Source organism: Mycobacterium sp. AT1 (genome assembly GCF_002043095.1).
GTDB lineage: Bacteria > Actinomycetota > Actinomycetes > Mycobacteriales > Mycobacteriaceae > Mycobacterium.
In genome coordinates this window covers 115,344-173,014 of record NZ_MVOC01000010.1, presented here as the reverse complement: position 1 = coordinate 173,014, position 57,671 = coordinate 115,344, and the positions used below count along the sequence as shown (strand labels likewise).

At 66.6% G+C, this 57,671-nt stretch carries 54 protein-coding genes, 1 pseudogene and 2 riboswitches (2 of these 57 cut by a window edge); of the genes and pseudogenes, 41 read left to right on the top strand and 14 right to left on the bottom strand.

The annotated features are described in order from the left end of the window. The 13 genes from B1790_RS06155 to B1790_RS06095 all read left to right on the top strand — a co-directional run. Positions 1-464, top strand: partial view of an NADH-quinone oxidoreductase subunit C gene (locus tag B1790_RS06155; protein WP_079922318.1) — the 3' portion only. 202 nt of this gene lie to the left of the window's left edge; 464 of the gene's 666 nt are visible here — the last part of the coding sequence; its start codon lies beyond the left edge, outside the window; its stop codon occupies positions 462-464. Beyond that, positions 464-1,780 (top strand): NADH dehydrogenase (quinone) subunit D, encoded by a 1,317-nt coding sequence (gene nuoD, locus B1790_RS06150; protein ID WP_079922317.1) that lies wholly within the window; start codon positions 464-466, stop codon positions 1,778-1,780. Before B1790_RS06155 ends, nuoD begins: the two co-directional genes overlap by 1 nt. After that, the gene (gene nuoE / locus B1790_RS06145) at positions 1,777-2,625 is read left to right on the top strand and encodes an NADH-quinone oxidoreductase subunit NuoE (RefSeq protein WP_079922316.1); all 849 of its coding nucleotides are present in this window, start codon (positions 1,777-1,779) and stop codon (positions 2,623-2,625) included. The genes nuoD and nuoE overlap by 4 nt, the downstream gene beginning before the upstream one ends. Further along, positions 2,622-3,935, top strand: a complete 1,314-nt coding sequence (gene nuoF / locus B1790_RS06140; RefSeq protein WP_079922315.1) for an NADH-quinone oxidoreductase subunit NuoF — start codon at positions 2,622-2,624, stop codon at positions 3,933-3,935. Before nuoE ends, nuoF begins: the two co-directional genes overlap by 4 nt. Before the next feature lie 78 nt (positions 3,936-4,013). After that, positions 4,014-6,401, top strand: coding sequence for an NADH-quinone oxidoreductase subunit G (locus B1790_RS06135; RefSeq protein WP_079922314.1), 2,388 nt, complete (start codon positions 4,014-4,016; stop codon positions 6,399-6,401). Beyond that, positions 6,398-7,630, top strand: a complete 1,233-nt coding sequence (gene nuoH / locus B1790_RS06130) for an NADH-quinone oxidoreductase subunit NuoH (RefSeq protein WP_079922313.1) — start codon at positions 6,398-6,400, stop codon at positions 7,628-7,630. The genes B1790_RS06135 and nuoH overlap by 4 nt, the downstream gene beginning before the upstream one ends. Further along, entirely contained in the window at positions 7,623-8,195 is a 573-nt protein-coding gene (gene nuoI, locus B1790_RS06125) for an NADH-quinone oxidoreductase subunit NuoI (protein ID WP_079922312.1), read from the top strand. The genes nuoH and nuoI overlap by 8 nt, the downstream gene beginning before the upstream one ends. Continuing rightward, positions 8,192-8,953, top strand: coding sequence for an NADH-quinone oxidoreductase subunit J (locus B1790_RS06120; protein ID WP_079922311.1), 762 nt, complete (start codon positions 8,192-8,194; stop codon positions 8,951-8,953). Before nuoI ends, B1790_RS06120 begins: the two co-directional genes overlap by 4 nt. Further along, a complete protein-coding gene (gene nuoK / locus B1790_RS06115; RefSeq protein ID WP_056555671.1) occupies positions 8,950-9,249 on the top strand; it encodes an NADH-quinone oxidoreductase subunit NuoK in 300 nt (99 codons plus the stop codon). The genes B1790_RS06120 and nuoK overlap by 4 nt, the downstream gene beginning before the upstream one ends. A 2-nt stretch (positions 9,250-9,251) precedes the next feature. Continuing rightward, a complete protein-coding gene (gene nuoL, locus B1790_RS06110) occupies positions 9,252-11,126 on the top strand; it encodes an NADH-quinone oxidoreductase subunit L (RefSeq protein WP_079922354.1) in 1,875 nt (624 codons plus the stop codon). A gap of 5 nt (positions 11,127-11,131) precedes the next feature. Continuing rightward, the gene (locus B1790_RS06105) at positions 11,132-12,679 is read left to right on the top strand and encodes an NADH-quinone oxidoreductase subunit M (RefSeq protein WP_198951929.1); all 1,548 of its coding nucleotides are present in this window, start codon (positions 11,132-11,134) and stop codon (positions 12,677-12,679) included. A 41-nt stretch (positions 12,680-12,720) separates the two neighbouring features. Then, positions 12,721-14,244: an NADH-quinone oxidoreductase subunit NuoN gene (gene nuoN / locus B1790_RS06100; protein WP_369832294.1), complete on the top strand. Its 1,524-nt coding sequence runs from the start codon at positions 12,721-12,723 to the stop codon at positions 14,242-14,244. Positions 14,245-14,260: 16 nt separating this feature from the next. Next, the gene (locus B1790_RS06095) at positions 14,261-14,665 is read left to right on the top strand and encodes a VOC family protein (RefSeq protein WP_079922309.1); all 405 of its coding nucleotides are present in this window, start codon (positions 14,261-14,263) and stop codon (positions 14,663-14,665) included. Here the strand turns inward: B1790_RS06095 and B1790_RS06090 are convergent. Both B1790_RS06090 and B1790_RS06085 read right to left on the bottom strand, forming a co-directional pair. Further along, the gene (locus B1790_RS06090) at positions 14,662-15,003 is read right to left on the bottom strand and encodes a hypothetical protein (protein WP_079922308.1); all 342 of its coding nucleotides are present in this window, start codon (positions 15,001-15,003) and stop codon (positions 14,662-14,664) included. The genes B1790_RS06095 and B1790_RS06090 overlap by 4 nt on opposite strands. A gap of 53 nt (positions 15,004-15,056) precedes the next feature. Beyond that, on the bottom strand, positions 15,057-15,659 hold the full coding sequence (locus B1790_RS06085) for a TetR/AcrR family transcriptional regulator (protein ID WP_079922307.1): 603 nt from the start codon (positions 15,657-15,659) through the stop codon (positions 15,057-15,059). 41 nt (positions 15,660-15,700) lie between these two features. Here B1790_RS06085 and B1790_RS06080 point away from each other — a divergent pair, with 41 nt between their 5' ends. The 15 genes from B1790_RS06080 to B1790_RS06025 all read left to right on the top strand — a co-directional run bounded on the left by B1790_RS06080 (position 15,701) and on the right by B1790_RS06025 (position 26,880). After that, positions 15,701-16,840: a phosphotransferase family protein gene (locus B1790_RS06080; RefSeq protein ID WP_079922306.1), complete on the top strand. Its 1,140-nt coding sequence runs from the start codon at positions 15,701-15,703 to the stop codon at positions 16,838-16,840. Beyond that, on the top strand, positions 16,840-17,955 hold the full coding sequence (locus tag B1790_RS06075; RefSeq protein ID WP_079922305.1) for a hypothetical protein: 1,116 nt from the start codon (positions 16,840-16,842) through the stop codon (positions 17,953-17,955). Before B1790_RS06080 ends, B1790_RS06075 begins: the two co-directional genes overlap by 1 nt. A 142-nt stretch (positions 17,956-18,097) precedes the next feature. Then, entirely contained in the window at positions 18,098-19,810 is a 1,713-nt protein-coding gene (locus B1790_RS06070; RefSeq protein WP_079922304.1) for an HNH endonuclease signature motif containing protein, read from the top strand. Positions 19,811-19,891: 81 nt separating this feature from the next. Next, positions 19,892-21,259, top strand: coding sequence for a recombinase family protein (locus B1790_RS06065; protein WP_079922353.1), 1,368 nt, complete (start codon positions 19,892-19,894; stop codon positions 21,257-21,259). Beyond that, complete coding sequence (locus tag B1790_RS06060; protein WP_142271069.1) at positions 21,250-21,681, top strand: hypothetical protein; 432 nt, start codon at positions 21,250-21,252, stop codon at positions 21,679-21,681. Before B1790_RS06065 ends, B1790_RS06060 begins: the two co-directional genes overlap by 10 nt. A 121-nt stretch (positions 21,682-21,802) precedes the next feature. Next, positions 21,803-22,009, top strand: a complete 207-nt coding sequence (locus B1790_RS06055) for a helix-turn-helix domain-containing protein (RefSeq protein WP_079922302.1) — start codon at positions 21,803-21,805, stop codon at positions 22,007-22,009. Further along, positions 22,006-22,167 (top strand): hypothetical protein, encoded by a 162-nt coding sequence (locus B1790_RS34605; RefSeq protein WP_158083772.1) that lies wholly within the window; start codon positions 22,006-22,008, stop codon positions 22,165-22,167. The genes B1790_RS06055 and B1790_RS34605 overlap by 4 nt, the downstream gene beginning before the upstream one ends. A gap of 912 nt (positions 22,168-23,079) precedes the next feature. Then, positions 23,080-23,295, top strand: a complete 216-nt coding sequence (locus tag B1790_RS34140) for a hypothetical protein (protein ID WP_142271067.1) — start codon at positions 23,080-23,082, stop codon at positions 23,293-23,295. Next, positions 23,292-23,471, top strand: coding sequence for a hypothetical protein (locus tag B1790_RS34135; RefSeq protein WP_142271066.1), 180 nt, complete (start codon positions 23,292-23,294; stop codon positions 23,469-23,471). The genes B1790_RS34140 and B1790_RS34135 overlap by 4 nt, the downstream gene beginning before the upstream one ends. Next, entirely contained in the window at positions 23,468-23,989 is a 522-nt protein-coding gene (locus tag B1790_RS34130) for a hypothetical protein (protein ID WP_142271064.1), read from the top strand. Before B1790_RS34135 ends, B1790_RS34130 begins: the two co-directional genes overlap by 4 nt. After that, the gene (locus B1790_RS06045) at positions 23,986-24,453 is read left to right on the top strand and encodes a helix-turn-helix domain-containing protein (RefSeq protein WP_158083771.1); all 468 of its coding nucleotides are present in this window, start codon (positions 23,986-23,988) and stop codon (positions 24,451-24,453) included. The genes B1790_RS34130 and B1790_RS06045 overlap by 4 nt, the downstream gene beginning before the upstream one ends. Before the next feature lie 18 nt (positions 24,454-24,471). After that, on the top strand, positions 24,472-25,047 hold the full coding sequence (locus B1790_RS06040) for a hypothetical protein (protein ID WP_233164955.1): 576 nt from the start codon (positions 24,472-24,474) through the stop codon (positions 25,045-25,047). Beyond that, on the top strand, positions 25,044-25,424 hold the full coding sequence (locus B1790_RS06035; protein WP_079922298.1) for a capsid cement protein: 381 nt from the start codon (positions 25,044-25,046) through the stop codon (positions 25,422-25,424). Before B1790_RS06040 ends, B1790_RS06035 begins: the two co-directional genes overlap by 4 nt. A gap of 64 nt (positions 25,425-25,488) precedes the next feature. Beyond that, positions 25,489-26,376, top strand: coding sequence for a major capsid protein (locus B1790_RS06030; protein ID WP_079922297.1), 888 nt, complete (start codon positions 25,489-25,491; stop codon positions 26,374-26,376). Between the two features lie 24 nt (positions 26,377-26,400). Continuing rightward, positions 26,401-26,880, top strand: a complete 480-nt coding sequence (locus B1790_RS06025) for a hypothetical protein (protein WP_079922296.1) — start codon at positions 26,401-26,403, stop codon at positions 26,878-26,880. Positions 26,881-27,164: 284 nt separating this feature from the next. On the opposite strand, the gene B1790_RS06020 is transcribed toward B1790_RS06025, so the two are convergent. Further along, positions 27,165-30,674 carry a hypothetical protein gene (locus B1790_RS06020; RefSeq protein ID WP_142271062.1) on the bottom strand — a complete coding sequence of 1,170 codons (3,510 nt, stop codon included), beginning with the start codon at positions 30,672-30,674 and terminating at the stop codon, positions 27,165-27,167. Positions 30,675-30,908: 234 nt separating this feature from the next. Between B1790_RS06020 and B1790_RS06015 the strand changes: the two genes are divergently transcribed. Together B1790_RS06015 and B1790_RS06010 are read left to right on the top strand one after the other, a co-directional pair. Then, entirely contained in the window at positions 30,909-31,478 is a 570-nt protein-coding gene (locus tag B1790_RS06015; RefSeq protein ID WP_079922294.1) for a hypothetical protein, read from the top strand. A gap of 54 nt (positions 31,479-31,532) precedes the next feature. Continuing rightward, a complete protein-coding gene (locus tag B1790_RS06010; RefSeq protein WP_079922293.1) occupies positions 31,533-31,844 on the top strand; it encodes a hypothetical protein in 312 nt (103 codons plus the stop codon). Between the two features lie 214 nt (positions 31,845-32,058). Here the strand turns inward: B1790_RS06010 and B1790_RS06005 are convergent, their stop codons facing one another. Both B1790_RS06005 and B1790_RS06000 read right to left on the bottom strand, forming a co-directional pair. After that, positions 32,059-32,259 carry a hypothetical protein gene (locus tag B1790_RS06005; protein WP_079922292.1) on the bottom strand — a complete coding sequence of 67 codons (201 nt, stop codon included), beginning with the start codon at positions 32,257-32,259 and terminating at the stop codon, positions 32,059-32,061. Positions 32,260-32,295: 36 nt separating this feature from the next. Continuing rightward, complete coding sequence (locus B1790_RS06000) at positions 32,296-33,801, bottom strand: NAD(P)/FAD-dependent oxidoreductase (RefSeq protein ID WP_079922291.1); 1,506 nt, start codon at positions 33,799-33,801, stop codon at positions 32,296-32,298. A gap of 121 nt (positions 33,802-33,922) precedes the next feature. Here B1790_RS06000 and B1790_RS05995 point away from each other — a divergent pair, with 121 nt between their 5' ends. Further along, positions 33,923-35,275 carry a flavin monoamine oxidase family protein gene (locus tag B1790_RS05995; RefSeq protein ID WP_079922290.1) on the top strand — a complete coding sequence of 451 codons (1,353 nt, stop codon included), beginning with the start codon at positions 33,923-33,925 and terminating at the stop codon, positions 35,273-35,275. On the opposite strand, the gene B1790_RS05990 is transcribed toward B1790_RS05995, so the two are convergent. Together B1790_RS05990 and B1790_RS05985 are read right to left on the bottom strand one after the other, a co-directional pair. Then, positions 35,265-36,185, bottom strand: coding sequence for an alpha/beta fold hydrolase (locus tag B1790_RS05990; protein ID WP_079922352.1), 921 nt, complete (start codon positions 36,183-36,185; stop codon positions 35,265-35,267). The genes B1790_RS05995 and B1790_RS05990 overlap by 11 nt on opposite strands. Positions 36,186-36,284: 99 nt before the next feature. Continuing rightward, the gene (locus B1790_RS05985; protein ID WP_079922289.1) at positions 36,285-37,382 is read right to left on the bottom strand and encodes an NAD(P)-dependent alcohol dehydrogenase; all 1,098 of its coding nucleotides are present in this window, start codon (positions 37,380-37,382) and stop codon (positions 36,285-36,287) included. 22 nt (positions 37,383-37,404) lie between these two features. Between B1790_RS05985 and B1790_RS05980 the strand changes: the two genes are divergently transcribed. Further along, positions 37,405-38,379: an NADPH:quinone oxidoreductase family protein gene (locus B1790_RS05980; protein WP_079922351.1), complete on the top strand. Its 975-nt coding sequence runs from the start codon at positions 37,405-37,407 to the stop codon at positions 38,377-38,379. On the opposite strand, the gene B1790_RS05975 is transcribed toward B1790_RS05980, so the two are convergent. Further along, positions 38,363-38,656, bottom strand: coding sequence for a hypothetical protein (locus B1790_RS05975; protein WP_079922350.1), 294 nt, complete (start codon positions 38,654-38,656; stop codon positions 38,363-38,365). The two genes, B1790_RS05980 and B1790_RS05975, sit on opposite strands and share 17 nt — an antisense overlap. Positions 38,657-38,804: 148 nt before the next feature. Between B1790_RS05975 and B1790_RS05970 the strand changes: the two genes are divergently transcribed. The 7 genes from B1790_RS05970 (at position 38,805) to B1790_RS05940 (ending at position 45,836) form a co-directional block, all read left to right on the top strand. Then, positions 38,805-39,665, top strand: a complete 861-nt coding sequence (locus tag B1790_RS05970; protein ID WP_142271061.1) for an ABC transporter substrate-binding protein — start codon at positions 38,805-38,807, stop codon at positions 39,663-39,665. Continuing rightward, the gene (locus tag B1790_RS05965) at positions 39,662-40,489 is read left to right on the top strand and encodes an amino acid ABC transporter permease (protein ID WP_198951925.1); all 828 of its coding nucleotides are present in this window, start codon (positions 39,662-39,664) and stop codon (positions 40,487-40,489) included. Before B1790_RS05970 ends, B1790_RS05965 begins: the two co-directional genes overlap by 4 nt. Next, positions 40,486-41,235 carry an amino acid ABC transporter ATP-binding protein gene (locus B1790_RS05960; RefSeq protein WP_079922287.1) on the top strand — a complete coding sequence of 250 codons (750 nt, stop codon included), beginning with the start codon at positions 40,486-40,488 and terminating at the stop codon, positions 41,233-41,235. The genes B1790_RS05965 and B1790_RS05960 overlap by 4 nt, the downstream gene beginning before the upstream one ends. 69 nt (positions 41,236-41,304) lie before the next feature. Then, entirely contained in the window at positions 41,305-42,102 is a 798-nt protein-coding gene (locus B1790_RS05955; RefSeq protein ID WP_079922348.1) for a DeoR/GlpR family DNA-binding transcription regulator, read from the top strand. Beyond that, the gene (galT, locus tag B1790_RS05950) at positions 42,099-43,205 is read left to right on the top strand and encodes a galactose-1-phosphate uridylyltransferase (protein ID WP_079922286.1); all 1,107 of its coding nucleotides are present in this window, start codon (positions 42,099-42,101) and stop codon (positions 43,203-43,205) included. Before B1790_RS05955 ends, galT begins: the two co-directional genes overlap by 4 nt. Next, positions 43,202-44,308 (top strand): galactokinase, encoded by a 1,107-nt coding sequence (locus tag B1790_RS05945; RefSeq protein WP_079922285.1) that lies wholly within the window; start codon positions 43,202-43,204, stop codon positions 44,306-44,308. The genes galT and B1790_RS05945 overlap by 4 nt, the downstream gene beginning before the upstream one ends. Before the next feature lie 100 nt (positions 44,309-44,408). Further along, a complete protein-coding gene (locus B1790_RS05940) occupies positions 44,409-45,836 on the top strand; it encodes a PE-PPE domain-containing protein (protein WP_158083770.1) in 1,428 nt (475 codons plus the stop codon). A 24-nt stretch (positions 45,837-45,860) separates the two neighbouring features. Here the strand turns inward: B1790_RS05940 and B1790_RS05935 are convergent. Then, positions 45,861-47,008, bottom strand: a pseudogene (locus B1790_RS05935) (serine/threonine-protein kinase). Between the two features lie 92 nt (positions 47,009-47,100). Further along, positions 47,101-47,311: riboswitch (cobalamin riboswitch) on the top strand. Between the two features lie 128 nt (positions 47,312-47,439). Here B1790_RS05935 and metE point away from each other — a divergent pair. Beyond that, positions 47,440-49,719 carry a 5-methyltetrahydropteroyltriglutamate--homocysteine S-methyltransferase gene (gene metE, locus B1790_RS05930; protein ID WP_079922283.1) on the top strand — a complete coding sequence of 760 codons (2,280 nt, stop codon included), beginning with the start codon at positions 47,440-47,442 and terminating at the stop codon, positions 49,717-49,719. Positions 49,720-50,214: 495 nt separating this feature from the next. Here the strand turns inward: metE and B1790_RS05920 are convergent, their stop codons facing one another. Genes B1790_RS05920 through prpD form a run of 3 tightly spaced genes read right to left on the bottom strand, consistent with a single transcriptional unit; the run spans position 50,215 to position 53,764 of the window. Beyond that, on the bottom strand, positions 50,215-51,348 hold the full coding sequence (locus B1790_RS05920; protein WP_079922281.1) for a bifunctional 2-methylcitrate synthase/citrate synthase: 1,134 nt from the start codon (positions 51,346-51,348) through the stop codon (positions 50,215-50,217). Beyond that, a complete protein-coding gene (prpB, locus tag B1790_RS05915) occupies positions 51,345-52,262 on the bottom strand; it encodes a methylisocitrate lyase (RefSeq protein WP_079922280.1) in 918 nt (305 codons plus the stop codon). The genes B1790_RS05920 and prpB overlap by 4 nt, the downstream gene beginning before the upstream one ends. Next, positions 52,259-53,764 (bottom strand): 2-methylcitrate dehydratase PrpD, encoded by a 1,506-nt coding sequence (prpD, locus tag B1790_RS05910; protein WP_079922347.1) that lies wholly within the window; start codon positions 53,762-53,764, stop codon positions 52,259-52,261. The genes prpB and prpD overlap by 4 nt, the downstream gene beginning before the upstream one ends. Before the next feature lie 84 nt (positions 53,765-53,848). On the opposite strand from prpD, the gene B1790_RS05905 reads away from it, so the two are divergent. Next, on the top strand, positions 53,849-55,324 hold the full coding sequence (locus tag B1790_RS05905; protein ID WP_079922279.1) for a short-chain fatty acyl-CoA regulator family protein: 1,476 nt from the start codon (positions 53,849-53,851) through the stop codon (positions 55,322-55,324). Here the strand turns inward: B1790_RS05905 and B1790_RS05900 are convergent. Both B1790_RS05900 and B1790_RS05895 read right to left on the bottom strand, forming a co-directional pair. Then, entirely contained in the window at positions 55,300-56,193 is an 894-nt protein-coding gene (locus B1790_RS05900; protein ID WP_079922278.1) for a mycobacterial-type methylenetetrahydrofolate reductase, read from the bottom strand. The two genes, B1790_RS05905 and B1790_RS05900, sit on opposite strands and share 25 nt — an antisense overlap. A gap of 139 nt (positions 56,194-56,332) precedes the next feature. Further along, a riboswitch (cobalamin riboswitch) is annotated at positions 56,333-56,462 on the bottom strand. Then, a protein-coding gene (locus B1790_RS05895) for a succinic semialdehyde dehydrogenase (protein ID WP_079922277.1) crosses the window boundary here: on the bottom strand, positions 56,463-57,671 show its 3' portion. The gene runs 345 nt beyond the window's last position; 1,209 of the gene's 1,554 nt are visible here — the last part of the coding sequence; its start codon lies off the right edge, out of view — the gene reads right to left on this strand; it ends in the stop codon at positions 56,463-56,465.

The window sequence follows — 57,671 nt, the reverse complement described above, 5'->3', positions numbered from 1 at the left end:
AGCGCGTGGTGGTGTTCCGCGACGAGCTCACCCTCCACGTGCGGCGGGAACACCTGGTGGCGGTTGCGCAGGCGCTCCGCGACGACGCCGCGTTGAGATTCGAGCTCTGCCTTGGGGTCTCCGGCGTGCACTACCCCGTCGACCTGGACCGCGAACTGCATGCGGTCTACCCGCTGATGTCGATCACCCACAATCGTCGGATCCGCGTCGAGGTCACCGCGCCCGACGCGGATCCCCATGTGCCGTCGCTGTTCTCGGTGTATCCGACGACCGACTGGCACGAGCGCGAGACGTACGACTTCTTCGGGCTGGTCTTCGACGGCCACCCGTCGCTCACCCGCATCGAGATGCCCGACGACTGGGTGGGTCACCCGCAGCGCAAGGACTACCCGTTGGGCGGCATCCCCGTGGAGTACCACGGCGCCGAGATTCAACCGCCCGACCAGCGGAGGTCCTACAACTGATGGCCAAGCCCGACACCCCGCCCAAGGAGACAGTCGTCACGGTGGGCGGTGAAGACTGGCAGGAGGTCGTCGACGCCGCGCGCGAGAAGTCCGTCGCCGGCGAACGCATCGTCGTCAACATGGGACCTCAACACCCCTCAACCCACGGCGTCCTTCGCCTGATCCTGGAGATCGAGGGCGAGACCATCACCGAGATTCGCTGCGGAATCGGCTACCTGCACACCGGAATCGAGAAGAATCTCGAGTTCCGGAACTGGACGCAGGGCGTCACGTTCGTGACGAGAATGGACTACCTCTCACCCTTCTTCAACGAGACGGCGTACTGCCTCGGGGTGGAGAAGCTGCTCGACGTCACCGACGACATTCCCGAACGCGCCAGCGTCATCCGGGTGATGCTGATGGAACTGAACAGGATCTCCAGCCACCTGGTGGCGCTGGCCACCGGCGGTATGGAGCTCGGTGCGATGTCGGCCATGTTCTTCGGCTTCCTCGGACGCGAACAGGTGCTTTCGGTCTTCGAGACCATCACCGGCCTGCGCATGAACCACGCCTACATCCGGCCGGGCGGCCTCGCCATGGATCTCCCCGACGAGGCCATCCCGCAGATCGAGGAACTTCTGGCGACCATGCCTGCCAAGCTCACCGACCTCGAGGACCTCCTCAACGAGAACTACATCTGGAAGGCGCGCACCCAGGGCATCGGGTACCTCGACCTGACCGGCTGCATGGCGTTGGGCATCACCGGACCGTGCCTGCGTTCGACGGGTCTCCCCCACGATCTACGCCGCGCCCAGCCGTACTGCGGATACGAGACCTACGACTTCGACGTCATCACCACCGACGAGTGCGATGCCTACGGCCGGTACATGATCCGCGTTCGCGAGATGCGCGAATCGCTCAAGATCGTCGAGCAGTGCCTGAGCCGGCTGAAGCCGGGGCCGGTGATGATCACCAACAAGAAGCTGGCCTGGCCCGCCGACCTCCAGCTGGGGCCCGACGGGCTCGGCAACTCACCCGAGCACATCGCCAAGATCATGGGCGGCTCGATGGAGGCCCTCATCCACCACTTCAAGTTGGTCACCGAGGGCATCCGCGTCCCCGCGGGCCAGGTGTACGTCGCCGTGGAGTCGCCGCGGGGCGAGCTTGGCGTTCACATGGTCTCCGACGGTGGAACGCGTCCCTACCGCGTGCACTACCGCGATCCGTCGTTCACCAATCTGCAGGCGGTGGCGGCGATGTGCGAGGGCGGGATGGTGGCCGACGCGATCGCGGCGGTGGCGTCGATCGACCCGGTCATGGGCGGTGTCGACAGATGACTCTCGTCGATCTCCACCTTGGCCCCCGGCCGGACGAGCCCGGGCCGCCCATTTCCCGCGGGCCACAATCCTATTCGGCCGAGGTGACGGCACGGTTGGCCTCCGACGCCGCCCAGATCATGGCCCGCTACCCGGAGTCGAGGTCGGCACTCCTGCCGCTGCTGCACCTGGTGCAGTCCGAGGACGGCTACCTCACCCCGGCCGGGATCTCGTTCTGCGCAGGGCAATTGAGTCTGAGTCCCGCCGAGGTGACCGCCGTCGCGACGTTCTATTCGATGTACCGGCGCACACCCACCGGCGAATACCTGGTCGGCGTGTGCACCAACACGCTGTGCGCGGTGATGGGTGGCGACGCGATCCTCGAAGTCCTCGAGGAGCACCTCGACCTGCATGCCGGCCAGACCACCGCCGACGGCAAGGTCACCCTCGAACACCTCGAGTGCAACGCGGCGTGCGACTACGCGCCGGTGATCATGGTGAACTGGGAGTTCTTCGACAATCAGACGCCGGCGTCGGCCAGGAATCTGGTGGACGACCTCCGCGCGGGGACGCCCGTGGCCGCCACCCGCGGCGGTTCGCCGTGCTCCTTCCGCGACACCTCGCGGATCCTTGCCGGATTCGTCGACCAACGGCCGGGCGCCAACGACGGCCCGACCGCGGGTGACGCCACCCTGGCCGGGCTGCGAGTGGCGCACGAGCTCGGGATGACTGCGCCCGACCCCCACGAATCTCATTCCACCGCAGCGGGACCCGACGACGAGGAGATCACCGAAGAGGCGGCCCGCAACGAGCCGGCGCCCGGTCCTCAGGCCGATCTGCCACCGACGAACGGGGCGCACTCGTGACGCTGACACCGGTGTTGAGCAGCTACTGGGACGAGCCGTCGTCGTGGACGCTGGAGTCCTATCAGCGCCATGACGGTTACCAAGCGCTGCGGACGGCGTTGGCGATGGACGCCGACGCGGTGATCGGCCTGGTGAAGGACTCCGGCCTGCGCGGCCGCGGCGGCGCAGGGTTCCCGACGGGCCAGAAGTGGTCGTTCATACCGCAAGGGACCGAGGGAGCGGCCGCCAAGCCGCACTACCTGGTGATCAACGCCGACGAGTCGGAACCCGGTACCTGCAAGGACATTCCGCTGATGATGGCCACGCCGCACGTCCTGGTGGAGGGCGCGATCATCGCGGCCTACGCGATCAGGGCGCGGCACGCGTTCATCTACGTTCGCGGCGAGGTGCTGCCGGTGCTGCGTCGGTTGCAGACCGCCGTCGCCGAGGCCTACGAGGCCGGCCTCCTCGGCACCGACATTCTCGGCTCGGGTTTCGACCTCGATCTGGTGGTGCACGCCGGCGCGGGGGCGTACATCTGCGGTGAGGAAACCGCGCTGCTTGACTCGCTGGAGGGTCGACGCGGCCAACCTCGGCTACGGCCACCGTTCCCCGCCGTCGCCGGCCTGTACGCCTGTCCGACGGTGGTCAACAACGTGGAGTCGATCGCCAGTGTCCCCGCCGTGGTGCGCGGCGGTGTGGAGTGGTTCAAGTCGATGGGCTCGGAGAAGTCGCCGGGGTTCACGATCTACTCGCTGTCGGGGCACGTCACCACGCCGGGTCAGTACGAGGCCCCGCTCGGCATCACCCTTCGCGAGCTGCTCGAGTACGCGGGCGGCGTACGGGCGGGCCACGAACTGAAGTTCTGGACACCCGGCGGGTCGTCGACGCCGCTGTTCACGCCCGAACATTTGGACGTGCCACTGGATTACGAGAACGTGGCCAAGGCAGGCTCGATGCTGGGCACCAAGGCACTTCAGATCTTCGACGAGACGACCTGCGTGGTGCGGGCGGTTCGTCGGTGGACGCAGTTCTACGCCCACGAATCCTGCGGCAAGTGCACGCCGTGCCGCGAGGGCACCTACTGGTTGGCGCAGATCTACGAGCGCCTGGAGAACGGAACCGGTCGCCCGGACGACCTCGACAAGTTGCTCGACATCGCCGAAGCGATTCTCGGCAAGTCGTTCTGCGCCCTCGGCGACGGCGCGGCGAGCCCAATCATGTCGTCGGTCAAGTACTTCCGCGACGAGTACGTCGCGCACCTCGACGGCGGATGCCCGTTCGATCCGCACGCCTCGATGCTGGCCGCACCGGAAGGAGCTCTCTCGTGACCGCGAGCAGACGCAAAAGGCCCTCATTTGGGGCCTTCCAGGGCCCTTTACGTCTGCTCGCCGGGGAGGGGTGACCGCGTGACGACAGCAGAGGACAAGGCCGCGCCTACCACCGACGTCGAGATGGTGTCGCTCACCATCGACGACCACCAGATCAGCGTTCCCAAGGGCACGTTGGTGATTCGCGCGGCCGAGCTGATGGGCATCCAGATCCCCCGGTTCTGCGACCACCCGTTGCTCGAACCCGTCGGCGCGTGCCGGCAGTGCCTGGTCGAGGTCGAGGGTCAGCGCAAGCCCATGGCGAGTTGCACCATCACCGTCACCCCGGACATGGTGGTGCGCACCCAGCTGACGTCGGAGGCAGCCGACAAGGCCCAGCGCGGCGTGATGGAACTGTTGCTGATCAACCACCCGCTGGACTGCCCCGTCTGCGACAAGGGCGGCGAGTGTCCGCTGCAGAACCAGGCAATGTCCAACGGGCAGGCCGACACTCGCTTCACCGACGTCAAGCGCACGTTTCCCAAGCCGATCAACCTGTCCGCCCAGGTGCTGCTCGACCGCGAACGCTGCGTGCTGTGCGCGCGGTGCACCAGGTTCTCCAACCAGATCGCCGGCGACCCCTTCATCGAATTGCTCGAACGAGGCGCACTTCAACAGGTCGGCATCGCGGACGAGACGCCATTCGACTCGTACTTCTCGGGCAACACCGTCCAGATCTGCCCCGTCGGGGCGCTGACCGGTACCGCGTACCGGTTCCGCGCCAGGCCGTTCGACCTGGTGTCGACGCCCAGCGTGTGCGAACACTGCGCCTCTGGCTGCGCGCAGCGCACCGATCATCGACGCGGCCGGGTGCTGCGCCGCCTCGCCGGCGACGACCCCACCGTGAACGAAGAGTGGAACTGCGACAAGGGCCGCTGGGCGTTCACCTACGCCACGCAGGGCGACCGCATCGCCACCCCGCTGGTACGTGACGCCGACGGCACCCAACGGCCGGCGTCGTGGTCGGAGGCCGTTGCGGTCGCCATCCGAGGCTTGACCGCCGCGGGCGGGCGCACCGGCGTTTTGGTCGGGGGCCGGCTGACCCTCGAGGACGCCTACGCCTACGCCAAGTTCGCCCGAATCGTGTTGGGCACCAACGACGTCGACTTTCGTAGCCGGGCCCACTCCGAGGAGGAAGCCGACTTCCTTGCCGCGGCCGTCGCCGGGCAGCCGATGTCGGTCACCTATGCCGACCTCGACGCCGCGTCGTCGGTCCTACTGGTGGGGTTCGAACCCGAAGAGGAATCCCCGATCGTCTACCTTCGCCTGCGCAAGGCGGCCCGCAAGCGCGGACTCGCGGTCACCTCGATCGCACCGTTCGCCACCCGCGGCTTGCAGAAGATGGGCGGCACCCTCGTCCCCACGGTGCCGGGTGGGGAGGCCGCGGCCCTGGACGCACTCGACGGCATGGACGCCGGGACGGTCGTCCTGGTCGGCGAACGCCTCGCGACCGCTCCGGGGGCGTTCTCCGCGGTGCTTAGACTCGCCGAGCGCACCGGCGCCAGGATCGGCTGGGTCCCCCGCCGCGCCGGTGAGCGTGGCGCACTGGAAGCCGGTGCGGCGCCACATCTTCTGCCCGGTGGCCGACCGTTGTCGGATGCTACGGCCCGCGCCGAGGTCGCCACGGCGTGGAACGTCGACGACCTGCCTGCCGCCCCAGGCCGGGACACCTCCGCCATCCTCTCGGCCGCCGCTGACGGCACATTGGGTGCGCTGCTGGTCGGTGGCGTCGAGGTCGCCGACCTGCCCGACCCGGCGGCTGCCCTGGCGGGGATCGACGCCGCCCCGTTCGTCGTCAGCCTGGAATTGCGGCACAGCGCCGTCACCGAACGTGCCGACGTGGTGTTCCCGGTGGCTCCGGTCACCGAGAAGTCGGGCACATTCGTCACGTGGGAGGGACGCCCACGGTCCTTCGAGCCCGCGCTACCGCCCAATGCGACGTCGGATTCCCGCGTTCTCGCGGCGTTGGCCGAGGAGGTCGGCGTCGCCCTTGGCCTGCGTGACGCGGCCGACGCCCGCGCCGAGATCCAACGGCTCGGAAGCTGGCAGGGCCCATCGGTCGACGGTCCGAACGTGCCCGTGCCACAGCCGGAGCCGCCGGGGCCCGGACGCGCCGTCCTGGCGGGCTGGCGGATGCTGCTGGACGCCGGCCGGCTCCAAGACGGCGAGCCCCACCTTGCTGGCACGGCACGGCCCTCGGTCGTCCGATTGTCGCCGTCGACCGCTGCGGAGATCGGTGCGCTCGACGGGCAACCGGTCACCGTCGCGACCGACCGGGGTGCGGTCACCTTGGCGCTGGAGGTCACCGAGATGCCGGACGGGGTGGTGTGGCTGCCGCTGAATTCGACTGGCTCCCGGGTGAACGTGACGCTTGGCGTCGCCCCGGGGGCCATCGTGGACGTGGCGGCCGGAGGTGAGCGGGCATGACCTATCCCGATCTGAGCTCCTTCGGGCACGATCCGTGGTGGTTGGTGGTGGCGAAGGCGTTGGGGGTCTTCGTCTTCCTGCTGTTGACCGTGCTGGTCGCGATCCTTCTCGAGCGCAAGATCCTCGGCCGCATGCAGATGCGCTTCGGCCCCAACCGAGTTGGACCGTTCGGCGTGCTGCAAAGCCTCGTCGACGGGGTCAAGCTCGCGCTCAAGGAGGGCCTGATCCCGGCCGGAGTCGACAAGCCGATCTATCTGGCCGCCCCGGTCATCGCCGTCATTCCCGCCTTCATGGCGTTCGCGGTGATTCCGATGGGCGGTCTGGTGAGCGTCTTCGGCACGCAGACTCCGCTGCAGCTGACCGACCTTCCCGTCGCCGTGCTCTACGTCCTGGCGGTGACGTCGATCGGCGTCTACGGAATCGTGTTGGCGGGGTGGGCTTCCGGATCCACCTATCCCCTGCTTGGCGGCTTGCGCTCGAGCGCACAGGTGATTTCTTACGAGATCGCGATGGCGCTGTGCTTCGCCGCGGTCTTCCTGTACGCGGGCACCATGTCCACCTCCGAAATAGTGGCCAAGCAGCAGGGCCTCTGGTTCGTGTTCCTGCTGCTGCCGTCCTTCGTGATCTACGCGGTGTCGATGGTCGGCGAGACCAACCGGGCGCCCTTCGATCTGCCGGAGGCCGAGGGCGAGCTGGTCGGCGGGTTCCACACCGAGTACTCCTCGCTGAAGTTCGCGATGTTCATGCTCGCCGAGTACGTCAACATGACCACCGTTGCCGCGCTGGCCACCACGATGTTCCTCGGCGGTTGGCAGGCGCCGTGGCCGTTCGCCATGATCGACGGCGCCAACTCCGGGTGGTGGCCGCTGCTGTGGTTCACCCTCAAGGTCTGGACGTTCATGTTCGGGTTCATGTGGCTGCGGGCGACGCTGCCGCGGCTGCGCTACGACCAGTTCATGGGGTTGGGATGGAAGATCCTCATCCCCATCTCACTTGGCTGGATCATGACGGTCGCCGTCGTCAGAACACTGCGCAACCAGGGCTACGACGGACTCGCCGTCGTGCTCGTCGCCACCAGCTCGTTCGCCGGCCTGCTTCTGCTGGTCTACCTGTGGCGGATCCTGCGGCACAAGCGGGCCCGTCCCCAACGTCTCGCCGACCCGCCGTCGACCGCACCCGGCGCCTTCCCCGTGCCGCCCATCCCCGCGAAGGAGCCAGCCGATGTCTAAGCGGCCACACCTCGTCGACGCACTCGCCGGTTTCGGCGTGACGTTCGCGACGATGTTCAAGAAACCGGTCACCGAGCAATACCCGGAGAAACCAGGGGCGACCGCCAAGCGGTATCACGGCAGGCACCAACTCAACCGGTACGACGACGGTTTGGAGAAGTGCATCGGCTGCGAGCTTTGTGCGTGGGCGTGCCCGGCCGACGCGATCTTCGTCGAGGGCGCCGACAACACCGAGGCCGAACGCTATTCGCCAGGGGAACGGTACGGCCGGGTCTATCAGATCAACTATCTGCGGTGCATCGGCTGCGGCCTGTGCATCGAGGCGTGCCCCACCCGGGCGCTGACCATGACCAACGACTACGAAATGGCCGACGACAACCGCTCGGACCTGATCTACGGCAAGGACAAGTTGCTCGCACCGCTCCAACCCGAGATGACCGCTCCGCCGCACGCGATGGCGCCGGGTAGCACCGACGAGGACTACTACCGGGGCAACGTGCGGTCCGAGGGCCTGGTCACCCCGCTCGGCATGCCGACGGTGAAGCCGAGGGAAGCCCTGCTGTGACAGCCGATTTCACGCTCCTGGCCGCCGACGCCATAGTCCGCACGTCGACGATGGAGGCCGTGACGTTCTGGGTGCTCGGCACGCTCGCCGTGCTGGGGGCGATCGCCGTCGTCGCCGCGCCCAAGGCGGTCTACTCCGCGATCTTCCTGGCGTGCACGATGATCGCCCTTGCCGTGCTCTACATCGCCCAGGACGCGTTGTTCCTCGGCGTCGTGCAGATCGTCGTCTACACCGGCGCGGTGATGATGCTCTTCCTGTTCGTCCTGATGCTGATCGGCGTCGACTCCGCCGACTCGCTGGTGGAAACCATTCGCGGGCAACGCCTCGCCGCCATCGGTGTGGGTTTGGCCTTCGGCATCCTGCTCATAGCCGGCATCGGCAACGTCTCCGTCAACGGCTTCACCGGACTCGCCGAGGCGAATGCGGGCGGCAACGTGGAAGGCCTCGCCGCCCTGATCTTCGTTCGCTACCTCTGGGCGTTCGAACTGACCAGTGCACTGCTCATCACGGCCACCCTGGCGGCCATGGTGCTGACCCACCGCGAGCGCATCGACCGCCGCAAGACCCAACGCGAACTCGCCACCGAGCGGTTCGCCCCCGGCGGGCATGCGACCCCGATGCCCAGTCCCGGCGTGTACGCCCGGCACAACGCGGTCGACGTGGCGGCGCGACTCCCCGACGGCTCGGATGCCAAGACCTCGGTCAGCGGCATCCTGCCACCACGCACCATGACGTCGGAGAACGGAGCGTCGTCGTGAATCCCGCGAACTACCTGTACCTGTCGGCGATGCTGTTCACCATTGGCGCCGCCGGAGTGCTGTTGCGCCGCAACGCCATCGTGATGTTCATGTGCGTCGAGTTGATGCTCAACGCCGCGAACCTCGCCTTCGTCACGTTCTCCCGCATGCACGGTCACCTCGACGGACAGGTCGTCGCGTTCTTCACCATGGTGGTCGCCGCCTGCGAGGTCGTCGTCGGGCTGGCGATCATCATGACCATCTTCCGGGCCAGGCAGTCCGCCTCGGTCGACGGCGCGAATCTCCTGAGGCACTAGTGATCTGGCTCCCGATAGCGCTGCCGCTGCTCGGTGCAGTGGTCCTTCTGCTGGGCGGCAAGGCCACCAATGCGTGGGGTCATCTGCTGGGGTGCGCCACGGTCATCGCGTCCTTCGCCGTCGGCGCGGTGCTGTTCGTCGGCATGATCGACTCCCCCGCCGCGGACCGCGGCGTGCACGAACACCTCTTCACCTGGGTGCCCGTCGGACAGCTGCGCGTCGACTTCGGCCTCCAACTCGACCAACTCTCAGTGTGTTTCGTGCTGCTGATCACCGGTGTCGGCTCGCTGATCCATCTGTACTCCGTGGGGTACATGGCCCACGACCCGGAGCGTAGGAGGTTCTTCGCCTACCTCAACCTGTTCGTCGCGGCGATGCTGCTGCTGGTGCTGGCGGACAACTATCTCGGCCTCTACATGGGTTGGGAGGGCGTCGGTCTGGCGTCCTACCTGCTGATCGGTTTCTGGCAACACAAGCCGTCGGCTGCCACCGCGGCCAAGAAGGCGTTCGTCGTCAACCGGGTCGGTGACGTCGGCCTGGCGCTGGCCCTGATGGTGATGTTCGCCAACGTCGGAACCGTCTCCTACGAGGGTGTCTTCGGGGCGGCCGGAGAGATGTCTCGCGGAACGTTGACGGCCATCGGTCTGCTCCTCCTGTTGGCCGCCTGCGGCAAGTCCGCACAGGTGCCGCTGCAGTCCTGGCTTGGGGACGCGATGGAGGGCCCGACCCCGGTGTCGGCGCTCATCCACGCGGCGACCATGGTCACCGCAGGCGTCTACCTGATCGTGCGGTCCGGGCCGATCTACGACCTCGCCCCCGACGCCCGCCTCGGAGTGGTGATCGTCGGTGCGGTCACCCTGCTCTTCGGCGCCGTCATCGGGTGCGCGAAGGACGACATCAAGAAGGCGCTCGCGGCGTCGACGATGAGCCAGATCGGCTACATGGTGCTCGCCGCGGGGCTCGGGCCGGCGGGCTACGCGATCGCCATCATGCACCTGCTGACCCACGGGTTCTTCAAGGCCGGGCTCTTCCTCGGCGCCGGTTCGGTCATGCACGGCATGGACGACGAGACCGACATGCGACGGTACGGCGGGCTGCGCACGTTCATGCCGATCACGTTCGTCACCTTCGGCCTCGGCTACCTGGCGATCATCGGCGTGCCACCGTTCGCGGGCTTCTTCTCCAAGGACGCGATCATCGAAACCGCCTTCGCCGCAGGCGGAGTCAAGGGCATTCTGCTCGGCGGGGCGGCGCTGCTCGGTGCCGGCATCACGGCGTTTTACATGACGAGGGTGATGCTGATGACGTTCTTCGGGGAGAAGCGGTGGAAACCCGACACCCACCCCCACGAGTCTCCGATCTCGATGACAGCGCCGATGATCGTCCTCGCGATCGGGTCGGTCGGCGCCGGCGGCCTGCTCGCGATCGGCGGCACCCTCGAGCACTGGCTGGAGCCCGTCGTCGGAGCCCACGAGGAGGCGGCGCACGCCATCCCGGTCTGGCTGATGACCACCATCACGCTCGCCGTCGTGGCCGTCGGGGTCGCGATCGCCTACCGCAACTACGCCATGCGTGCGATCCCGGAGGTCGCGCCGGAGAAGGTGTCCGCGCTGACCGTCGCGGCCCGCAGGGACCTCTACGGCGACGCGTTCAACGAGGACGTGCTGATGCGCAGCGGCCAGCTGGTGACCAGGGGTCTGGTCGAGATCGACGACGAGGGCATCGACGACGTCTCGCGAGGACTGGGTGCGCTGGTTGGGGGCGCCTCGGAACGGTTGCGGCAGGTGCAGACCGGCTTCGCCCGCTCCTACGCCCTTTCCATGTTCGGCGGTACCGTCTTGGTCATCGCCGCGATTCTGGCGGTGAAGGTCTGGTGAGCGGCATGCCGTGGCTGTCAGCCTTGTGGGCGGTCCCCATGCTCGGTGCCGCCGTGGTCATCCTGTTGCCCTCGGCGGCAAGGCATCTCGCGAAGTACGCGGCGCTGGGGCTCTCACTAATCGTGTTGGCGATCGCGGCCCTGCTGGCCGTGACGTTCGACCCGGCGGGCGCGCAGTACCAATTCGTCGAGGACCACGCCTGGATCCCCTCCTTCGGAACGGGATACATCCTCGGACTCGACGGCATCGCGCTGGCCCTGGTGGTGCTCACCGCCGTCTTGGTGCCACTGCTGATCGTGGCCGGCTGGAACGACGCCGGCGACCGCGGCAGATCCACCCACACCTATCTGGCGTTGACGCTGGTGGTCGAGGGCATGGTGCTGATCTCGCTGACGGCGTTGGACGTGCTGCTGTTCTACGTCTTCTTCGAGGCGATGCTCATCCCGATGTACTTCCTCATCGGTGGATTTGGCGGCGAGCACAGGTCGGCTGCCGCGGTGAAGTTCTTGCTGTACAACCTCTTCGGCGGCCTCATCATGCTCGCGGCGGTCATCGGGCTGTACGTGGCGACGGCCAAGAGCGACGCGTTCGCCGCAGGTACCTTCGACTTCCGAGCGATCGTGGCTGCCGTAGCGGACGGGTCGTTGAACGTCGACCCGGCGGTGCTCAACGCCCTGTTCCTCGGCTTCATGTTCGCCTTCGCCGTCAAGGCGCCGCTGTGGCCGTTCCACCGCTGGCTGCCCGACGCGGCCGTCGAGTCGACCCCCGCGACGGCGGTGCTGATGATGGCCGTCGTCGACAAGGTCGGCACGTTCGGCATGCTGCGCTACTGCCTACAACTGTTCCCAGACGCGTCGATCACGTTCCGGCCGTTGATCATCACCCTCGCCGTGATCGGCATCGTGTACGGCGCGGTCGTCGCGATCGGCCAAACCGACGTGATGCGCCTGATCTCGTACACGTCGATATCGCACTTCGGCTTCATCATCCTCGGCATCTTCGTCATGACGACGCAGGGCCAAACGGGGTCGACGCTCTACATGGTCAACCACGGCATCTCGACGGCGGCACTCTTCCTCGTCGCGGGATTCCTGGTGTCGCGCAGGGGAAGTCGTGCCATCGCATCGTTCGGTGGCGTGCAGAAGGTCGCACCGGTGCTGGCGGGGACGTTCCTCGTCGCCGGGTTGGCAACCCTGTCGCTGCCAGGTCTGGCGCCGTTCATCAGCGAGTTCCTGGTCCTGATCGGCACGTTCACCACCTACCCCGTCCTTGCGGTCTTCGCGTCGACGGCGCTGGTGCTCTCGGCGGTCTACATCCTCTGGATGTACCAGCGCATGATGACCGGGCCCGTCGCGGTGGACAACGAGAAGCTGCGTGACCTCGTCCCGAGGGAAATCCTCGTCGTCGCACCGCTGATCGCGCTGCTGCTGGTGCTCGGCGTGTATCCCAAACCCGTGCTCGACGTCATCGATCCCGCCGTCGGCCACACCCTGACGACGATCGGCCAGGAAGACCCGGCACCCCGCGTCGCCGAAGGGAGCCCCGCCAAGTGACGATCACCCCGCCCACCGTCGAATACGGCCTCGTCTCACCGATGCTCATCGTCCTGGGCGTCGCCGTGCTCGGAGTTCTGGTCGAGGCGTTCCTGCCACGCGCCGCGCGTTACCCGGTGCAGCTGACGTTGGCGATCGGCGGCCAAGCCGCCGCGCTGGTCGCCGTCGTCGTCCAGTGGGTCGGGCTCGGGTCGTCGGCGGGCCAGACCGCCGTCATGGGCGCCGTCGCCGTCGACCGGCCGGCATTGTTCCTCCAGGGCACGCTGTTGACGATCGGGATCCTCGGCACGCTGCTGATCGCCGAACGCCGCATCGCCTCGGAGGTGGACGTCGACGACGGCGCAGGCGGTCTCGACGCCTTCACCCCGATGGCGTCGGCCGTGCCGGGCAGTGTCGCCGAAAGGCTCGCGACGAAGTCCGGCATCGCCCAGACCGAGGTCTTCCCGCTCACCATGTTCGCACTCGGCGGCATGATGCTGTTCGGCTCCTCCGACGACCTGCTGACCATGTTCGTTGCGCTGGAGGTCTTCTCGCTGCCGTTGTACCTGATGTGCGGACTGGCGCGGCGGCGCCGGCTGTTGTCGCAAGAGGCGGCCCTGAAGTACTTCCTGCTCGGTGCGTTCTCGTCGGCGTTCTTCCTGTACGGGATCGCCTTGCTGTACGGCTACTCCGGCAGCTTGAGCCTCAGCGGCATCCGCGAGCAAACGTCGGGCAACACCGGCATGGCACTCGTCGGGATCGGTCTGCTGTCGGTCGGCGTGCTGTTCAAAGTTGGTGCAGTGCCGTTCCATTCGTGGATCCCCGACGTCTATCAGGGCGCACCCACACCCGTCACGGCGTTCATGGCGGCGGCCACCAAGATCGCCGCATTCGGGGCCATGCTGCGCATCTTCTACGTGGCTCTCCCCGACTTCAAGGACGACTGGCGGCCGCTGATGTGGGGCGTCGCGATCCTCACGATGGTGGTGGGCACGGTGACCGCGGTGTCACAGACCGACGTGAAGCGGATGCTGGCCTATTCGTCGGTCGCCCACGCCGGGTTCATCCTCACCGGTGTCATCGCCTTGACCGACAGCGGTGTCTCCGCGACCCTGTTCTACCTCTTCGCATACGGGTTCAGCACCCTCGGCGCCTTCGCCGTCGTCAGCGTCGTGCGCAACGCCGCTGGCGAGGAGGAGACCGACATGACCCGGTGGGCGGGCCTGGGCCGCAGTCATCCCCTGGTCGGCGTGGTGTTCTCGCTGTTCCTGCTGGCGTTCGCGGGCATTCCGTTGACCAGTGGCTTCGTCAGCAAGTTCGCGGTGTTCAAGGCGGCCGCCGAGGGCGGCGCGGCGCCGCTGGTCATCGTCGGCGTCTGCGCCAGCGCCGTAGCGGCGTACTTCTACGTCCGCGTGATCGTGCTGCTGTTCTTCACCGATCCGCCAGAGGACGGTCCCACCGTGGTGGTGCCCAGCGCGCTGAGCATGGCCACCGTGACCCTGAGCGCCGCGATCACCTTGGTCCTCGGCGCCTTGCCGCAACCGATCCTCGACCTGGTGAACTCGGCGAACCAGTTCGTCGGCTAAACGAGAGGACACACCCGTGCCAACCTTTCCCGCACTGACCCACGTCGCCCTCACCGTGCGAGACCTGGCGGTGAGCGCGCCCTGGTATCAACAGCTCATCGGCGTCGACCCCCTGATCGACGAGGACACCGACGCCGGCTACCGGCACGTCGTCTGGGCGCTTCCGGACAACACGCTGTTGGGCATCCACCAGCACAGCCAGCCTGCGCCGGACGAGACGTTCAGCGAGTACCGCGTCGGTCTCGACCACGTCGCGTTCGCCTGCGGGTCGCGGGCCGAGCTCGAGGAGTGGGTGGCGCGTCTCGACGAACTGGGAATCACCCACGGCGGCATCGTCGACGCACCCTACGGCTCGGGGCTCAGCTTCCGAGACCCCGACGGGTCCGCTCTGGAGTTCTTCGCGCCGCCCGCCGAAGGCTAGGACTCCGCCGCAGAGTCGTCGTCGGAACCGGCCATCAGCACGTTCCACGCCTCGCGCCGCTTACGGTCCTGAACTTCCTTGCGCCATTGGGTGCCGCGCTGGCTGAAGTGGCCCTCCGCGGCCCGTTCGGCGATCTCGGTGATGCGACGGCCCAGCACCAGGGCCTCGCCGATCGTCATCGTCAGCAGGACCCCGGCCCGGTCGCCGTCCGGCCGACCCACGGGGTCGACGACGACTCTGGCCGTCTCCGCCCGCCCGTCGGCGTCGTCGGTCCACGGCGGCGTGGAGTACACCTCGGGTACCCCGTCCTCGTCGTTCAGGGTCAGCTGCACGTACATGCTGACAACGGTACTGCTTCGCCCTTCGACGCCGTCGGTCGACCAGTTCTGGGCTAGGCCTTGACGCCGTGGTTGACGATCGCGGCGGTCTGCTCCACCCAGTCGTCGTCCAGCGACCCGCCGGGGTCGAGAAGAAGTCGCAAAAGCGTTGCCCCACCGATGATCTCGATCATCCGCTGGGGGTCGACGTCGGCGTGCACCTCGCCGCGGGCGACGGCGCGGTCGAGCCGGTCCCTGACGACGCCGAAGAGTCCCACGAACCGACTCGTGACGCGGGCGTGCAGGTCGGCGTCGTCGGCCATGTCTGCGATGAGGCCCGGCAGCGCGGCCCGGACCACCGGGCTGGTGAACACGTCGCGGGCGGCGGCGACCATGGCGCGTACGTCGCCGCCGATGTCGCCTTCGGGGGTCGTCAGTGCGGTGGGCGCCGCGGGAAAGGCTGCCTCGTGGACCAATTCGGCCTTGCTGGACCATCGGCGATACAGCGCCGTCTTGGTGGTGCCGGCCCGCTCGGCGACCGCGGCCATCGTGAGATTCGCGTAGCCAACTTCGGTAAGCAGGTCCGCCGCCGCGCCCAGTACGGCAGCGTCGATGCGTGGGTCGCGAGGACGCCCCACGTTCGGGGTCTCGACAACGCCACTCGCGTCTGCTTTCATAACGCTACTCACCGTATCGTAATTACTCGAAGGGGTAAACCGTGGCGAATGACCCGGCTGTCGAAGACGTCAGCCGACTCCAGCACAGCTCCCGCGACAGCAGCACCCTTCCCGCGGTGATGTCACGGTGGCTCGCCACCGTCCTCCCCGGAGGGGCCGTGCCCACGGTGACCGTCGAAAGCAGCGTCGACGCCAACGGAATGTCGTCGGAGACGATCATCCTGACCGGTGAATGGGAGCAGGACGGCCGTACCACGACGCAGAAGTGGGTGGCCCGCGTCGCCCCCAGCGCCGCGGACGTGCCGGTCTTCCCGACCTATCGAATGGACCATCAGTTCGACGTCATCCGACTGGTCGGCGAGCTGAGCGACGTGCCCGTCCCCCGCGTCCGCTGGCTGGAGGAAACAGGCGAGGTGCTCGGCACGCCGTTCTTCCTGATGGACCTCGCCGACGGCGTAGTGCCACCCGACGTCATGCCGTATACGTTCGGCGGCAACTGGTTCGCCGACGCTCCCGCCGACAAGCAGCGTGAGCTCCAGGACTCCACCGTCGAGGTGCTGGCAAAACTGCATTCGATCCCCAACGCGGAGAACACCTTCGCCTTCCTCGCCGAGGTCGACCCACCCGGTGGCACCCCGCTGCGCCGACACTTCTCCTGGCTGAAGGACTGGTACGAATTCGCCGTGTCCGACATCGGTCGCTCGCCATTGGTCGAACGCGCACTGGCCTGGCTGGAGCAGCACTTCCCCGACGACGTCGCGGCGACTCGGCCCGTGCTGGCCTGGGGCGACTCGCGGATCGGCAACGTGCTCTACGAGGACTTCCGGCCCGTCGCCGTGCTGGACTGGGAGATGGCGACCGTCGGTCCACGCGAACTCGACGTGTCCTGGATCATCTTCGCCCACATGGTCTTTCAAGAGTTGGCAGGTTTGGCCGGACTGCCAGGTCTGCCCGACGTGCTGCGCGAGGACGACGTGCGCTCGACCTACGAGGAACTGACCGGCACCAACCTCGGCGCGCTGGACTGGTTCTACGTGTATTCCGGTGTGATCTGGTGCTGCGTGTTCATGCGGACCAGCGCCCGACGGGTGCACTTTGGCGAGATGGAGAAGCCGGACGACGTCGAGTCGCAGTTCTATCACGCGTCGCTGCTGAAGCGGCTGATTGGAGAAGTCAACTGATGCTCAGCCCCATGGACGAGTTTCCGCTGCACCAGGTTCCGCAGCCGATCGCACAGCCAGAGTCCTCGGACCGCAACTTCTACGACCGGTCCTACTTCAACGCCCACGACCGCAGCGGCGACATCTTCCTGATCACCGGCATCGGGTACTACCCGAACCTGGGGGTGAAGGACGCCTTCGTGCTCGTTCGCCGCGGTGACGTGCAGACCGCCGTGCACGTCTCCGACGCCATCGACCACGACCGCCTCAACCAGCACGTCCTGGGATACCGTGTCGAGGTTCAGGAGCCGCTGCACCGGCTGCGGATCGTCATGGACGAGACCGACGGAATCGCGGTCGACCTCACCTGGAACGGGCTGTTCGACGTCGTCCAGGAACAACGGCACCTCCTCCGGGCCGGTAACCGAATCACCTTGGACGCCCAGCGATTCGCGCAATTGGGTTCGTGGAGCGGACATCTCGCGATCGACGGCGAGGAGATCACCGTCGACCCGTCGACCTGGATCGGCAGCCGCGACCGGTCGTGGGGCATCCGGCCCGTCGGGGAGGCCGACCCCGCCGGGCGCCCCGCCGATCCGCCGTTCGAGGGCATGTGGTGGCTGTACGTGCCGATGGCGTTCGAGGACTTCTCGATCGTGCTCATCATTCAGGAGGATCCCAGCGGGTTCCGCTCGCTCAACGACTGCAAGCGGATCTGGAAGGACGGGCGCGTCGAACAACTGGGGTGGCCGCGCGTCAAGATTCACTACACCTCGGGGACGCGCATCCCGACCGGCGCCAGCGTCGACGCCACCGCGCTCGACGGGTCGCCGGTGCACTTCGAGGTGGAATCCAAACTGCCCGTGCCGATTCACGTCGGCGGCGGTTACGGCGGCGACTCGGACTGGATCCACGGCATGTGGAAGGGCGCGAAGTTCACCGAGCGTCTGACCTACGACATGACCGATCCCGCGATCGTAGGACGGGCCGGTTTCGGCGTGATCGACCACGTCGGCCGGGCGCTGTGCACCGAAGGCAATCGCGCACCCGTCGAGGGCTGGGGACTCTTCGAGCACGGCGCGCTTGGCCGTCACGACCCGTCGGGCTTCACCGACTGGCTGACGGTCGCGGACTAACGTTCCAATTGGGTCAACGGCTCTAGCACGCGGCTCCGACATTTCTGGCGACCTGGGCGGGGTTGTCCACAGGCTGGTGAGTTATCCACAGAACGCTTGTAGCAGAACGACTTTCGTCGTACCGACGTCATAAACTGAGATCATGTTCAACAGTCTGGTGGACGCGACGACCGGCCCCTCAGGTGCCGGGGCGCTCTCGGCGTGGACGCGGGTGGAGTCCGCCGCATGCGCCCGCAAGGTCGCGGCGGTGGCCGCCATGCTCGCCGAAGCCTACGCCGCGTCCGGGTCTGCGGATCGCGACCAATGGTGCCTGGACAACTTCGACGCAGTCGCCGCCCACGTCGGAGCCACCCAACGCATCACCCCCGGCGCCGCCTCCAACCAACTCCTCATCGCCGTCGCCCTGCACGAACGCTTCCCCCAGGTCGCCGCGATCTTCGCCGACGGCCTGATCACCTACCAACTGGTCCGGACCGTGGTGCAACGCGGAGCCCTGGTCGTCGACCCCGACGCGCTGCGCGCTCTCGACGCCCTACTGGCCGAGGCGTTCGGGACCTGGGAACCGATGTCGGTGGACAAGACCCAGAAGACCCTCGACGCCTACGTCGCCCAGGTAGACCCCCACGCGGTACGCCGCACCGAGACCAGGGCCCGAAGTCGGTCGGTCGATGTCAGCATCGAGGAGGACGGCAGCGGCCTGGCCACCGTCTACGCGACCTTGTTCGCCCACGACGCGAAGGCGTTCGAGGCCCGGTTGCGAGGACTGGCCGACACCGTGTGTCCGGCTGATCCGCGCACCGCCGAGCAGCGCCGGGCCGATGCCATCGGCGCCCTCTCTCACGGCAACGACCGCCTGGCGTGTCTGTGCGAGTCCGACGACTGCCCGGGCGGTGAGAACCCGCCTTCAACCGGGGTGGTGGTCTACGTGATCGCGAGCGCGGACACCACCGCCACGCCGCCGACGTCTGCGCCCGAGCCGGCACCCACCGCGCCCGCACCGGCCGGCACCGTGGACGCCGATCCCGCTGACACTACGAACGAGGCTGCCGCACCGCATGAGTCGACCGACGAGCGCACCGCCCTCGACGGTGAATCACCGGCGATGTTCGGCCGCCCGCTGCGCGAGCTCACGCTGACCGCGGCCCTCACCCCCGCCCCCGGCAAGCTGGCCAACCTGCGGCCGGCGGCGATGATGGGTGCCCAGTTCCTCCCCGGAGCGATCGCCTGCCGCGCCGCAATCGGGGCGACCATCACCCCGATCGTCCACCCCGGGCAAGCGCCACCAGAACCCCACTACCGCCCGTCGAAGAAACTGGCAGACTTCGTCCGCTGCCGAGACATGACGTGCCGCTTCCCCGGCTGCAGCGTGCCCGCGACCCACTCAGACCTCGACCACACGATTCCGTGGCCGTGCGGGCCGACGGCGGCGTCCAACCTGAAATGTCTCTGCCGAAAGCACCATCAATTGTCTGTAGTACGTTTTAACTATGGCGGAAGTAGAAGACCACCTGCGCAACGATCCGAGCTGGGAGGGCAATGTCCAGGCGGCAATCGCCGCTCAGCTGGTCGCAGACGGTGCAAGGGTCATCGCCTTGGCCGACACCGCCTCGCAGGCGCACGGTGTCGACATCATCGCCGAGCGCGACGGGCGGCAATTGTTCATAGAGGTCAAGGGCTATCCCCCGACCGTCTACGCGCGCGGGCCAAACGCAGGGCGGCCCAAGAAAGCGCAGTCCCCGGACCCCTGGCTAGCGAAGGCGCTACTGACCACGTTGCGGACTCGCTACAAGTTCCCGGCGGCACAAGTTGCGATTGGTCTGCCCGACAAGCCGCGGTATCGCGACTTACTGGGTGAAATTGGCGAGGCGATGACCACGCTTGAGATTGAGGTCTTCCTTGTGCGCGCGGACGGCTCTGTCTACGTATGGAACGCGTGATGCAAGCCGCCGTTTATCTACGCATATCGTCCGATCCGTCCGGGCAGGCGCTTGGCGTCGCACGCCAGCGCGAGGACTGTGTTGCCTTGTGCGCCTCGAAGGGCTGGACGCCGATCGAATATGTCGATAACGACGTCAGCGCTTCGACGGGCAAGAAGCGGCCCGCCTATGAGCGTCTATTGGCCGATATCGGCGACGGCCGGATCGGCGCGGTGGTCGCCTGGGATCTCGATCGGCTACACCGGCGGCCGACCGAGCTAGAGGCGTTCATGGACCTCGCCGACGCGCACCGGTTGGCGCTGGCGACCGCGTCCGGCGACGTCGATCTGTCCACCGCACAGGGCCGGTTGACCGCGCGCCTGAAGGGTGCGGTCGCGCGCCACGAGATCGAGCACAAGTCGGATCGGCAGAAGCGAGCCGCACAGCAGAAGGCTGCAAGGGGAGAGCCACAGTGGCGCAACGCATTCGGGTTCACTTATGACGGTAGCCGCACCCCCGACCCGGTGACCGCTCCGTTGGTGAAGCAGGCGTACGAGTCGATCCTGTCGGGCGGTTCGATCAGCGACATCGCCCGCGAGTGGAACGCCGCCGGTGCGCACGGGCTGACGGGCAAGCCGTGGTCGGCATCGACGGTGAGCCTATTTCTACGCAAGCCGCGCAACGCGGGGTTGCGGGACCACAACGGCGAGATCGTCGGCGCGGGCACATGGCCGCCACTGGTGGACGAGGAGACGTGGCGGGCCGCCCAGGCGATCCTCGACGCGCCGGGCCGCGCCCCGGGCCGCAAGACGGTCCGCCGACACCTGCTCACCGGTGTGTTGCGATGCGGCAAGCCGGGCTGCGGCGGACACCTGTCGGGGTACGAGGACCTCAAGAAGCGGATCGCGTACCGCTGCAAGAACTGCATGGGTGTCAGCGTTCGCGCCGAGCTTGTCGAGCCGCTGATCGACGCCGCAGTCGCCGAGCGGTTGGCCCGCCCAGATGCGGTGGACCTGCTTAAGGTCGCCCAGCATGACGCCGTCGAGGCCCAGCAGTTACGCGCCGAAAAGCAACGCCTGTACGCGCAGATTCGGGAGGCCGAAGCCGAGTACGACGACGGCGTGATTGACGGCCGGAGGTTGGCCGCCCGCAAGGAACGCGTGACCGAGAAGCTCGACGCAATCGAACGCCGCCAGATGGATCAGGACCGGTTACGGGTATTCGACGGGTTACCGCTGGGTACACCCGAGGTCACGGCGCGGGTGCGGGCGCTGTCGCCGGACCGGCTACGCGCGGTGATCGACGTCCTCGTGGAGTTCACGGTCGCACCGGTCGGCAAGGGCGGCAGGGTCTTCCACCCCGACAGGGTATCGGCGGTGTGGAAGTGATCGCGGCCCCTGCCGTTAGCCGATTTGTGAGCCAAGTTGTATTCGACGAGAACTATCCGACTATCGCCGCCGAAGTCCAGACGCTGATCGGAAATGGCGGCGAGGCCCGACGGCGTGCGCGGGTCATCACGTGTCGGACCGACCGCGGGGATCTGCTCGCAGAGGTGATTGAGACGACGTCGGGGTGGGTTGTGCATTACCGCGACGGCAACGGTGACCTGAACCGAAATGCAGATTCCTACATGCCGTTTCGTCGCGGCGGTTGGGCGTTGGAGCCGCTGACGGGTGACCGCGGCCAGTTGTTCGAGGCGGTGGGACGATCGGGGTTGTACGGCCTGCAGGGTGCCTACTTCATCGACAGAATTGCAGCTGGGGAGATTGGATTCACAGTGCGGAAGCCCGATCGGTTAAGCCGTCCCTGACGGGCGGTGCGTGCATATCGCCGCACGTGTGCGGTATGTTGCGAGTCGCCCACTCGACCGGGATTGAGACGAACACGTTTGCACTGGGCCGCAAGCCGAACCCTGAGAAGGTCGGCCTCCCATGCCCGAACCCGATTCCCGCGATGTCGCTGCACACCCGCGATTGGTCACCCCAAAAGTCGCCGCTGAATACTGCGGCGTTCACCCCTACACGATCCGGCGGTGGGTCCAGCAGGGCCGCCTTGAGGGGTACCGCACCGGCCCGAAGCTGATCCGGGTCGACCTCGACGCCGTCGAAGCACTGGTCGTGCCCGTGGTTCCGTCGTGACCGCACCGACGGAACCAGCCGAATTATCACCAGAGGGCGCCGCGTGGGTGCGGCGCGTAGTCGACGCCGCCCCGCCGCTATCCGACGAACAACGCACCCGGCTGGCCGAACTGCTGCGCCCGGCGCGGGCCGCCGGTGCGGACGGCGGTTCATCGTGAGAAACGAACGGCCCGACGCGCGGGGGACGAGCCGAACATTCACCACGCCAATGGATACCGGCCAGCGTAACGCCGCCAGCGGCGTGAACGACTGGGTGTGATCAGTGGGAAAGAGAAACCCTATTCATGTGGTCGGCGACCCCATGCGAAAGGGCGTGACGTGGCTATCCGATGACCTGCTCCGCGTAGGCGCGCACGATGACGCGCAGGGCTCAGACGGGCTCGTAGTCGTGGCCTACCTGCTGTCACGGGTCAGCGCACCGAACAAACCCGCGTGGGAAACGTCGGCGGCACAGATGTCAGAGCAGTTCGGATGGGGCCGCAATCGCGAGCCCGCGTCCCGAGCAATCGACCGGGCAGTAAAGGACCACCGCCTGGTTATCCGTAGCTATCTGCGCGACGGGCAGCTGATACCGCGGCGATGCGCGTACGTGGTGTGTGCCGGTGGCCGCCGATTCACAGACGAAGAGCTATTGCGTTGCACGCCGCCGATCGCCGTGCCATCGAAGCCAGCAAGGGAGGTTGTGCAGTGACCGCAATCATGCACGGCAGCAGTGCAACATCCACGATCTCGTCATGCACGGAACCGGTGCATGAACCGATCGGCCACCTTGCACGGTTCCGGTGCAAGATCGCGAGTGCGGACCTTGCACGGTTTTTTGTGCAACATCAGCACCCCGCACCTTGCACCGCGGCCGTGCAAGGTGTCATGCACGGTCCTGGTGCAACAAAGGACAACCCACCTACGGACTACACATCCCCGTCATGCACATGCGTGCAAGACGGACGTATCCCGCTGCCGCAGCTTCACGATGTGGTTACGCAAATCGGGGACACCGCAGTAACCCCACGACCGCACGCGCGAATGAAAAGCCCCAGCGCCCGCAGCGCCGCGCAGCGACAGGAAGCTTCATGAGTCGTGTGAGCGTTGCCAAGCAGGCGGCCCGGACGGCGCGGGCCGCTGCGATCCTGGCCTGCCATAGCTGTGGGCCGACGGGCTGGCGGCTGGCCACAGACGGCACACCGGTCGACCCGGCGGTGCGCTGCGGCCACGGCACGACGCCGCCGCCGGTAGGCCGGGATATCACCGAGCCGATCCACGAGCCGCCGTCGGAGGCCGCGCGATGACCGGGCCAATGACCTTCGCTCTGCTCGACGCCGTCCGCGTCATGGTCGGCTTCGCCGTCGGTTATGCCACGGCCCGCGCCGTCGCCCGGTGCCCTGTCTGCGGGCAACCCGCCACGATCACCGGCCTGTGCGCCCGCTGCGCACCGGTTGCCAACCCACGCAAGGAGATCCCATGAGTGACCACTCGAGTCGCCGACCGGCCGACGACGCTGCCGAGGAAGCCCTGGTGCATCGTGTCGCTGAGGCGCAGGCCGCCCGCTTGGGCCACCCGGTGCCGGTCGACCTCGACCCGTTGGAGGTGCGGCTCCGCGTCGGAATCCGGCGCGACGCGCTGACTGTCGCGCTGTGGGCACTGCGCCGCGACGGCGGGGGCGTGCCCGATGCCATCGATACCGCAGCGGAACGCTGCACCGACTGCGGCATCTGCAACCTGCCAGTCGACGTCGCGCTGGCGATCCTGCACCGGACACCCGGGACCGATACTCGCGCCGACCTGCGTACCGAACTCGGCGCGGTACTCGCCGATTGGAAGTCGCGCGATGACCGCATGACGCGCCCGCGAATCGAGTTGACGGTGTGGCGGTTGACCGAGACCACCCGCGGTGTCCTGGACCGCGACCGCACCGGTATCGGTATCACCGACCTCATCGATGCCATTGCCGACGAACTTACGATTTACGCGGGTATGTCGTGATCCGGGTGCCGCCCGGCGCGGTGATTCTCGACCCCGCCGAGGTCGACTTCATAGCAGGTGGCCTGGAGTTGCTCGCCGAAGTCTTGGCCGCCCGCCGCGACGCCGACGGAAACCGCACCACGTCCACGCCGACACCCAAACTGGTTGCGCTGACCACGAAACTGCGCCGCGCCGCTGGCGATTCCACCGAGCCGGGATCGACGAACGCCAGTGCCGGCTACCTCCCGAAACTGTCCAAATCGCCAGTTGACACCGCCAGCGTCTGTGACACACAACGTGATTGGGTGCACGCTGGCTCGCATAGCGACATCGGTACAGCGGAGGCTGCGCGACGGTTGGGAATTACACCCAACGGGGTTCGCGATCTCGTCCGCCGCGGCCGCCTGGACGTCCGTCGCGCCGGTGGCCGGTGGCTCGTCAGCGCTGCATCCGTCGACGCCCATGCGGCACGACAGGGCCGGTGATAGGTAGTGCCGGTCAACGTGACGTCCATCCCAAACGTGCCGCTGCTGCACTGCGGTGAGCATGACGCATCGACCGGGCCGTGGACGGTGACACCCGCAGACCTTCTGTCGATCGTCGAGGCGCACACCGCTGGGATCGCCACCCCGATCCTGCACCTCGGCCACCAGGGGCCGATGCGCGACGCCAGCCCAGCCCTCGGCACCGTGACCGCACTGCGGATCACCGACGGCGGCAACACACTTACCGGCACCCTCGCCGGTGTCCCGCGCGCCATCGCGGGCGTGCTGGCACGCGCCTACCCACAACGCTCGGTGGAGTGCCTGCTCAACCACACCGACCGCACCGGCCGTACCTGGCAGTGCGTCCTCATCGGCGTCGCCCTGCTCGGTGCCACCCATCCCGCGGTCAAGGAACTCGAATCCCTCGACGACGTATGCCGCCTCTACGGCGTAGACGTCGCCGCATCCGGCCGCCGCATCGCCATCGCCTCCGCGCCCGATGTCGCAGCCGAACGTGCCCGCGCCGTCGCACTGGCCCGCGCCCGCCGAACACGCTCCACCCGCAGCATCTCCCACGAAAGGACACCAGCGTGAGCACCGTCATCACCCAGCCATGGGTCTACGCCCCCGGCGAGGCCATCACCGCCTCAGCAACCGCACCCGTCACCGTCCGGCGCATCGTGCGGGTCAGTGGCAATCGGGACGCCAACGGCAACATCGCAGTCGCCCCCGCCGGTACCGGTGTCGTCGCCCTCGGTGTTGCCGCCAACGACGCGGCCACCGGCCAGTTGGTGCGCGTGGCCCGCGGCGGGGTCGTCCGGGTGATGGCCGAGGCAAGCATCACTGCCGGTGCTGCGGTTCAGGTCGGTGCCGCCGCCGGGGTCGTCACTGCCAGCACCGGCACCGTGATCGGGCACGCCGTTACCGGTGTCGCCGCCGGTGCCGTCGCCGAGATCGCCTGGCCCGCCTGACCGATGACCGTGTCTCCCCGTCACCCTGCCGCCAACGCTCGACACGCCCCAAGGAGCTGCCACCATGCCTAGCGCACTCGTCCCCGAACTCAACGGCCGCGTCCTATCCGTCGACACCGCCCTCCGAACCCCCTCTATCATCCAGGCGCACATCGCCCGCCTCGCCGACGAAGTCCTGTTGCTGCCGAAGTTCCTGCGCCAGTTAGGGACGCCGGTCATCGGCGGCGGCATCCTGTTCCACTCCGTGCAGGCATCCGACTTCTACAGCAGCGACGTGGAGATGCGGACCCCTGGCGCGGAGTACCGCGTCGTCGAAGGTGTCGACCCGGACCCTCAGCTCGCCGTAGTCGAGGACTGGGGCGGCAAGTTCTTCATTGACGACACCGCCATCACCCGCAATACCGTCAACTACCTCGACCAGCAGACCACCCAGCTCGCCAACACCATCGCCCGCAAGCTCGACGCGCGCCTCATGGCCAAAGTCGGTGCTGCCGGTATCGCCACCTTCACGACGGCATCCGGTTGGAGCGACCTGACTTTTGTGGGCCCCCTCACCGACCTCACGTCGTCGGCGAATCGGCCCACCGCCCACTTCGCCGAGGTGCAGGAAATGGCCGACCTCGAGGAACTCGGCGTGACCCACGATCTTCTCATCGTGCACCCGGAACAAGCCCGGCAACTGCGTACGGCCTACGCCGAGAACCTCGACGCCATGCTCGAATCGGCCGGGTTCACCAACGGTATGTTCGCCAACCCCCGCGTACCGATCGGCACCGCCTACACCCTGCAACAGGGCACGGTCGGCACCATCGGATGGGAGTCCGCGGGATTGGTCACAGAGGTCATAGACGACCGCCACAAGCGCGGCAAATGGGTGCAGGCCTACGCCGTGCCAGCCATAGCGATCGACCGCCCATACGCCGCAAAGCGAATCAACGGACTCAGCGACTAGCAGCGCGGAAGGAATTGCACGACAATGGCATTAACACTGAACGACACCCAAGAGGCCGAGCTGATCAAACTGCTCGGGTTGCCCGAGGCAGAACCTGGCGAGGCCGATACCGAACTCGTAATCGACACCGTCGTGGACCTCGCCGCCCAGGCCGAGGCTTTCGACCCCGCGAAGCCATCCGCCGTCGCCGCGGCCGCACGACGAAGCGGCATGGACCTCGTCGACCACGATCTCCACGAAGCCCTCAAACGCGACGCGGCAGCCGGTCGCCAAGCCGTGGCGGCCGCCGCGCGCCAGAAGGTAGAAGCGTCTGTCGACGCCGCAATCGACCGCGGCGCACTGGCCCCGGCCCGACGCGGTGCATGGATTGAGCTGATCTCAGCGGACAACGCCATGGCCGATGTTCTGGCCAAGGTGCCCGATCACGCTGTGGTGCCCCTGTCCGAAATCGGTCACGCCGCGACCCCGAGCGATATCGACCGGCCCGTCGGATGGTTCTACTGACCTAGACCCACCTGGGCGTCGCATGCGTTGCGGCGGGCGCGTCCAGGCGTGCCGGACTCGCAGAATGCCATCCGGGTCGGGTCCGGCACCGCGGCACCCCGTCCGGACTCCTCGCGGTCGGGGTGCCGCACCATCCGTCAGCAGCCGGTCGGTGCACCCTGTTCGGGACCCCCACCCCAAGAATGTTGGGTGGGGGGTGGGGCGACTCCCTTTGGTTAGTCGCGACATTTTTTTTGCGGGGCCTCAGAAGAATTTCGAGGACGCGACTGTCCCGGTCGCTGCTGCTACAGATCGCCTCTGACTTGGGCCTCTCGAAACCTAGCGCGTGCCTCCTCAAGCCGCGGTTCGTAATGCCGCACGCCTGCTGACCCGACCGCTGCGACGTCTCGATCATCCGATTCGGCGAGGAGAAGCATCTGTTCTAGGTATCCCTGCACCCGTTCATGTTCCTCGCCCCACTGCGAACCAAGTTCAACCCTCACAGCTATCGACAGCGGGCTTACGCCCCGTGGTGCGAGCAAGCGCGCCAAAGCCTCGATCGGGACAGGAGAACCTAGCCCGTTGAATAGTGTTTCGACCTGCTCAACCTCGACATGATTACCTTCGAGCAGGCTTTCTAGCCAGGCGATATCGTTGCCACTCAGGACTGCCAGCACGTGACGTCTTTCCCGCGTGCCCTCCCCGCAACTCAGGAATAGCCGTGACTTCGCCGCGGCACCGAGCATCGGTGCAGTATCTTCGAACGGTTGTAGGGCCTTATAGATATCGGCGTTGGAAGGCAATCCCATCGCATTCTCGAACAAGTGCTCATAGATAGCGGGATAGCTTGATATCAGCCGGTCAAGAAAGTAAGAACTGTGTCGCCCGTGAGGCAGTTCTGCGACGACTACGCTTTTCAGCGCTTCCAGCACTCGGGGCACCATGTCCGAAGGAATAGCCGAATCCAGAGATCCGTCGGTGCTCAGAATTAGTGCACTGGCATAACTCGCACGGACTGCTTGATTTTCGTGTTCAATTAGCCTGGAAGCAATCGCCACTGCCGATTCATCTGTGACAACTGGCGCCAATAAGTCACCAACGTCATGAGGGGTGAGGTGAGGTAAAACGCGGTCGACGTAGGGATTGATTGTAGATGCGAGTGCGTATCCCACCACAAACTGCCGCACCGAACTAGTCTCGTCGAGCCATGCAGTCAACGTTTCGCTGTCGACATCTGATTGAGCGAGCGCAGCAGTAATTAAAGGCCCGGCTTCAGGAAACATTTTGTTCTCGACAGCAATCCGGGCCAAAGGCAGCGCATCCGATCCTGTTTGCGCGATTATCCGGAAAAGCGTGAACATGGGACTGCCTAAATGGTGGTCCCAATCGGACATGTGGCGCCGAATGTCGACTAGACGACTCATGAACTCTTGAGGCTGCACCATCCCTCGCTGCACTTCGCGCTGTAGCGCTCGCTCGGACGCCGACTTACGCGCATGCCAATCAGCGCCTTCGTCGGACACCAAGAAAATGGCGGCTAAAAGGGGATCCCGCTCAGTGAACTCGCGACCGAGTTCTTTCGAGAAGGTTCGGACAGTCGCCCTAATGCCCGGAAAGTCGTTGCTATTTGCCATTATGTAATCCGCCAAAGCACCGGCCAGTAGTTTCGCCTCGCCCATCTGCTCTTGGGATATCTCTCGACCGAATCCCGGGCTAAAACCGCGCGCAATCAGCGCCCACTGCCTAAAAAGTGCAGTCAATTGAGTAAGCTCGCCATGGTCTGGATTCGAAGCGGTCGAACTATATGATGACCAAATTTGATCGTTAAACATCGCCATGGATTCGGCAGGTAGAACGACGGAGAAAAGCCGCAAGAGTCGACGGTCCTCTGGACTAAGGGTGTTGGATTCAAAGGCAGGGTTAAGCAGCTCACACAATAGCGTCGTACGTAAGCTTGCTGTGTCAGCAGACGGTTCACCAGCAATCCAGTCGCTCACCTGCTGCCATATACGAAGTAGGGGAGCTAGATTTATTGATCCGTCGGGGATTGCTATGTTTCTTATTTGGTCGATGAATCCCGCAAGAAGCCGTTTCTTTAAGCCTTGGTCGCCGACCTTGCTTGCAAACGACATCACATCGTCGACTACCGAATATAGGTCCATATCCCGTATGGCATCTGCAAAGTACGTGGCGACTTGATCCAAAATCGCTTGGCGCCGCAACTGCGTATCGTTATTCGATCGCTCCCACTCAATGAGTGCCCGCTCTATCACTTCGTGGGCCTCGTTTGCGCCGAGGTGTAAGTAGTGTCGATATATGTCAGATCCCACGCCTATGACACCCTGATTGCTCATCGCGGAGAATAATGATCGAGCTACAGGGTAGGCGCCGTTTACGCCCAGAAGTGCGGCCCGAATGCAATGTAATGTGATCGAGTCCTGTTTCGACGGCCACGCTTCGAACAATTCGGCCAGTGGCACAACTGCTGGGCGCGGACCAAAGAATGCATCAACCACTATGCTCGTAGCGAGAATTTGCGGTTCGACACCGTAAACGTTTTCGCGGTTCGCTTGCGGCGTCCACTGCTGGCGAACGTCTAACAATCCGCCGACCGCCAAGTCATCGATCAAATGGCGAACGGTCGTCCTTGATATCTCTAGCTGGCTGGACACCGAGGCTATGTCGCTCTCCGCGGCGGTGCCTAGTATTGCAATGGCGGCCAGTACATCTCTTGCCTCCTTCGAAATTCCGGCGCGGATTAGGTACCGGGAAATCTCGCCCCTTATGGCTTCACCCGTCTGAACCTCGCGCCATTCCACCCCGCCTTTGATTAAATCAATTAGGCGCGAAGCCCAAGCCGGTCTTCCCTTCGCCTGATCAAGGATCCGACCTACGAGCGACTCACGTGTGATGCCGGCATCGCGAATGATCTTGGCGACATCCTGCCGGATCAGTGGCAACACCTGCATCTCGAGTGCCGATGCAAGGCTGATGGCTAATTCCTCGCGTTGATGCGGCCAGCAGACGGCAATTATTCGAAACGGGAGTCCCTCGTGACGCCGAATCTGTTGCAAGTCTTCCAACAGATTCATGCGGCGTGGCGCATCGTCGACAACGAGAATGCTCGGCTGAGTTGTCATCACGTCGTCCATTAACCGCTCGGCGGTGGGCGTACCATCGACAAAATAGAGTCCTTCGGTTTTCTCTAAAATTGCAGATTTACCCACTCCAGGAACGCCGTAAAGTAGTATGTCTTCGGCCGAGTTTTTTATCGTGTCCAGGTCTTCGGTGCGGCCTACGATGTCGAAATCTCGAGACTCGACATTCCGGCGAGCCGAATACTTCGATAGTGAAAAGGGTCCGCCGGGCAGACCAAGCAGTTTCTCTCGCCAATCACCACTGAGCCGGAGTCGATCTGCAAATAAGGCTCGATCAAGAATAGCTTCGAGTTTGTACCCGCGACTAGCGGCTAAGTCCTCCAGCTTCTTGCGCTTGCTTTGATTTAACTCGGCAAGGCTGACCGATACGATCGTCTTCCCCGGCATTGCGTGCTGTTCTAGCGAATCCATTGACGATCTCAAATTTTTCCTCGCACCTTCGTAGGTGCGCGAGGACGTTATCGCCATACGGGTCGGCGGTGCACCCGTTCCGTTGAGGATGTCTGCGTCTCGTCCGCTATCCGACCCTCCTCTCACAGCTACAAGATTGGGGTACAGATCCTGCAACAGGTCTGTTGCGCACTCTTCGAAGACGTTTGCGTCGATTCGGACGCTCTTGCTGTCGAGAGCGGCGGAAATTCGATCAATTAGGTTCATGCTTGCCCCGCCTGCACGCTACAAAGAAACAATGGATGATGGCACGTCAGCCAGATTGTATGAGTGTCCGCCTAACGCGACGCGATCCTTGCTGTAGGGCATGGTGTGTCGCTGCGACTGGACAAGATTTCATACTTCGCATCCTGTCCTCCTTAGTGGATGTGCTGGTTATCGCAACTTTCGGGCCCTTCACGGCTTGCGTCGGTCCGTAACCCAACGTTCTAGGCTTAACTCATGAAGCTCGAGCAGGTGCGAATCCGCGCCGCATTCCATGAGGCTGGGCACGCCGTGGCAGCCCTGCGCCGCGGCGGATACGTCACATATATCAACCTGACGGACCCGGTGAAGCAGTTGCAAGAGACCTCCACCGACATACAAACCGCTGATCGGGCCTTTATGACCTGGGCGGGGCCTTGGACACAGGCGCGCTGGGAGGGCAACCCGACGATGCAACGAGCTATAGAGATCCTCCAGACACAAAGTTTCTTCGACTGGAAGTTCTACGAGAAGCAGTTCGGCAACGACGTTGACGCCTGGGCCGATGCGGCCGAAGAAGCCCAGAATTCAGGGCAACCGATGCCCGAGAACCGACCGCCGGTCACGCCGCCTCTCCCCGGTTGGTTCCCGGTGCTTGATCAAGCCTGGCCCGAAATTGAGCAGCTAGCCAACAAGCTGATTCGTCGCAAACAACGCATCGAGTTGAGCAACGGTCGGGTCCTCGAGAAGGACGGTCTTTACAACCAGTGGGCGGACTTCGACCACCCGAAGGTCGTTGACGACCCGAGCCTGCCCGCCGTCAGGTGACGTCGCCGGGCAACTCCCTCGTTAGAACGTATTCTGTTATGTCGTTGTCACCACTTGCTGAAGACGTTCTGGGGCGGTGAGAGTGGTTGGCGTGACGAGCAGCTCGACGACGGCACCGTCATCTGGACCGCACCCGACGGCCGGGAACACCTCACCACACCGGGCAGCCGACTACTCTTCCCCGAGCTCAGTGCACCCACTACGACAGTGACGACGACGGGCAGGCCCGCACCGCACACCACCGGGCTCACCATGCCGCGCCGCAGGACCACCCGCACCGAAGACCACGCCGCACGGATCGCAGCCGAACGCGAACTCAACGGTTCTACGAGCCGCCCTGCCGCCGGGCTGACTGTGGCGGACTAGCAAGGATGCCGACGTAATCATTCTCCGCTCGACGGCGTTCACCCTCAGGGGTTCGAACGCACGTCGAGAAGGAGACGTCATGGTCATCGTGCTGTCGGCGCTGATCCTGGTCGCCCGCGAGCATTCCATCGAAAATGCTGGGCCCACTACCGTCGCTCGAGGCATGAAGAAGGGGCACCCGATCACCGGGTACCCCTTCGTCGTCAAGCGTGGGTTAGCGGCCGTTGCCTACGATCGAAGTGACCGAGCCGACACTGGCGCGCTGCTGAATGTCGTTGACCCACTGGTGATGGTCGATGTCGGCGCTCGCGGGTGCGGCCAGCCCGAAGAGGGCGGCGGCGAATCCGGAGGCGACGATGCTGGCGATGCTGAACTTCTTCATGCCGGTGTCAACGACGCCCACCGCCGGTTTCATTCCAGGCGCACGCTGCGGGGTGGAGACCGAAGGGGGCTAAGCGGTCTGGGCCCGGTCGGTTTCGGGTTTCCGCGTGGTCTGCGCGGGGGCACGACCGAAGACCATCGATTCCTCGACGCGGTCGAAGCGGTGGTCGAGGATGTCCAGCACGTAGTTGTGCCGCACGTTCCAGGGCCGGCGAGTACCCGACTTGGGCAACGCGTGTGGGGCGCGCTGGATGTAGCCGGCCTTCAGGTCGAACGTCGGCTTCTCCTGCATCGGCACGCCACCCAGATGCGGATAGGCGTGCGTGTAACCACGAGAATCCATGTAGGCCAACAACTTCGCCACCGCGCGGGCGGTCATGTCGGCGCGCAACGTCCACGACGCGTTGGTGTAGCCGATGCACCACGCCATGTTGGGCACGTCCTCGAGCAGATATTCCTTGTAGACGAAGCGATCGGTGGGCGCGATCTCGTTGCCGTCGACGACGATGCGGACGCCGCCGAGCGCCTGCAGCTGCAACCCGGTGGCGGTCACGATCACGTCGGCGTCGACGCGCTTGCCGGACGCGAGCACGATGCCGGCGGCGTCGACGTGGTCGACCTGGTCGGTCACCAACTCCACGCGGCCGTCGCCGATGTGGTCGAACAGATCGTGGTCCAACACCAGACACATCCGTTGGTCCCACGGGTCGTAGCGCGGTTTGAAGTGCCGGTCCACGTCGTAGCCCTCGGGCAGCGCAGCGATGGTCCGATTCCTGACCAGCCACCGACCGAACTTGGGGGCCTTGCGGAACATGACGTACGACAGCACCGAGAAGGCGGCGTTGCGGGCCCGCACCACACTGTGAGCCAGCTTGAGCGGCAACACCTTCCGAATCGCGGCCACCATCGGATCGACCCGCGCCATCGACATCATGTACGTCGGCGAGCGCTGCAGCATCGTGACGTGGGCTGCTGTCTTGGCGAGCGCCGGAACCAGGCTGATGGCCGTCGCCCCGCTGCCGATCACGACGATTCGCTTTCCGGAGTGGTCCAGCGACTCCGGCCAGAACTGGGGGTGCACCACCTCGCCCGCGAAGTTCTCGAGGCCGCGGAATTCGGGCCGGTACGGCGTGTCGTAGTCGTAGTAGCCGGTGCCGAAGAACACGAAGCGCCCCCGGTACAGCTTGTCCGAGCCGTCGGACGTCGTCGTGCGCAACGTCCACGTGTCGGTGGACGAGTCCCACTCCGCGGAGGCGACGCGGGTGTCGAACCGGATGTGTCGGTCGATGCCGTGGTGTCGGGCGGCATCGGTGAGGTAGTCGCGGATGTCACCACCGTCGGCCACGTTCTCCGGTCTGGTCCAGGGCTCGAAGGGCAGGCTCAGGGTGAAGATGTCGCTGTCCGACCGGATTCCCGGGTAGCGAAACAGGTCCCAGGTGCCGCCGATGCGTTCGCGGCGCTCCAGGATGGTGTAGCTGAGGTGGGGGTTGCGTTGGTGAATGCGGTACGCGGCGCCGAGTCCCGAGATGCCGGCGCCGATGATCAGCACGTCCGAGTATTCCGCCTGGTCGTCCATTGAAAGCCTCCTTGGTCCTGCCGCGTACCGGCCCCACGATAGGGGTCCGCCTCGAAGTGCGTCGGCGATCCGGCCGCCCGAACGATGCCGTCTCGAGCCTCGCACGTGAGAGCCTGGTCACGTGACCAATCCACAAGGTCCTGACGTCGTCGTCGTGGGTGCCGGTTTTGCCGGGCTGACGGTCGCTCGCACTCTGAAAGCACTTGGTCACGACGTCGTCGTCCTGGAGGGACGTGACCGGGTCGGCGGACGGTCCTTCACCTCCGCGGTCGCCGGTGTGCCGGTCGACCTCGGCGCCACCTTCGTCGGACCGACCCAAACCGCAGTGCTCGCGTTGGCCGCCGAACTCGGCTGCACGACGGTTCCGACCCACAACGTCGGCAAGAACCTGATCCGCTGGCGCGGCCGGGTCAGGTCCTACCGCAGCACCATCCCGAAGCTGTCGATCCTCGAACTGCTCGACGTGTCGCGCATTCAGTGGCGATTCGAGCGCCTTGCCAAGCAGGTTCCGCTCGGAGCGCCGTGGACGGCCCCCGCGGCGCATCGACTCGACCACGAGACCGTCGAGGGATGGCTGCGGTCGGTCCACGCGGGCAAGAGCACCAGGGACCTCATGGCGATCATGACGCGGGTGACGTGGGGCTGCGAGCCCAACGAGGTGTCAATGCTGCACGCCGTGCACTACATCAAGGCCGCCGGGGGCATCGGGCCGATGCTCGACGTCAAGGGCGGCGCGCAGCAGGACCGCTTTCCCGACGGCACCCAGCAGATCGCGGTCCGCATGGCAGAGGCACTCGGCGATCGCGTCCGACTCGACAGCGTCGTCGAACGCATAGAGCACGACGGGTCCGGCGTCACCGTGCACACCGCCGCCGGGGCGGTCACCGCGCGCGCCGTGGTCGTCGCGGTCCCACCGGCGCACCGGGCCGCCATCGCGTTCGAGCCCGGCCTACCTGCCGGATACGCCGAGCTGGCGAAGAACTGGCCGCTTGGCAATCTGAGCAAGGCGTACGCGGCTTACGAGACGCCGTTCTGGCGCACCGCAGGCCAGTCGGGCGAGGCCTTGTCCGACGACGGTTCGGTGTTCATCACGTTCGACGTCAGCCCTGGCGACGGCGGCCCCGGCGTCCTGCTCGGATTCACCGACGCGCGCAGCTTCGACCCGCTCGAACCGCAGGAGCGCCGGGCCCGAGCCCTCGAGTGCTTCGCGGGCCTGTTCGGCGAAGCTGCCCGAAACCCGGTCGACTACGTCGACCACCGGTGGAGCGCCGAATCCTTCGCGCCCGGTGGTCCGACCGCCGCGGTGCCGCCCGGGTCGTGGACGACCTACGGACACAGGCTGCGCGAACCGGTCGACGGCATCTTCTGGGCGGGTACTGAGACCGCCGACGAGTGGACGGGTTTCCTCGACGGGGCGGTGCGATCGGGTCGGCGCGCGGCCGCCGAGGTCGCCGGTTACCTGGCTACGAACTGATCCGGCGCTTCTCCGCAGTCGACTCGACCAGTTGGCGTAGGAGCTGGTTGACCTCGTCGGGTTGTTCAAGGATGCCGCAGTGGCCGCCGGACAGCTCGACGAAGGACGCCAGGTTGGGCGCATCGGCGGCGATGCGGCGCGACGACCCGACGGGCAGCAGACGGTCGTCGCGGCTGCCGATGACGAGCGTCGGCACGGTCAGGTTCCGCAGCGAGATGTGTTTCGGTCCAAGGGAGTCGACCAGCACCCTGGCCCACCCGCCGCGACCCGCAGGGGGCGTCTGCGCGAACAGGTCGAAGACGAAGTCCGCGATCGCCGGATCGGCATGGCGGCCAACCGCCAGCGCCGCGACGAACCGTCGGCTTTGTTGAACCGAGCCCGGCACCAAGGGTGCGGCGCCCAGTCTCTTCAGCAAGAGTCCCGCCGCGCGCACCCGGCCGCCGACCAATGCCGGTGGGACGGGCAGGAAGTTGACGTTGCGCAGTAGATCCCCGGTGGTCGTGTTGATCAAGGCGACGGCGTCGGCGCACTGCCGGACCCGTTGGGGGTAGCGCTGCGACCACGACGAGATGGCGATACCGCCCATCGAGTGACCGGCGATCACGGCACGCTCGCCGGGCGCCAACGTCGCCGCCAGCACGGCGTCGAGATCGGCGGCGAGGAAGTCGAGGCCGTAGCCGTTCCGCCGCCCGCGCAGCGGAGGAACGCCGCTTCGACCGTGGCCACGGTGGTCGTAGGCGATGACCTTGTGATCCCTGGAGAGGTCGGCGATCTGGTTGGCCCACACCCTGATCGCGCACGTGATGCCGTGCGCCAACACGATCGGGTAGCCGTCGTCGGGGCCGAAGACCTCGGTGTGGATCCTGGTCCCGTCCGCCGAGTGGACCTCGACTACCCGGCCCGGTGGCATCTCGTCGAGTACCGCCAGCCGCCTCGAGCTCGTCTTCACGTGCGCTCCGATCTCCGCGGCACCTTTGCCGACGGCGGGAGAATTGTAGCCATCGCCACGTCAGCGCGGCATGGTGAGCACCGGTTTGATCGCCGTGCCCGACACCGCGGCGGCCCACGCGGCGCCGAAGTCGTCGAACGCGAACCGGGTGACCAGGTGCTCCAACGGCAGCTCGCCGCGCCGGGTCAGCTCGGCGAGGTACGGGATGAACACGTGCGGGTCGCTGTCGCCCTCGACGACGCCACGTACCCGAAGTCCCTTGGCCATGATCAGGCCGACCGGCAGCTCGGCGGTCAACGCGCCGAGGCCGACGAGTGCCAGTGTGCCGCAGGATCGCAACGCCGCCAGCGCGGTGGCGATGACCGAGGGCAGGGCGGTGGTGTCGACGGCAATGGTAGGCCCGCCGCCGGTCAGGTCGGCGAGGTGCGCCGCGACGTCGCCATCGGTCGGGTCCAGGACCGCCGTGGCACCCAATTCGGTTGCCACCAAACGCCGCTCGGCGTTGGGGTCGACCGCCACGACGGCGCGGCAGCCCGCAATCCTGGCGCCCATCACGGCCGAGAGGCCCACGCCGCCCGCGCCGAACACGACCACCGCGTCGTCGGCACCGGCAGAAGCGGCGTTGAGCACCGTGCCGACGCCGGTCTGCACGCTGCAAGCCAGCGGCGCCGCCAGCGCAGGGTCGAGCGGTTCATTCAGCGCGACGGTGTTGGACGGCCCGGCAAGGACGTGCGTTGCGAGGCTGGATTGACCAAAGAAGCCGCCCCGCAGCGGAATCCCGCCGAGCCGAAGGGCGCTGGTGTCGTCGGCCCGGTCACCACGCATGTTCAGCGTGGTGGCGTGGTCGCAGTACGCGGGTCTCGCGGCGACGCAGTTGGGACACCGGCCACAGCTGGCGAAGGTGAGCACCACCTGCCGACCAGCCTCGACCCGAGCCTGAGGCCCCGTCTCGACGACGGTGCCGACGCCCTCGTGCCCGAAGACCATCGGCAGCTTGCGTGCGGGCCAGCGCGCCGCGACGCTGACGTCGGTGTGGCAGATGCCGACGGCGTCGACCCGGACCAGCACCTCCGCGTCGACTGGCGCCCGGACCTCGACGTCGACCAGTTGGGGCTCGGATTCCTCGGTGAGCAGTACGGCCGCTCGTGCGTTCGTCACCGGGCGATGTTAAATGGTCACGATGCGCGCCATTCAGATCCCGCGACTCGACGGACCACGGGCAGCGGAGCTCGTCGAGATCGACGAACCCGAAGCCGGCGACGCCGTCCTCGTCGACGTCCACGCCGCGGGGGTCGCGTTTCCCGACGCCCTTCAGACCCGCGGGCTCTATCAGCACCGCCCCGAGCTGCCCTATGTGCCGGGTGCCGAGCTCGCCGGCGTCGTGCGCAGCGCCCCGGCGGGCGCCCACGTCGTGGCGGGTGACCGGGTCGCCGCGCTGACGATGCTCACCGGTGCGATGGCGGAAGTCGTTGCGGTACCGGTAGATCAGGTGTTCAAGCTGCCCGACACGGTGTCCTTCGAAGCGGGCGCCGGCCTGCTGTTCAACGATCTGACGGTGCACTGCGCCCTTCGCACCCGCGGCCGCCTGGTGGCCGGCGAGTCGGTGCTCGTCCACGGTGCGGCCGGCGGCATCGGCACCTCGACGCTGCGCCTGGCGACGGCGTGGGGCGCGTCGCGCACGATCGCCGTCGTCAGCACAGCGGACAAGGGCGACGTCGCGCGGGCGGCGGGCGCCACCGACGTCGTACTCGCGGACGGTTTCCGCGACGCCGTCAAGGAACTCACCGAGGGCCGCGGAGTCGACGTGGTCGTCGACCCGGTGGGTGGTGACCGGTTCACCGACTCGCTGCGGTCCCTCGCCGCGGGCGGCCGACTGCTCGTGATCGGCTTCACCGGCGGCGACATCCCGACGGTCAAGGTGAATCGCCTGCTGCTCAACAACGTCGACGCGGTCGGCGTCGGCTGGGGAGCCTGGGCCATGACCCACCCCGGTTACCTTGGCGAGCAGTGGGCCGAACTGGAGCCACTGCTCGCCTCCGGCGCGGTGACGGCCCCCGCGCCCGTCGTCTACCCGCTGGAGCGGGCCGCCGATGCCATCGCCTCGCTCGAGGACCGCTCCGCTCGAGGCAAGGTCGTCGTCACCCTTCGTTCGTGACGGACGGCGTTCCCTCGGCAGCGGTGCGGAGGTGCTTGGCCCGCTGAAGGAAGATCACGGCCATGGCGGCAGAGACGATTCCGACGACGCCCCAGAGCACGAACGAGAAGATCAGCGAGCCGAAGAATCCGCTGAACGTCACGGCCACGTACGTCAGCCAGATCAGCCGGTAGGCGCACCACGCCGCGATGACGGCGTTGGTGATGCCGATGATCAGGCTGCGCTGGCGGTCGAAGCGGTTGATCTGCTCTTCGATGGCGGCGGGAAGGGTGATCATGGTCGTGTTGCCTTTCGTGGGGCGGGCCTCGGTGGCCTCGCCGGTGAGATGAGTACACGGCGTCCGCCGGGCTACCGATCCCAACAATCGGCACTTGCGATGATCGGAAGGTTGGCGCGCGCTCGCCAGGTGCGCGATGATGCCGCCCATGCGCAATGTGTCGAGTGTGGTGTCCGTGCTGGCCCTCGTCGGTCTGGCTGCGGCCACGGCCTGCGCCCCCGCCGACGAGACGGCGCCGGGCAGCTCGACCGCCGCGGCGTCGGCGGCCCAGTGCACCAAGGACTCCCTGCCGACCCTGAAGAAGGGGTCGATCGCCTTCGGCACCGATCAACCGGCGTACCCGCCGTGGTTCGTCGACGACGACCCGTCGAACGGCAAGGGCTTCGAATCGGCCGTCGCCTACGCCGTCGCCGGCAAGCTGGGCTACGCGCGTGAGGACGTGACGTGGGTGCGGGTGCCGTTCAACGCGGCCATCGCCCCTGGTCCGAAGACGTTCGACGCCAACCTCAACGAGTTCTCGATCACCGACGACCGCAAGCAGGCCGTCGACTTCTCCTCGCCGTACTTCAACGTGACCCAAGCGGTCGTCGCCCTGAAGTCCTCCCCCGCAGCGGGAGTGAAGGACGTCGCAGGCCTCGAGGGGCTCAAGCTCGGCGCGCAGGTCGGCACGACCAGTTACACCGCCGCGAAGGCGGTCGACCCGGACGTGGCGGTGTTCAACAACAACGACGACGCCAAGGCGGCGTTGTCGAACGGCCAGATCGACGCGTTGGTGCTTGATCTGCCGACCGCCTTCCAGGTGCAGGCCGAACTCGCCGACGGCGTCATCGTCGGCCAGCTGCCGGCGGGCGAGGAGAAGGCCGAGCAGTTCGGCATCGTGCTCGACAAGGGCAGCCCGCTGACGGCGTGCGTGTCCAAGGCAGTCGACGACCTCGGCAACGACGGCGAGCTGTTCAAGCTGCAGAAGACGTGGCTCACGGGCGCGGGCAACGCACCGGTTCTGTCGTGACCACGGCCGCCCTGGATCGGGTGGCCTACCGGCAGTCACGGGCCCGACGGTCCACGCTGATCGCCCTGGTGTCCACCGTCGTGTTCGCGGCGGTGCTGCTGCTGGCGGTGACGTCGTCACCGGGTTGGCCCCGAGTTCGCGAGTCGTTCTTCAACCTCCGGATCGGCTGGGAGAGCCTGCCGGCGTTGTTGGAGGGCCTGTGGCTCAACGTGCGCGTGCTGATCGTGTGCCAGGTGCTGATCCTGATCTTCGGACTCGGGCTGGCTGCGGTGCGCACCCTCCGCGGCCCGGTGTGGTTTCCGTTGCGGGCGTTGGCAACCGGTTACGTGGACCTTTTTCGTGGCCTGCCGCTGCTGATCTGTTTGTATCTAGTCGGCTTCGGTCTGCCCGGGCTGCGTTTGTCGGGCCTTCCGACCAATCCGGTGCTCCTCGGCGGTCTTGCGCTGGTCTTGATCTACTCCGCGTACGTGGCGGAGGTGTTCCGCGCCGGAATCGAATCGGTGCATCCTTCGCAGTTGGCGGCCGCCAAATCCCTTGGGCTGAACCATCGCCGGACCATGCAGCTGGTCGTCCTGCCGCAGGCGACCCGCCGGGTGACGCCCGCCCTGCTCAACGACTTCGTGGCCCTGCAGAAGGACTGCGGGCTCATCTCGGTGCTCGGCGCGGTCGACGCCGTCCGCGCCGCGCAGATTTCGGCCGCCACCACCTACAACTTCACCCCGTACGTCGTCGCGGGTCTGCTGTTCGTGGCGTTGGCAATCCCGTCGGCCCGGTTGGCCGACTGGGCGGCGAAACGCGTGGCGACCCGGCAGGGTGCGCTGTGACCGAACCCCAGCCGGTGTTGTCGGTCCGCGGCCTGACCAAGGCGTACCACGATCGCCCCGTCCTCCAGGGCGTCGACCTCGACGTCGCCGAGCATCAGGTCGTCGTGCTGATCGGGGCGTCCGGATCCGGCAAGTCGACGCTGCTGCGGTGTGTCGACCTGCTCGAGGACATCGACGACGGCCAGATCCTGCTCGACGGCCGGGACATCAGCGACCCGCGGGTCGACGCCGACGAAGCGCGTCGGGCGATGGGCATGGTGTTCCAGTCGTTCAACCTGTTTCCCCACATGACCGCGCTGGCCAACGTCGCGCTGGCGCCGCGGGTCGTGCACGGGTCCAGCCGCCGGGAGGCCGAGGATCGCGGCCGTGAACTGTTGGACCGGGTCGGGTTGTCCTCTCACGCCGGCGCCTACCCCGACAAGCTGTCCGGCGGTCAGCAGCAGCGGGTGGCGATCGCCAGGGCGTTGGCGTATGAGCCGCGGCTGCTGCTGCTCGACGAGATCACCAGCGCATTGGACCCGGAGCTCGTCGGCGAGGTGTTGACGCTCGTCGGGGAGTTGGCGAGCACCGGTCGCACGATCGTGATGGCCACCCACGAGATGGCCTTTGCGCGCGAGGTGGCCGACACGGTGTGCTTCCTCGACGGTGGCCGCATCGTCGAATCCGGCTCGGCTGCAGACGTTTTGACCAATCCGAAAGAGGATCGGACGCGCCAGTTCCTGCAGCGCTTCACCGGGGGTCGCTGACCGTCGCGCGCATGCGTTAGATTGTGTTCGTTAATGTGCGAATCCGTCTGACGAAGGGTGCTGCCGCCGATGCTGGCCGCTGAACGACAAGACGCGATACTGCGCGCCGTGCGATCGGATGGCTCCGTGCGCGTCGCCGACCTCGCCGACGAGCTCGCCGTCTCGGAGATGACGGTGCGCCGCGACCTGGACACCCTCGACGCCCAGCAGCTGCTGCGGAAGGTGCATGGCGGTGCGGTGTCGCGGCACCACCGCGGTGAGGAACCGCGCTCGGCACAGAAGGCAGGCCAGCAACAGGTGGAGAAGGCTGCCATCGCCGCGACCGCGGCGGCCACCATCACCGACGGTATGACGATCGCCATCGGGGCGGGAACCACCACCACCGAACTCGCCCGGCATCTGCGAGGTCGACCCTCGATCACCGTCGTCACCAACTCGGTCAACGTCTTTCGCGAACTCACCGATCCCTTGACCAATGGAGCGGACGGCTCCGACACCCCACTGGTCTATCTCAGCGGTGGGGTGCGGACCCCGTCGGACGCCCTGGTCGGACCGGTCGCCGACGCCGCGATCGCCTCGTTCCGCGTCGACGCCACCTACCTCGGCGTGCACGGCGTCGACCCCGACGCCGGACTCACCTCGCCGAACGTCGCCGAGGCCCAGACCAACCGCACTCTTATCGAGATCGGTGGCCGCCTAGTGGTGCTTGCCGACCACACGAAGTACCGGGAAGTGGGCGCCTGTGTGTTCGCTCGCCTCGACCACGTCCAGACCCTGATCAGCGACGACGGCCTGACCGCCGCCGACCGGGAACTGCTCGACAGCCGGGTCGGCGACCTCGTGATCGCACAGGTGCGCACACGGTGAGCGATCCGACTCCGAACCCCGTCCCGTGGCCCCTGGCCGACGGTCGGGAACTGCTGTTCTTCTCGCTGCCCGGCCACGAGCCCTCTCCGATCCCCGATCGGCGACCGCTGCCGCCTCGGGGCGACGCCCAATCGCAGGTGCGCTTCGACCGCCAGACAGGCCAGTGGGTCGCCATCGCGGCGCTACGCCAAGACCGCACCCATCTGCCGAGCGCCGACCAATGCCCGCTGTGCCCCGGTCCGTCGGGGACCACCAGCGAGGTGCCCGCGCCCGATTACGACGTCGCCGTCTTCGAGAACCGCTTCCCCAGCCTCTCCGGCGCCGACGGAAGGGAGTTCGCCCTACCCGACGTCGGCGTCGACGACTTCCTCAGCGCGCCGGGACATGGCCGCTGCGAAGTGATTTCGTTCTCAAGCAGCCACACCTCGTCGTTCGGCGAACTCACACTCCCCCACGCCCGCCTCGTCGTCGACGCCTGGCGCCACCGCACGGCCGACTTGATGAGCAGACCCGGGATCGAGCAAGTGTTCTGCTTCGAGAATCGCGGCGAGGACATCGGGGTGACGCTCACCCACCCGCACGGGCAGATCTACGGCTACCCCTACCTGACGCCGCGCACCGCGCACATGCTCGCCGAGGCGCGCGCACACGCACGGCGCCACGGCACCAACCTCTTCGCCGACATCCTGGCCCACGAGGTGGCCGCCTGCACCAGGGTGGTGGCCAGCAACGATCTGTTCACCGCGTTCGTGCCCTATGCCGCGCGCTGGCCGGTGGAGGTCCACCTGTACCCGAACCGGTTGGTGCGCAACCTGTCCGAACTCGACGACGCCGAACTAGACGCGTTCGCGGCGATGTACTGCGACCTCCTGAAACGCTTCGACCGGATGTATCCCAAGCCCCTGCCCTACATCTCGGCACTGCACCAGTATCGCGACACCGAAGCCCAGCGGGACGGGTACTTTCACGTCGAGCTGATGTCGGTGCGGCGCAGCGCAACCAAGCTGAAGTACCTCGCCGGGTCGGAATCGGCGATGGACGCATTCATCGGCGACGTGCTGCCCGAGACGGTCGCCGAACGTCTTCGGGGGCTTGCCTCGTGACCGGCGACATTCGCTTCTCCGCGCCGGGGCGGATCAACCTGATCGGCGAACACACCGACTACAACCAGGGTTTCGCGCTGCCGATCGCGCTGCCGGCACGCACGACGGTGACGTTCCGACCCGACGGCGGTGACGCGGTCGTGGTCCGCAGCGATCGAGAAGACGGCGAGGTGACGATCCCGCTGCACACCACCCCGGGTGACGTCACCGGTTGGGCCGCCTACGTCGCGGGCGTGGTGTGGGCACTACGGAAGTCCGGGCACCAGGTGGGTGGGGGCGCGATGTGGATCACCAGCGGGGTGGACGTGGGTTCGGGCCTGTCGTCGTCGGCCGCCCTGGAGTGTGCCGTCCTCGGCGCGCTAACCGCTGCGGCAGGGCTTCGGATAGACCGCACCGAGCAGGCCCGGATCGCCCAGCGGGCGGAGAACGACTATGTCGGCGCGCCAACGGGTTTGATGGACCAGTTGGCATCGCTGCGCGGCGAACCACGACATGCGCTGCTGATCGACTTCCAGGACGACACCGTGACGTTGGTGCCGTTCGATCCCGCCGCCGCCGGTCTGGCACTGATGCTGATCAACTCGAACGCCCCGCATCGGCATGTCGGTGGCGAGTATGCCGCACGACGCGCCTCCTGCGAACGAGCGGCCGCGGCACTCGGCGTCCGATCCCTGCGCGAGGTGCAGGATCGCGGTGAGGCCGTGCTCGTCAAGGTCACCGACCCGGTCGACGCGCGTCGCGCCCGGCACATTCTGACGGAGAACCAACGCGTCGCCGACGTCGTCTCGGCACTGGGCGATGCCGACTTCACTGCGGTCGGCCGACTCTTCGACGCCTCACACGCCTCGATGCGCGACGACTTCGAGATCACCACCGAGCACGTCGACCTGATCGCCGACACCGCGGTCCGGGCCGGTGCACTGGGAGCGCGCATGACGGGCGGCGGCTTCGGCGGATGCGTCATCGCACTCGCCGCCGCCGACCGGTGCGACGCCGTGGCGGAGAAAGTCCGGAGCACCGTGGTGCGGGCCGGGTATCACCCGCCGACGATCACGCTCACCCATGCCGGAGCTGGGGCCGCGCTGGAGCCGTCTGGTAGCTGAGCCGACGGCTTTGGGGCGGAATTCATACCATCGTGACGATTGGCGACGATGCCTTACGTGCTTCGGGGACGGACGCTATGGTCGACCGCGGGGGGAATACATGATTGATTTCGTCGTCCGAAGAAGAAGGATCGCCGTCGTTGCCGGGGGTGGCAGAAGGGGTCGGTGGTCACTGGCGGCAGTGGTGGTCGCGGCGGCACTCGCGGTCGCCGCTCCTGGCGCATTGGCATCCGCTCAGAACCGCATAGGCGTGAACGGCGGGCGCCCGAGCGAGTGGCCGATTTTGTCCGACATCCTCGACAGCCAGGGCCTGACCCAAGAGGGATGGCTCGACTTCGGGTCGCGGGTCGGCGAGAACTGGCTACCCGACACCAAGGGCAAGTCGGTTGCCCTTGACTATCCCGGCCAACTGGGGCTCGTGTCGGGACCCGGTGCGTTGACCACGGACCAGTCGACCAAACTCGGCCAGAAGTTGCTTCACCAGCTGATTCTGAACGAGCTGACGAAGGGTGAACCCGTCGCGGTGGCGGGCATCAGTGAGGGCACGCTCGTCGTCGAACGAGAACTCGCCTATCTGCAAAGCCTGTCGGCGAACGACGCGCCGTCGCGAGACGTGTTGACGTTCTACGTCTTCGGCGACATGTTGCGCGGCCTGGGCCAGATGTACCTGCCAGGGGTGACAGTCCCGTTCTTCGGGCAGACGTTCGGGCCCGTCCCGGAGACCCGGTACGACACCGTGGTCGTCAACGAGGAGTGGGACGGTTGGGCCAACCCGCCCGACCGACCGTGGAACCCGCTTGCCGTGATCAACGCGGTGATGGGCGCGGTGTACACCGTCAACGGGAAGAACGACCACTCCCAGACGGCGCTCGACAGCATGGACGACGCGGTCCTGGTGTCGCAGGTCAAGAGCGAGGCCGGAGGCACCACGAGCACGTACGTCGTTCCTCGTACCCAGCTCCCCATCACCAGGCCTCTGCTTCAACTCGGAGTGCCACGCAAGGTGGTCGACGAGATCGACAAGATGTTGATGCCGTTGATCAGGGCGGGCTATTCGTACATGACCCCGAATCTCGGGCCGCGCGTCGACCATGGGCAGCTGGTGTTCACTCCGCCCCCGCCTCCGCAGCTGCCCACGACCGCCAAGCAGCTGGACGCCGCGTCCGAGAACGTGGCGATCTCGGCGGCAAAGACCTCGACCGACCCCGACGAGACCACGAAGATCACCAAGGTCACGAAGCACGACCGGACGAGCGCCACCGGTGGCGCGAAACCCGTTGCGGCACCAACGGTTGGCGACACCGAAGAGTCCACCAAGATGGTGGCGACGCCAGCCAAGTCCGATGCGACCGTCGACGACTCGCCGAAGACGGTCAAGGGGTCACCCAGGACGAAGCCCAAGAAGGTGCGAGGGTCCGCCGACTCCGACGACGCACCCGAGGTTCGCACCACGGTGAAGCCGAGCGGCACGGCCGACAACAAGCCGAGCGGCACGGCCGACAAGCCCGACAGTTCGGACGCGGCGTAACCGCGGGCGACGTCAGGTAGGCCATCAGCCGCGGTTCTTCGGACCCTTGTCCTTGTCGTTGCCCCTGCCCGGCGGCGGGCCCTGCGGTTTGGGAGGTTCGACCGGTTCGACCGTGGTCGACGGGATCGGTTGCGGCGCAACGCTCGACGACGGCGGCGGTGGTGGCGTGGTCGACGTGCTGGTGGTGGCGGGGGCGTTCTGCGACGTGGGTTGCAGCGCGACGGCCAGCACGGTGATGACGAGCGCCACCACCACCCCAATCGTCGTCAGGATGGTCCGCCGCCGCGTCCACGATCGCGCGGGGCGCGCCGGGTATCCGCTGGACACGACCCGAGCGAACGGGGCAGTGAACACTCGCGTAATGGGCCGCCGGCCCGCGAGGGCCGCACGCATCTGATCGGCACTGGTGAAACGCGCACGGGGATCGTGTGCGATTGCGCGTTCGATCACCGCGGCGAGGGCGGGGTCGACGCCGACCTCCGACGTGAGCGGCACGTGCTGACCGTTCAGGATCGCAAAGGCAAGGGACTGAACGTCGTTCTGCGGGAACGGCGGCCGACCGGCGACGAGCTCGTAGCCGACGACGCCCACCGCGTACAGGTCGTCGGCCACCGATGACGGCGCCCCGGCCAAGCGTTCGGGACTCGTGTACGCCATGGTGCCGACCAGTTGACCCGTGGCGGTATGCCCGGCGTCACCGGTCTTGGCGATGCCGAAGTCGGCGACCTTGACGCCTCCTCCAGGCCGGAGGTGAGGATGTTCGCTGGCTTGATGTCGCGATGGACGACGCCGGCGCCATGCGCGACCGACAACGCGGCGAGCACCTCGTCGAAAATCGTGCGCACCCGCATCGGTGGTATCGGGCCCCGTCCAATCTCGTCCAGCAGTGTGCTTCCCGGCAGCCGCTCCATGACGATGTACGGGGTGCCGCCGTGGTGTCCGTAGTCGTGGACGGCAACGATGTTGGGGTGCGAGAGGCGCGCCGCGGCGCGGGCCTCCTCCTCGAATCGGGCCCGCGCGTCGGGCCGGGCACCCAGGGCAGGATGCAGCAATTTCACGGCGACCGCGCGACCCAGCCTGGTGTCCCAGCCGTCGCGGACCTCGGCCATCCCGCCGACGCCGAGCACGCCCCTGAGCTCATAACGCCCGCCCAGCCCCTCACTGCCGGCCACGAGACCAACGATAGCCTGGCGCGGACGACCCGATGAGGCAGGCGCGTACTCTGGTCGACGCAACTGGTCTGTCGGTCACCTCCTCGTTCACGAGAAGGTGACCGGCATCGAGTGCGGCATGCCGAAAGGTGTACGGCACGAGAGGGAACCCGGTGAGATTCCGGGACTGTCCCGCAGCGGTGAGCAGGAACGACCGCCGTCATCAGCACTGGCCCGTCATGGGCTGGGAAGCGACGGCCATTAGGTGCACGAATGTGTGCGCGCCTGTGAGTCCGAAGACCTGCCAGGTGTACCGAGCGCGCCGCGCTCGGTGGATCATCGCCTCGTGGAATGGGCGGCGGCCGAAGCGCAGTACTCGTCGTGACGAATGCTGCCATCGGTTCGACGCCCACTGGTGATGGCCATCCCGCCGTATCACGTAGGACGTCGACATGACCGCAACACCATTCTCCGCAACCATTCTCGGATCGCCCCGCATCGGACCCCGCCGGGAGCTCAAACGGGCGACCGAGAGCTACTGGGCTGGCCGGACCGCCCGGTCGGAACTCGAATCCGTCGCCGCCGGGCTTCGCCACGACACGTGGAAGGCGCTGTCGGAGGCCGGAATCGACTCGGTTCCCGTCAACACCTTCTCCTACTACGACCAGGTTCTCGACACCGCCGTCCTGCTCGGCGCACTGCCGCCGCGGGTCGCCGGCATCGAAGACGACCTCGCCAGGTACTTCGCGGCCGCCCGCGGGACCGACGACATCCAGCCACTCGAGATGACCAAGTGGTTCGACACGAACTATCACTACCTCGTGCCCGAGATCGGGCCCGAGACCCGGTTCGCCTTGAACCCCGACAAGGTACTTGGTGAGCTGAAAGAAGCTCAGACTCAGGGTATTCCCGCTCGTCCGGTCGTCGTCGGACCGCTGACGTTCCTGGCCCTGAGCAAGGGCGTCGACGGTGCCGCCGCTCCGATGTCGCGGCTCGACGAGGTCGTCGGGCTCTACGCGGATCTGCTCGGCGCGCTTGCCGACGCGGGTGCGGAGTGGGTACAGATCGACGAGCCCGTCTTGGTCACCGACATCGTGGACAACGGCGCCGAACTCGCCGAACTCGCCGAACGCACCTACGGTCTCCTCGGTGGTCTCCAGAACCGGCCGGCGATCTTCGTCGCCACCTACTTCGGCGCACCGAACGGGGCGCTGGCCGCACTGGCCCGTACTCCGATCGAGGCCGTCGGCGTCGACCTGGTGGCCGGCGGCAGTCACGCCGTGGGAGCCGTTCCCGAACTCGCAGGCAAGACACTGGTCGCGGGCGTGGTCGACGGCCGCAACGTCTGGCGGACCGACCTCGACGCAGCGTTGAGGACGTTGGATGGTGTGCGTGAATCCGTTGGCGCCCTGGTGGTGTCGACGTCGTGCTCGACCCTGCACGTGCCCTACACCCTCGCCGCAGAACCCGCGGTGGACGCAGCGCTTCGCAGCTGGCTGGCCTTCGGTGCCGAAAAGGTCACCGAAGTGGTCACTTTGGCACGGGGTCTGCGCGAGGGGCGCGACGCGGTCGCCGAGGCGATCGCCGCGTCCAACGCGGCTGTCGCGTCACGTCGTTCCGACCCGCGACTGGACAACGCCGACGTGCGTGCGCGCCTCTCGTCGATCGCCGCTGCCGGGGTGACGCGGGGTTCCCCAGAATCCAGGCGTGAGGCTCAGAACGAACGGCTACACCTGCCCGCCCTGCCGACGACGACCATCGGGTCCTATCCACAGACCACCACGATCCGCAAGGCGCGGGCCGCATTACGAGCCGGCGACATCGACCAGGTGGAGTACACCAAGGATATGCGTGCCGAGGTTGCCTCGGTCATCAGGTTGCAAGAAGAGCTCGGCCTCGACGTTCTGGTCCACGGCGAGCCCGAGCGCAACGACATGGTGCAGTACTTCGCCGAACAACTCGACGGTTTCCTTGCCACCCAGAACGGATGGGTGCAGTCCTACGGAAGCCGATGCGTCCGGCCCCCGATCCTGTTCGGTGACGTCAGCCGGCCGCACCCGATGACCGTCGAGTGGGCGACCTACGCCCAGTCGCTGACCCGAAAGCCGGTCAAGGGCATGCTGACTGGGCCGGTGACGATCTTGGCGTGGTCATTCGTTCGTGACGATCAACCGTTGGCTGACACCGCCAACCAGATCGCGTTGGCCATCCGCGACGAGACCGTCGACCTTGAAACCGCTGGCATTTCGATCATTCAAGTCGACGAACCCGCCCTGCGCGAACTGCTTCCGCTGAGGTCCAAGGACAAGGACGACTACCTGTCGTGGGCGGTCGGCGCCTTCAAGCTGGCCACCTCCGGGGTGGCCAACTCCACACAGATCCACACCCACCTGTGCTACTCAGAATTCGGTGAGGTGATCGGCGCCATCGCCGACCTGGACGCCGACGTCACCTCCATCGAAGCGGCACGTTCGCACATGGAGGTGCTCGACGATCTCAACGCGATCGGCTTCGGCAACAGCGTGGGTCCGGGCGTGTACGACATCCACTCCCCGCGCGTGCCGACCACCGCGGAAATAGTCGAGTCCTTGCGCGCCGCACTAAAAGCCGTTCCCGGCGAGCGGCTCTGGGTGAATCCCGATTGCGGGTTGAAGACCCGCGGCACCGAGGAAGTGACGGCATCCCTGCGCAACCTCGTCGCCGCGGCCCACCAGGTTCGGAGCCGAGGCTAAGCGGTTCGGTCCGGGGCGCGCGATGGGCGCGCCCCGGACACCCGGCCGTGAGCAACCGCACCGATCTCCTACCAACCGATGGGATGTACGACAGTGGCATTGGACCAGACCAAGCCGACGGTCACCGTCTGCCGCGGATGCTGCTGCGGCACGGCGAAGAAGCACCCGACGATCGACCACGACGCCAGACTGGCGGACCTGCGAGAGCTCGTCGAGGGCATCGGCAACCTGCGAACAAGCGAATGCCTCGGACCGTGCGAACGCTCCAATGTCGTGGTGGTTTCGCCGTCTGGACGCGGACATCGGGCCGGTGGTCGGCCTACGTGGCTCGGCCACGTCCTGGACGCACGTGCCGAAGCCGACATCGCCAATTGGCTTCGCGACGGTGGGCCAGGTCTTGCACCGCATCCGGAAGCGCTTACGCCGCATCGCTTTCGACCAGGACCGACGAAGTAGACGAGCTCCCGCCCTGGCTAAGGCGTCACTATCACGCGCTCAGACGAGGGCGCGCTGAGGTTGGCCGGAGTACTCGCTGAGCGGCCTGATCAACGCGTTGGACGCGGCCTGCTCCATGATGTGTGCCGTCCATCCGGTGACCCGGCTCATCACGAAGATCGGGGTGAAACTCGGAATGTCGAAGCCCATCAGGTAGTACGCGGGACCGGTCGGAAAGTCGAGATTGGGCTTGATTCCGGTGGCTTGGGCCATCCCGTCTTCGAGTACCCCGTAGATGTCGAGCCACGTCCGCCCGTCACGGACGGCGGCGAGGCGTTCCAGCGCTGCCTTCATGGCGGGCACCCGCGAGTCACCGTTCTTGTAGACGCGGTGACCGAAACCCATGATCTTCTCCATGCGAGAGATCTTGCCGTCCAACCACTCCGACGCCCGGTCCGCGGTGCCAATGTCGATCATGTCGTACATGACCGCCTCGTTGGCACCGCCGTGCAACGATCCCTTCAACGCTCCAATGGCGGCGGTGACCGCGCTGTAGATGTCGGACTGGGTCGACGTCACGACCCGGGCTGCGAAGGTCGACGCATTGAAGCCGTGCTCGGCGTAGAGCGTCATCGACTGTTCGAACGCGTCGACCACGACGGGCTCCGGGACCTGACCGAAGCACATGTTCAGGAAGTTCTGCGCATACCCGAGTTGCCCGTCGGGTGCGATCGGTGCCAAGCCGCGGCGACGGCGCATGTCGGCCGCGACGATCGTCGGGAGCGCCGCAAACATGCGGAGGGACTTGGCGTAGTTCGCGGCCTCGGCGCTGTCGTCCTCGTCGGGGTCCTCGGCCCCCAGATAGCTGATCACCGTACGCACCACGTCCATGGGGTGACAGTTGTCGGGCAGCTTGGCGAGCAGGGAGTGCATCGAACGGTTGAGTCCGCGGCTGGCGCGTTCCCCCGCGCAAAACTGCTGCAACTGAACGCCGGTCGGCAACTCGCCGTGCCACAGCAGATAGGCGACCTGCTCGAAGCAGCACTCCCCGGCAAGGTCTTGGACCGGGTAGCCGCGATAAGTCAACGAGTTGGTCTCGGCCACCACCTTGGAGATCGCCGTGGTGTCAACGACGACACCTGCCAAACCCTTGTGGATGCGCGGTTTCTCGGCCGACGCGGCGACGATCGTCATGGTGTCACTCCCTGCAGTGCGAAATCGTAGACGTCGGAGTCGAACTGGTTGTAGTCCTGATACCGGAGCAACTCGTAGAGTCTGCTGCGGTGCTGCATCTGATCGATGAGGCCGGCTTGCGTTCCCGCCGAGTCGATCTCGCGGAGTCCGAGCTCGACGGCGAGCATGGCCAGCCGCAACGTGCTCACGGGATAGATCACCACGTTGTAGCCGATATCCGAGAGTTGCCTGGCGGCAAGCAGTTCGGACTTGCCGAACTCGGTCATGTTGGCCAGCAGCGGTGTGTCGACCGCCGCCCTGAACCGCTCGAAGTCGGCCGGCCCTGCCAACGCCTCGGTGAAGACGAGGTCGGCCCCCGCGTCGGCGTAGGCGCGAGCCCGTTCGACGGCGGCCGGCACCCCTTCGATGCCTGCGGCGTCCGTCCGCGCGCAGATGACGAAGTTCGGGTCCCGCCGGGCAGACACCGCCGCGCGCAGCCGCTTGACCATGTCGGCGGTGGGCACGACGGCCTTGCCGTCCAGATGACCGCAACGCTTCGGGTTGACCTGGTCTTCCAGATGACACCCGGCCAGGCCGGCGTCTTCCAAGAGGGTGACGGTGCGCGCCGCGCTCATCGGCTCCCCGAAGCCGGTGTCGGCGTCGATCAGCGTGGGCAGGTCGGTGACCGACGCAATCTGCGCGCCCCGGCTCGACACCTCGGTGAGCGTCGTCAGGCCGATGTCGGGGAGCCCCAGGTCCGCCGACAGAACGGCGCCGGAGACGTAGACACCCTCGAACCCGATGTCGGCGACCAGCTTGGCGACCAACGGCGAGAACGCCCCCGGGAAGCGTTGCAGCTGGTTGGATTCAAGCTTCCTACGGAAGTCGGCGCGCTTGTCGGCGGCCGAGGTGGCTGCAGCGAACAGGCCCGTCACCGGAAGATACCCGACGGCACCGTGGGCGCCTTGTCGAGCACACGCGGGTCGACCCTGACGTTGAGCGTGCCGAGGGCACCCGGTTTGAGGCTGCTCGCGTCGCATGCGGCGGACAGGAACCGTCGCCGTTCCTCGGCGTCGACGACACCGTCGGCCAGCTCGGTGAACTTCGCGACGTACTGATCGCGTCCGAACGGTCTGGCGCCCAGCGGGTGGGCGTCGGCGACGGCGAGCTCGTCGATAACGGTCTCACCATTCGTCAACGTCACGACCGCCCTGGCGCCAAAGGCCTTCTCGCCGGGGTCCGTCGAGTGGTAGCGACGCGTCCACTCGGCGTCCTCGACGGTGGAGACCTTGCGCCACAGCGCGACCGTGTCGGCTCGGTGGGCACGTTCGGGGGCGTAGGACGACTCGTGATGCCAGGTGCCGTCCTGCAGCGCGACCGCGAAGATGTACATCACGGAGTGGTCGAGCGTCTCTCGGGACGCATCGGGGTCGAATTTCTGCGGGTCGTTGGACCCGGTGCCGATCACGACGTGGGTGTGATTGCTGGTGTGCAGCACCACCGAGTCGACCTGCTCGAGATCGCCGATGCGGCTCCGCATTCGGCGAGCCAGGTCGACGAGTGCCTGGCTCTGGTACTCGGCGGAGTGCTCCTTGGTGTAACTGTCCAGGATGGCGCGCTTGGGCTCGCCGGGGGCGGGCAGCGGCACCCGGTAGGTGTGCTCGGGTCCGGCGAGCAGCCACGCGATCACACCGTCCTCGCCTTCCCAGATCGGTGCCGGCGCGCCCTCGCCCCGCATGGCACGGTCGACGGCCTCGATCGCCACCTTGCCCGCCCAGGCCGGCGCAAACGCCTTCCAGCTGGAGATCTGCCCCTTGCGCGACTGACGCGTCGCGGTGGTCAGGTGCAGCGCCTGACCGATCGCGGAGCAAATGGTCTCCGGGTCGAGCCGCAGCATCGTCCCCAGGCCTGCCGCCACCGACGGGCCGAGGTGTGCGACGTGGTCGATCTTGTGCTGGTGCAAGCAGATTCCGCGGACCAGGTCGATCTGCACCTCGTAGGCCGTGGCGATGCCGCGAATCAGGTCGGAGCCACGGATGCCCAGCTGTTGTGCGACGGCGACCAAGGCCGGGATGTTGTCCCCGGGATGCGAGTACTCGGCGGCCAGGAAAGTGTCGTGGAAGTCGAGTTCGCGGACGGCGACCCCGTTGGCCCACGCCGCCCACTCGGCCGACACGGTGCCCTCGACGCCGAAGACGTTGGCGCCGTTGCGGGTCTGGTGGGCCAGGGCTTGAGCCCGAGCCACGGTGACCGGCCGTCGGATCACCGATGCCGCCGACACGGCGGCGTTGTCGATGATGCGGTTGACGACCATCGCCTCGGTTTCCGGTGGTACCGGCACCGGATCGGCCGCGACCTGGGCGATCTTCCAGGCCAGGTGTGCGGAGCGGGGGAATTCGTCGGCGCTGCGCCGTGTCTTGACGTCGTGTTCGAGCATGATCCGCACGGTACGCAGCACCGCTGGGGGCCGAAACCCCCTGTAAATGCGTAATCCAGTGTCCTTAGCCGACCCATCTTGCGAATGTTGTGTAAGCCGCTGGCGGTAGAGTTTCGATCGGTGGCTAAGATGTTCGCGGGAGCCCGCCTGAGACGGTTGCGGGATGAGAAGGGCCTCACACAGGTCGCGCTGGCACGCGCCCTGGGCCTGTCGACCAGTTACGTCAACCAGCTCGAGAACGACCAACGACCGATCACCGTTTCGGTGCTGCTGGCTCTCGTCGACCGGTTCGACCTGCCGACTCACTACTTCGCCGCCGACGCCGACGCCAGGCTGGTGTCCGATCTACGCGACGTCCTCGACGACGGCACCGTCACCGCCGCCCAGATCGAAGAGCTGGTGGCCAGGATGCCGGACGTCGGGCAGACGATGGTCAACCTTCACCGTCGTCTGCACGACGCCACGGCCCAACTCGAGACGGTGCACGGCCGGGCCAACCAGGACGCACCGGCGATGGGACAAAAGCCGATGCCGTTCGAAGAGGTCCGAGACTTCTTCTACGACCGTCGCAACTACGTCGACGAACTCGACCACGCCGCAGAGGAACTCTTCGCCACCCATCGGCTGCGCGTCGGTGGTCTCGACGAGCGACTCGCGTCGTTGATGACCGAGCAGTTCGGCATCACCGTCGTGATCGACGACGGTGATGCGCTGGGGCCCAACGTGAAACGGCGCTACCAACCGGCCAGCGCCACCCTCTTCGTCGCACGGTGGCTTCTGCCGGGCCAGCGGGCATTCCAGCTCGCCACCCAACTTGCGATGCTCCTGCACTCCGACCTGATCGACGCGATCGTCGCCACCGACGGCCAGCTAAGCTCCGAGGCGCGTGAGGTGGCACGAATCGGACTGGCCAACTACTTCGCCGGGGCGCTGCTGCTCCCCTACCGGCAATTCCTCTCCGCCGCCGAAGAGCTGCGATACGACGTCGACCAGCTGGCTCGGCACTTCGGCGTCGGGTTCGAGACCATCTGCCATCGACTCTCGACGCTTCAGCGCCCGGATGCCCGCGGGGTCCCGTTCATCTTCGTCCGCACCGACAGCGCCGGGAACATCTCGAAGCGGCAGTCAGCCACGGCCTTTCACTTCTCGCGGGTGGGTGGTAACTGTCCGCTCTGGGTGGTTCACCATGCGTTCTCCCGGCCGGGGCAGTTCCTCACCCAGGTGGCGCAGATGCCCGACGGCCGTGAGTACTTCTGGATTGCCAAGACCTCGTCGTCGACGCCGAGCACGTATCTCGGCACACCGAAGAGCTTTGCGATCGGGCTGGGCTGCGACCTGGCCCACGCGGACAAGCTCGTGTACTCCGTCGGCGTCGACTTGACGGCCGCCGACGCCGCGGTGCCCATCGGTGCGGGCTGCCGAATCTGCGACCGTCCCGCGTGCCCGCAGCGGGCGTTTCCCTACGTCGGCCGACCGGTGCACGTCGACCCGCAGAGCAGCAGCAACCTGCCGTATCCGCCGCGGATGCCGCCCGTTCAGGGTGTCGTCGGGGACCAGTAGGCGAGCATCTCGGCGAAAGTGTCGAAGGCAGCGGTGTTTACGCCGTAAGTCGCTTCCAGGTGAACGCTCAGCGGGAAGTCGAGATCGGCGACGCCGTCGACGACCCGCTTGTACAAGTCGACGGTCAGCCGGCGGCGCGTCACCGGCTCCGAAGCCGCCAGGGTCTTGACGAAGTCTTGCTCTGCCGCGACGGCCGCGTTACCCGGATCTTGGATGAGCCAGTTGATCAGGCCAACGCGCTCTTCGAGTTTCGGCACGAACCCGAACGACAGCAGAATTTCCGGACGGTGTTCGGTTCGCTCGGCGAAGTCCTTGAGGAAGCTCACGATGGCGTCGGAATACAGCAGCTGAGTCATGGCGTAGGTGGCACCCTTCGCGCACTTGAACTCGAACCTGCCGCCCTCGCCCTCGCGGGTGGGAATCAGTATGACGCCACGGTTTTCGACCACCCCGTCGTACAGCGACAGCGCATCCGTCGGCGCGACGCCACACCCCTCGCCGTCGCTCATCGTGCGGGGCACCCCGACGAAGGCGATGCCCTCCATCCCAATCTCCCCGAGTTCGGCGACGCGCCGATCGAGCGCGGGTTCGTCTAGGAACGCGCTCACCTGGGTACACAGGCCCTTGACGTCTGGCACTTCCGAGCTGACGAGGGACCAGAAGTCGACGACGTCCAACTTCGGTTTCATCTCCACGGGCCGACCGTCGTCCTCCTCGATCATGCCTGGAATCATCACGTGCCGGATCGCGCCGTCGAGACCTGACTCTGCGGACGCCTTGAGCACCTTCTGGACTTCGTCGAACGCGTGCTCGCGGCCGCGTTCGGCATTTGGTGGTACGAGTTCGAGCGCGATGGTACGAAGTGTCATGGGGCCGTTCCCCATTGGACGACGGCGGCAGACCAGGCCGGGTCGCACAGCGTCTGCTGCGGGATTCTCGGACCGGGCGGGTACGGCGACTCCGAAATGAGCATGGTGGCAACTCCCTCTGGGATCTCGCGTCCCAAGTGCGGATGACATGCGCCTGGCCCAGTATCTGACTCACTCACCCGTCAGTCGGGTGGGCTCACAGTGGCGCGACCGCTCTGGATTCTCACCAAATTCCTGTCGCCAGGCGCAGCCCGACAATAGCCGACGTGTCAGCGGCCGGGGATGTACTGCAGCGCCTTGACGAACGGCGGCATGATCTTCGCCCACACCTTCGGCGGAAGTCCGCGCGGCCCACCGAGATTCAGGATGCGAGTGGTGGCGATGGTCTGAGGTTCGGTGTACTTGACCAGACCCTCGGGCCCGTGGCGACGGCCCATCCCGGACACGCCCATGCCACCCATCGGGGCGGCGGTGCTGCCCCACGTGGGCGCGTACCCCTCGTCGACGTTGACCGTGCCGGCGTGGATTCGCGCGGCGATCTCCTCCCCGTCACGCTTGGTGGCGGCCCAGACGCTGGCGTTCAAGCCGTATTCGGTGTCGTTGGCGCGGGCGACGGCCTCGTCGACGTTCGCCACCGGATAGATCGAGACGAGCGGCCCGAAGGTCTCCTCGCGGTAGCACTCGGCGTCGGAGGGAACGTTGGTCAACACGGTCGGCTCGAAGAACAGCGGGCCAAGGTCGGGGCGCGCGGTGCCGCCCGCAATCACGGTCGCGCCCTTCACGACGGCGTCGTCGACGTGGGCGGACACCGCCTTCACCTGCTCCTCGGAGATCAGGCTGCCCATCTCGACGCCGAAGTCGTAGCCGCCGCGGAACGTCATCTTGCGGACGCGCTCGCCGAACACGCGGATGAACTCGTCGGCGATCGACTGTTCGACGTAGATGCGCTCGATGGAGATGCAGAGCTGCCCGGAGTTGGCGAAACAGGCGCGCACCGCGGCGTCGGCGACCTCGCGAAGATTGGCGCCGGCGGCCACGATCATCGGGTTCTTGCCGCCGAGTTCGGCTGAGAAGCCGATCAGTCGGCGCCCGGCCTGCTCGGCGAGCAGCTGACCGGTGGCGGTGGAGCCGGTGAACATCAGGTACTCGGTGTTCTCGACCAGGGCCGTGCCAACCACCGAACCCGGCCCGGGGACGACGGCGAACAGGTCGCGTGGCAGGCCCGCGTCGTACAGCAGTTCCACGCACGCCAGCGCGCAGTACGGGGTCTGGCTGTCGGGCTTGAGCACCACCGCGTTGCCGGCGAGCAGCGCCGCGATCGCGTCGGACACCGCCAGCGTCATCGGGTAGTTCCACGGCGAGATGACGCCGACGACGCCCTTGGGCTGGTACCGCACCACGGTCTTGGTGAGACCGGGCAGCATGCCCGTCACCCGCTGCGGGCGCAGCAGCTTCGGCGCGACGCGGGCATAGTGGCG

Excerpts from the sequence above, each read along its gene's own strand:
- B1790_RS05980 (WP_079922351.1), top strand. The coding sequence starts at position 37,405 with ATGCGCGCCATTCAGATCCCGCGACTCGACGGACCACGGGCAGCGGAG.
- B1790_RS05905 (WP_079922279.1), top strand. The coding sequence starts at position 53,849 with ATGTTGTGTAAGCCGCTGGCGGTAGAGTTTCGATCGGTGGCTAAGATG.
- B1790_RS06105 (WP_198951929.1), top strand. The coding sequence starts at position 11,132 with ATGCCGTGGCTGTCAGCCTTGTGGGCGGTCCCCATGCTCGGTGCCGCC.
- B1790_RS06070 (WP_079922304.1), top strand. The coding sequence starts at position 18,098 with ATGTTCAACAGTCTGGTGGACGCGACGACCGGCCCCTCAGGTGCCGGG.
- prpD (WP_079922347.1), bottom strand. The coding sequence starts at position 53,764 with ATGCTCGAACACGACGTCAAGACACGGCGCAGCGCCGACGAATTCCCC.
- B1790_RS34130 (WP_142271064.1), top strand. The coding sequence starts at position 23,468 with ATGAGTGACCACTCGAGTCGCCGACCGGCCGACGACGCTGCCGAGGAA.
- B1790_RS06065 (WP_079922353.1), top strand. The coding sequence starts at position 19,892 with ATGCAAGCCGCCGTTTATCTACGCATATCGTCCGATCCGTCCGGGCAG.
- B1790_RS34140 (WP_142271067.1), top strand. The coding sequence starts at position 23,080 with ATGAGTCGTGTGAGCGTTGCCAAGCAGGCGGCCCGGACGGCGCGGGCC.
- B1790_RS06020 (WP_142271062.1), bottom strand. The coding sequence starts at position 30,674 with ATGAACCTAATTGATCGAATTTCCGCCGCTCTCGACAGCAAGAGCGTC.
- B1790_RS05940 (WP_158083770.1), top strand. The coding sequence starts at position 44,409 with ATGATTGATTTCGTCGTCCGAAGAAGAAGGATCGCCGTCGTTGCCGGG.
- B1790_RS06015 (WP_079922294.1), top strand. The coding sequence starts at position 30,909 with ATGAAGCTCGAGCAGGTGCGAATCCGCGCCGCATTCCATGAGGCTGGG.
- B1790_RS06075 (WP_079922305.1), top strand. The coding sequence starts at position 16,840 with ATGCTCAGCCCCATGGACGAGTTTCCGCTGCACCAGGTTCCGCAGCCG.
- B1790_RS06085 (WP_079922307.1), bottom strand. The coding sequence starts at position 15,659 with ATGAAAGCAGACGCGAGTGGCGTTGTCGAGACCCCGAACGTGGGGCGT.
- B1790_RS06030 (WP_079922297.1), top strand. The coding sequence starts at position 25,489 with ATGCCTAGCGCACTCGTCCCCGAACTCAACGGCCGCGTCCTATCCGTC.
- metE (WP_079922283.1), top strand. The coding sequence starts at position 47,440 with ATGACCGCAACACCATTCTCCGCAACCATTCTCGGATCGCCCCGCATC.
- B1790_RS05955 (WP_079922348.1), top strand. The coding sequence starts at position 41,305 with ATGCTGGCCGCTGAACGACAAGACGCGATACTGCGCGCCGTGCGATCG.
- B1790_RS06055 (WP_079922302.1), top strand. The coding sequence starts at position 21,803 with ATGCCCGAACCCGATTCCCGCGATGTCGCTGCACACCCGCGATTGGTC.
- B1790_RS05970 (WP_142271061.1), top strand. The coding sequence starts at position 38,805 with ATGCGCAATGTGTCGAGTGTGGTGTCCGTGCTGGCCCTCGTCGGTCTG.
- nuoI (WP_079922312.1), top strand. The coding sequence starts at position 7,623 with ATGTCTAAGCGGCCACACCTCGTCGACGCACTCGCCGGTTTCGGCGTG.
- B1790_RS06025 (WP_079922296.1), top strand. The coding sequence starts at position 26,401 with ATGGCATTAACACTGAACGACACCCAAGAGGCCGAGCTGATCAAACTG.
- B1790_RS06005 (WP_079922292.1), bottom strand. The coding sequence starts at position 32,259 with ATGAAACCGGCGGTGGGCGTCGTTGACACCGGCATGAAGAAGTTCAGC.
- B1790_RS05920 (WP_079922281.1), bottom strand. The coding sequence starts at position 51,348 with ATGACGATCGTCGCCGCGTCGGCCGAGAAACCGCGCATCCACAAGGGT.
- nuoD (WP_079922317.1), top strand. The coding sequence starts at position 464 with ATGGCCAAGCCCGACACCCCGCCCAAGGAGACAGTCGTCACGGTGGGC.
- B1790_RS34135 (WP_142271066.1), top strand. The coding sequence starts at position 23,292 with ATGACCGGGCCAATGACCTTCGCTCTGCTCGACGCCGTCCGCGTCATG.
- B1790_RS06090 (WP_079922308.1), bottom strand. The coding sequence starts at position 15,003 with ATGTACGTGCAGCTGACCCTGAACGACGAGGACGGGGTACCCGAGGTG.
- nuoN (WP_369832294.1), top strand. The coding sequence starts at position 12,721 with ATGCTCATCGTCCTGGGCGTCGCCGTGCTCGGAGTTCTGGTCGAGGCG.
- B1790_RS05990 (WP_079922352.1), bottom strand. The coding sequence starts at position 36,185 with ATGCCACCGGGCCGGGTAGTCGAGGTCCACTCGGCGGACGGGACCAGG.
- B1790_RS06000 (WP_079922291.1), bottom strand. The coding sequence starts at position 33,801 with ATGGACGACCAGGCGGAATACTCGGACGTGCTGATCATCGGCGCCGGC.
- nuoE (WP_079922316.1), top strand. The coding sequence starts at position 1,777 with ATGACTCTCGTCGATCTCCACCTTGGCCCCCGGCCGGACGAGCCCGGG.
- B1790_RS05975 (WP_079922350.1), bottom strand. The coding sequence starts at position 38,656 with ATGATCACCCTTCCCGCCGCCATCGAAGAGCAGATCAACCGCTTCGAC.
- B1790_RS05900 (WP_079922278.1), bottom strand. The coding sequence starts at position 56,193 with ATGACACTTCGTACCATCGCGCTCGAACTCGTACCACCAAATGCCGAA.
- nuoH (WP_079922313.1), top strand. The coding sequence starts at position 6,398 with ATGACCTATCCCGATCTGAGCTCCTTCGGGCACGATCCGTGGTGGTTG.